The sequence below is a fragment of the Flavobacterium sp. genome, assembly GCF_035299245.1.
Taxonomy (GTDB): domain Bacteria; phylum Bacteroidota; class Bacteroidia; order Flavobacteriales; family Flavobacteriaceae; genus Flavobacterium.
In genome coordinates this window covers 57,672-115,342 of sequence record NZ_DATGWY010000006.1, presented here as the reverse complement: position 1 = coordinate 115,342, position 57,671 = coordinate 57,672, and the positions used below count along the sequence as shown (strand labels likewise).

The window sequence follows — 57,671 nt, the reverse complement described above, 5'->3', positions numbered from 1 at the left end:
AATTCAATCGGATAATTCGGTTGATTTGAGTGAATTGTCATCTGGAATTTACATCATTCAACTGACTTCTGATTCCAAAAAATCATTTAAAATAATCAAACGTTAACAATACGACTATGAAAAAATTACTTTTTTTTGGTTTGTTTCTGACAACTGTGTTTTGCTTTGGACAAGTTCCGCAAGGCATTTCTTATCAAGCCATTGCACTTGATGGTTCGGGAAATCCAATTGTGAGTTTGCCTGTTGGCATTCGCCTTTCTATACTCGATATATCGGCAAGTGGAAGTGTTTTATATACAGAAACACACACTCCAACTACCAATGCACAAGGATTGTATAATTTAGTTATTGGTCAAGGAACTCCAACTACTGGAACGTTTTCGGCTATTAAGTGGGAAACTAATTCTAAATTTTTACAAGTAGAAATGGATGCTGCAGGTGGAACTAATTATACTTTGGTAGGAAGCACTCAATTATTGAGTGTGCCTTATGCTTTGTATGCTGGAAAGGTTGATAGTGAAAATGTGATTGGTGGACCTGATGTCTCTCCAATTAGTGGATATACCTATTCATCTTCTTTTATGACTTCAACAAATGCTTATGTATATTCTCCGACATTCTATTCTCAAAGTAGTAGTTCGACTTTTACTTGGCATAGCACAGCAATTTCTGGAATCCCATATATGAAATCGAATAACAGCTTTTTAACAAGTACAAATGCCTATATTTTTGGACCTTCGAATACTTCTAATGGAAATTTACACACTTGGCATTCTTATCCAATATCCGGTCAGCCTCACAAAGTCATTACCAATTTTGGCACAACCCTAGTGACCACGTCAACAAACGCTTACGCATACAGAGTGTCAACAAGTAACACTTATGATTGGGTACCAACAAATATTTCAGGCACCATTATTGACACAGTAATTGATCAACGATATTTTGGAATATTGACAACTACCAACGCTTATGTATATGGTCCAAACGCAACAGGAACCGGTGACGCTTGGACAACAATTCCAATAACTGGAAATCCATTAAGAATTAAGCCTAGTATAAATGCTGGGATAATGATACTTACAACTGCAAATGCATATTTCTACGGACCAAATCAATACAACAACCCTAGTGATTACTCCTGCAGTTGGCATACTATTCCTTATTCAGGAACCTTACTATTAGATTAAATAACAAATTATAAATTAGAATTACATTTTTACAATGAAAAAAATCATTACCCTATTAGCCTTAATTAGTACATTAATTACTTTTTCGCAAGTTCCACAAGGAATATCGTATCAAGCGATTGCCTTGAATGGTTCAGCAAACCCTGTTGTGAGTTCGAATGTTGGGATTCGGCTTTCGGTTTTAGACAACTCAGCAACTGGAACTGTTTTATATACAGAAACGCATACCAAAACCACTAATGCTCAAGGTTTATTTAACTTAGTTATCGGTCAAGGAACTCCAACAACTGGAACCTTTTCTACCATCAATTGGGGAACCAATTCTAAATTTTTAAAAGTAGAAATGGACGCTGCTGGCGGAACCAATTATGTCTTGGTGGGAACAACTCAGTTATTGAGTGTGCCGTATGCGATGACAGCAGGGAATTTAAGTGGTTCATCTGCAAATGATAGTATTGAAGATAACAAATATTCTAATTTTGCCTTCTACGATTCTTCTACTGACGCAACATACGCATTTAATCAAATTACTGGAACTTGGGTTTCTCAAGCTGGAGGAAGTCCAACTTCTGGAACAATCGTTAGTTCAAATGGAAATTTTGCTTTCTACGATTCTTCAACTGATAAAACTTATGCTTTTAACAAAAAAACTGGAACTTGGGTTTCTCAAAACGGAGGAAGTCCTACCTCAAGTACAATTGTTAGTTCTAATGGAAATTTTGCGTTCTATGATTCTTCAACTGATTCGACCTATGTATTTAATCAAAATACTTCAACTTGGATCTCTCAGAGTGGTGGAAGTCCAACTTCTGGTACAATTATAAGTTCAAATGGAAACTTTGCTTTCTACGATTCATCAACTGACAAAACTTATGCTTTTAACAAAAAAACTGGAACTTGGATTTCTCAAAACGGTGGAAGCCCAACTTCAGGAACAATTGTAAGTTCAAATGGGAATTTTGCTTTTTATGATTCTTCAGTTGATACAACTTATGTATTCAATAAAAATACTGGAGCTTGGATTGCTCAAAGTGGAGGAAGCCCTACTGCTAATACCATAGTAATATCTAGTTCAAATTAAAATCATAAAAAACCTGCTCTCATCAAGCAGGTTTTTTTCTATATTCTATTCTCTATTTTCTTTATTCTAAAAGAAAATTATCTCGTAAACAACAACTCTCTGTATTTCGTCAACGTCCAGATTTCGTCGTCAACTAATAACTCTAGTTTGTCGCAGTGTTCTCTGATGACGTCAAAATACGGTTTTACTTTATCGCAGTACGATTCGGCCATTTTTTGAGCATCAGTCAACGCATTGGCTTTTTTACGCGCTTCAATCATATCGTCAACATTAGAGTTAATTCCTTCGATGTGTTCAGATATTTCTTTGATGATTGAAATTTGTTCTTTAGCAATTTTCTCAAAATCTTTTCCGAAAATTTCTTTTAATCCGCGTACGTTTTCAATCAACGTATTTTGGTAACGAATGGCAGTTGGAATCACGTGATTACGAGCAATATCGCCTAAAACACGACCTTCAATTTGGATTTTCTTGGTGTATTCTTCCAATTCGATTTCGTAACGCGCTTCAACCTCAACGTGGTTCATTACGTTCAATTCACTGAATAAATCCAATGCTTTTTTAGAAACCTTAGCTTTTAAAGCGGTTGGAGTAGTTTTATGATTGCTCAATCCACGTTTTTTAGCTTCTTTTTCCCATGCTTCACTGTAACCATCACCTTCAAAAAGAATGTTTTTGGTTTGTTTGATGTATTCTCTCAATACATTGAAAATCGCTTCGTCTTTCTTTAAATCTTTTTTCTCGATCAATGCGTCTACTTCTTTTTTGAATTCTTTCAATTGTTTAGCAACAATTGAATTCAAGGTAGTCATTGCATTGGCACAGTTAGCCGAAGAACCTACCGCTCTGAATTCGAATTTATTTCCAGTAAAGGCAAATGGAGACGTTCTATTTCTGTCGGTGTTATCCAACATTACATCTGGAATTTTACCTACTACATTCAATTTTAAATCCGTTTTTTCTTCTGGAGATAATTTCCCTTTAGAAACACCTTCTAACTCAGCCAATACTTTAGTCAATTGTTCACCAATGAAAACCGAAATAATTGCTGGTGGCGCTTCGTTGGCACCTAAACGGTGATCATTACTTGCAGTTGCAATAGCAGCGCGAAGTAATTCTTCGTATTCATTTACCGCTTTGATTGTATTGATGAAGAACGACAAGAACTGTAAATTGCTCATTGGTGTTTTACTTGGAGAAAGTAGATTTACTCCAGTATCAGTAGCCAACGACCAGTTGTTGTGTTTACCCGAACCGTTTACTCCTTGAAATGGTTTTTCATGGAATAATACTTTGAAATCGTGACGCTCACCTACTTTTGACATTACATCCATTAATAATGAATTGTGGTCAACGGCCAAGTTCGTTTCTTCGAAAATCGGAGCCAACTCAAATTGGTTAGGCGCTACTTCGTTGTGACGTGTTTTAACTGGAATTCCCAACAACATACATTCTTCTTCCAATTCTCTCATGAAATTTAAAGCACGAGATGGAATTGACCCAAAATAGTGATCGTCCAATTGTTGTCCTTTTGCAGAAGTATGTCCGAGTAAAGTTCTGCCCGTCATTATTAAATCAGGACGTGAATTCGCTAACGAACTATCCACTAAGAAATATTCTTGTTCCCAACCTAAAGTTGCGGTTACTTTTTTAACATTTTTATCGAAATACTTACATACTTCGGTTGCAGCTTCATCAACAGCATTCAATGCTCTTAACAGCGGAGTTTTATAATCTAATGCTTCACCGGTATACGAAATGAAAACCGTTGGAATACATAATGTAGTTCCGAAGATAAACGCAGGAGAAGTTGGATCCCAAGCTGTATATCCACGTGCTTCAAATGTATTTCTAATTCCACCATTTGGGAACGACGAAGCGTCTGGTTCTTGTTGTACTAATTGTCCACCACCAAATTTCTCAACCGCTTCTGAACCATCATAAGACGTTTCAAAAAAAGCATCGTGTTTTTCGGCAGTAGTTCCAGTTAAGGGTTGAAACCAGTGTGTATAATGTGTCACTCCTTTTGAAAGTGCCCACTCTTTCATTCCCATTGCGATATAATCAGCTAGTTTTCTGTCAATTTTAGTTCCGTGCTGCACCGCATCTTTTACACCTTTATAAGCATCTGAAGTTAAGTATTGCTTCATTGCTTTGTCGTTGAACACATTGGATCCAAAAAGCTCTGATTTCTTTCCAGATTCTTCAAATTTCACAGGTTTTCTACCTGATGCATCTTTTAATGCTTGAAAACGTAAAGTTGACATAAAAATTAAGTTTTAAAGTTATACCCTTATTATTTTGATGCAAATATACTATTTTTTTAATCCAAAAATAATTATACCCTATTTTTTTAGGGGTAAAAATAATAATAATTGATTTTTATTGAGTTTTATAGATTTTTTACTCGAATATACGCACAAAAAAAGAGGCTGTTTCATCAACAACCTCTTTTACTAACCAACTAACAACTATATAACTATAACTATGCTTTAATTTTTCTCACTTTTGATGAATCGATGTTGAATGCTTTTAAAGTAGCATTGTAATCGGTGAAATCAACTGTGCTTGAAGTTTTTCCAGAAAAATAACCTGGAACAATTACAATTCTAAAGGTTTGATTTTGTGTCCACGCCGATGATAATGTATTCATATCAAAATTAGCATCCATGAATAAACTTACATCGTAACGAGTGAAATCAAAATTATAATCCAATTCGCCTCCGCCATCAAAATAATAGGTTTGTGGCATTAATCTCCAAACATCGGCTCCGTTTACAACATCGTATAAATGATACACCAAAATCATATCACTTGCATATATTGGAGGGTTTATAGTAACCAATCTGTTAAAATTATTACTGGCCGAAAATGAAGTAGTTACTTCAATTACTTCGCTTATAGTGTCATTATCAATTCCATCGTCATTTACTTCATTTACTGTACAACTTTGTAGTCCTATCATCCCGATAAAAGCTAAAATAAAGGTAATTTTTTTCATGATTTTGTATATTTAATGATTAATGATACTAACTTCATTTCAATTGTTGTGCCAAAGTTTTCTATTTGAAAAAATAATATCTTTGAAGAATGAAAAAAGAGAATAAACTTTACATGGTAATGCTCGGATGTCGACCTGAAGGCAGATGTACTGAGCAACACGATATTTTTTTCGGAATAGGAAATTCATTAAAAGAATTGATTCCACACATGAACCACTTTTGGCCCGAAGCAAAAGGACGCATTCATATTGATGCTTGGCGTGAAATTACTGAAGTTGATAATCATTCGATAACTATTGTTCCTAAAGGAAGTCTTTTTAATCAAAATGAGAATTTGTTTTTCATCAATTTGGGTGGTTATAAAGAAAATGAATTTGAAGAATACCATTATAAAGTAGTAGTTGTTGGCGAAACACTTTCAGAAGCAACTAAAAAGGCAAAAAATACTGCTTTTTACAAACATTGTGGCTTTAAAGACGCCGTTTCTCATATTGATGATAAATTCGGAATTGATGTAGACGATATTTTTAATGTAAAAGACATTTTAATGCCTATCTTTAAGGATAATTTTGACATTCAAATTACAAAATCGGAAGTCACATTACCCGAAGACACTTTGCACATTGGTTATCTCAAACTCGATAAAATAAGCTAATATGGGAAGAAATAACGAGCGAAACATCAAAGCGCACAACGACAAATTGCACAAAGCACAAGATAAAGCCAAGGCAAAAAAGAAAGCCCGAGAAGAAAAACTAAAGGAAATTACACGGAAGTTTAACGAAAATAAAACTTAAATGTATGACTATTTGCTATTGTGGAAACCACTTACCTTTTGAAGATTGTTGCCAAATCTACATTAATGGATTGGCAAAACCAGCCACTGCCGAGGCATTGATGCGATCACGATACAGCGCGTATGCGATTGGAAATGCAGATTATTTGGTAGCAACTACGCACGAATCAACTCGAAAATTATACAAGAAAAAAGACATTTTAGCTTGGTCTATAAGTAATCATTGGTTGCGATTGGAAATCATAAATTCAACTGAAAATACCGTAACTTTCAAAGCGTATTACAAAGATTACCAACGAAAAGAGCAAGTCCATTTTGAGAAATCCTACTTTGTTTTTGAAAATGGCAGTTGGTTTTATGTTGATGGTGAATACTAAGTTTTTATACAACCTTGTTTGATTCACACCTAGAATTAGATTATCACATATTAGGTGTTATGAATGAAACAAGTTGATTGTTTTTTGTTGCTCCAACATAACCAAGACCACGTAAATAATAATAGTTATAAGTTACCTTTTTGTATTGAGCTTCTATTATCAACAAACCTTCGTATTTGCAAAATGGTGTTACTAATTTACCTTCAAATGATTTAATGGTATAAACTACATCTTTTTTAGCATTCTCCCAAGTAGTGCCAATCTCATAATGATCATCGTACCTAGTGGTTTCCTCTTTTAAACCCTCTACAAATTGAAGCACTTTACCACCATCATACCTTAAATACAATAAATCAAAACTACCGTCTTTCCAAGTTTGTTTGAACTCAAAATAGGTCTTACCATTAATCTCTTTAGCTCCTATTTTTTCCTCATAATAATAAGTATCGAACCAATATATTTTCTTTTTTGATATCGCTAACTCAAAATAGAAACCATCAGGATAGTCTCCTTTACAAAAACTCTGTCCTTCTTTTTGACCCAAAGAAAATAGTGAAAAAAGTAATGCCGAAATTAATAATGCGCTCCTCATACTCGTTTTAATTCATTAATAATACAAACCTACTCTTTTTTTCTAATTGGAATCCAAATTTCTTCTTCAGAATTTGGGTCGTTGCTCTTGTATTTTTCACCCAGAATTTCAAACTGCGGTCTGTTATCCAACTGATAATCGGAATTGGGCAACCAAACGGAATAAATCTGATTAAAAAAAGAAGCTGCACCACTTTGATCGCCTTTATAGTGAAAAACGGCATACAATCCTTCAGGAGTTTCTAGTGCTTCCATTCCGTCTGGAATAGTATCAAAAGATGAAACGGCCATAACTGCCCATTTCACAAAAGGTGTTCTCGGGTTAAAATCGAAATTATCGGGATTGACTTGAATATTGTACAATGCTGTTCCGATGGTATTTTGAATTTCGTTTCGTCTTGGCATAAAGCCGCTCCATAATTCTGCAATACGATAATCGGAATACGAAATTGCAAGACTTTTGCCTATAAATTTAGTGAATGGAAAGGTTTTGATTTGTGGGTTCATTTCTAAAAATGCTAACTGATGAAACTATAATGAACCATTACTTTTCAAAATTTTGCTAAAAAACAAAACATGATAAGGCAATGCATTTTCCCAATATTCCCAAGTGTGAGCACCAGGTCTTTCTGTATATTCATGTGGCACATCGTTGTACACTAATCTTCGGTGTAATTCTCTATTGGGTTCGATTAAAAAATCATCGACTCCACAATCAAAATAAATGGGCATTTGATTCTTTTTGAATAGCTCCACTTTAGTAAGCACAGAATACCTCAAATACGTTTCAGGTTCTAACGTTGCATCACCAAAAATGGGCATCATCAGATTTTTGGTGGCTTCAATTCGATCGGGATGCAACATAACACTCATATCCAAAGCTCCACTCATACTACCCGAGGCACAGAAAAGCTCAGGATGCTTACTCGATAAATAAAAAGCACCATGTCCGCCCATTGAAAGACCAGTAATCACACGCCCATTTTTGCTTGCAATAGTTCGGTAAGTGGCGTCAATGGTTGGGATAACCTCTTTTATAATATGAGTTTCAAATTGACTTTCAGAATTCACAGGACTATCAAGGTAAAAACTAAACATTTCCCCTTCTGGCATTACTATAATGATGTTGTATTGGTCTGCTAAATCTTTAACAGTATTTTTATTAGGTGTTTTTTTCAACCAATCTCTAAAATGACCGTAAGCACCATGCAACAAATAAAGTACTGGAAATTTTGTAGAACCCTTTGCATACGAATTTGGAGTTACAACTGCCGCATAATGGTTTTTGTTCATCGATTTGCTTGCGATTTGCAGTGTATCCACTTTGGCTGCAAATGAAGAGGTGACAATAAGAAGAAGTAGACCTAAGACAAATACGTGCTTTTTCATAAAATTGGATTTGTTTTCGTAAAGATATAGTTTTTTGAAAAAAGAAAAACCCTTCATCACTGAAAGGTTTTCTGTTTTATATTTTATGTTCTCTGAGATCCCGATGGCAATCGGGATAAGCGATTCACGCATTCCGATTATCATTGGAATGGTTCTCTGAAATCCCGATGGCAATCGGGATAAGCGATTCACACATTCCGATTATCATCGGAATGGTTCTCTGCTTACATATTTCTTCTATATTGCCCGCCAACCTCAAATAACGCACTCGTAATTTGACCTAACGAACACACTTTGGTAGCATCCATTAATTTTTCAAAAATATTTTGATTGTTGATGGCGGCTTCTTGAATCGTATTCAATTGTTCGGCAACTTTATGTGCATTACCTTTGTGAAGGTTTTCCAACATTACTATTTGGTATTGTTTTTCTTCTTCAGTGGCACGAATTACTTCGGCTGGTATTACCGTTGGCGAACCTTTTGAACTCAAGAACGTATTCACACCAATAATTGGGAATTCTCCAGTATGTTTTAAAGTTTCGTAATACAAACTTTCTTCTTGAATTTTAGAACGTTGGTACATGGTTTCCATAGCACCTAAAACGCCACCACGCTCTGTAATTCGGTCGAATTCTTGCAACACGGCTTCTTCTACTAAATCAGTCAATTCTTCAATAATAAATGAACCTTGAATCGGGTTTTCGTTTTTAGCCAAACCTAATTCTTTATTGATGATCAACTGAATTGCCATTGCTCTGCGCACTGATTCTTCTGTTGGCGTAGTAATCGCTTCATCATACGCATTGGTGTGCAGCGAATTACAGTTATCATAAATCGCGTACAACGCTTGTAACGTAGTACGAATATCATTAAAATCAATTTCTTGTGCGTGCAACGAGCGACCCGAAGTTTGAATGTGGTATTTCAACATCTGAGCTCTTTCGTTGGCACCGTATTTGTTTTTCATCGCTTTGGCCCAAATTTTACGAGCTACACGACCAATCACAGCATATTCAGGATCAACACCATTGGAGAAGAAGAACGATAAATTCGGTCCGAAATCGTTAATGTTCATTCCGCGACTCAAATAATATTCCACGTAAGTAAAACCATTAGCCAAAGTGAATGCTAATTGCGTAATAGGATTTGCTCCTGCTTCAGCAATATGATAGCCTGAAATGGATACCGAGTAAAAATTACGAACATTGTTTTTGATGAAATACTCTTGCACATCACCCATTAATCTGAGGGCAAATTCAGTAGAGAAAATACAGGTGTTTTGAGCCTGATCTTCTTTTAAAATATCGGCCTGAACGGTTCCGCGTACTTGAGCCAAAGTTTTTACTTTAATGTCTTGATATACATCGGCTGGTAACACTTGATCTCCAGTCACACCCAACAACATCAATCCTAAACCGTTATTACCTTCTGGTAAATCACCTTGATAGCTTGGACGTGTAGTTCCTCTTTTCTTATAAATTTCGTTGATGCGGTTTTCAACTTCGTCAATTAAATTGTTTTCGCGAATGTATTTCTCACAGTTTTGATCGATGGCCGCATTCATGAAGAAACCAAGCAACATTGGAGCTGGTCCATTGATGGTCATCGAAACTGAAGTTAACGGATGACTCAAATCGAAACCAGAATACAATTTTTTAGCATCGTCCAAACAACAAATCGAAACTCCGGCATTACCAATTTTTCCATAAATATCAGGACGAATGTGTGGATCGTTTCCGTACAATGTCACACTATCAAAAGCCGTTGAAAGTCGTTTCGCTGGCATTCCGGCACTTACATAATGAAAACGTTTATTGGTGCGCTCTGGCCCGCCTTCACCCGCAAACATTCGACTTGGATCTTCACCTTCACGTTTGAATGGATACAATCCTGAAGCAAATGGAAATTCGCCCGGAACATTTTCTTGTAAATTCCATTTTAAAATATCGCCCCAAGCTTGGTACTTTGGAAGTGCCACTTTCGGAATTTGTGAATGCGACAAACTTTCAGAATGCGTTTTAATTTCGATGACTTTATCACGAACTTTAAAACTATAAATAGGGTTTTTGTATTTGTTTACTTTCTCGTCCCAAGTAAGAATAATTTCCCAGTTGTATGGGTCGAGGTTCATTTTTACACGGTCGAATTCTTTTACTAAAAGTGATAAAAATTCGTTTCTATTTTCATCTTTCGACTCAAGAATCGTTTCCTCAATTCCAGCTTTGGTCAAATTGGGTTTGCTTCCAAAAACGGTTTCAATTGTTTTGTAAATACCGTATAATTTTTGAGCTACTTCTACTTGTGAAAATACCGTTTCATCGTACTTTCTATTGTTTTCTGAAATCTCTGATAAATATCGTGTTCTGTGTGGTGGAATCACGAAAATCTTCTCACTCATTTCACGGGTGATTTCGAAAGTTGATTTTAAATCGGCTCCCGTTTTTTCTACGATTTTGTCCATAATGGACTTGTAGAGTGTGTTCATTCCTGGATCATTGAACTGAGAAGCAATAGTTCCGAAAACGGGCATTTTATCCGGATCAACATCCCACAAATTGTGGTTGCGTTGGTATTGTTTTTTTACGTCACGAATGGCATCCAAAGCACCGCGTTTGTCGAATTTATTCAGCGCTACCAAATCAGCAAAATCCAACATATCGATTTTCTCCAATTGCGTTGCCGCTCCAAATTCGGGTGTCATCACATACAACGAAACATCCGAATGTTCTAAAATTTCAGTATCACTTTGTCCGATTCCGGAAGTTTCAAGAATGATGATGTCGTATTTGGCTGCTTTTAACACTTCAATGGCTTCATTTACGTATTTTGACAAGGCCAAATTGGATTGACGTGTAGCCAACGAACGCATGTAAACTCTAGGATTATTGATGGCATTCATTCGAATTCGATCTCCTAATAATGCGCCTCCTGTTTTTCTTTTCGAAGGATCGACTGAAATTAATCCGATGGTTTTTTCTGGGAAATCAATTAAAAAACGACGTACTAATTCGTCTACTAAAGATGATTTTCCTGCACCACCCGTTCCCGTAATTCCAAGAACTGGAATTTTAGAAGTTTTATTTTTCTCGTGAATTTTATCTAAAGTTTCCTTAGCAATTTCAGGGAAATTTTCTGCCGATGAAATTACTCGGGCAATCGCCGTTGGATTTTTATCTTCCAAATGGTTGATCTCGCCATTCAATTGATCTCCAACTGGATAATCCGAACGTTGCACCAAATCATTAATCATTCCTTGTAAACCCATAGCACGTCCGTCGTCGGGCGAATAAATACGCTCAATTCCGTACTCGTGCAACTCTGAAATTTCAGAAGGCAAAATCACTCCGCCTCCGCCACCAAATATCTTAATATGACCTGCTCCTTTTTCCTTTAATAAATCGTACATGTATTTAAAGTACTCGTTGTGTCCACCTTGATAGGAAGTCATCGCAATGGCGTTTGCATCTTCTTGAATTGCTGTATTTACTACTTCTTCAACACTTCGGTCGTGACCTAAATGGATGACTTCAACACCCGTAGATTGAATAATTCTACGCATGATATTGATGGCAGCATCGTGTCCGTCAAAAAGAGAAGCAGCCGTTACAATTCGAACTTTATTTTTAGGAATATAAGGTATTTGTGGTTCCATTTTATAAATATGCTAATTTTGAGTGCGCAATTTACGAATTTAATAAATTTTATGCATTGTTATTGATTTAAAATTTGAGGCATTATATTTGTTAGTACGAGGAAAGAGAATAGAAAATTGAGAACGGACTTTAATTTAAAGAATATGAGAAAAATTGCCTTATTAGCCGTTGCGGCTTACACTTTATCGAGTTGTGCTGAATTACAGCAAGTTGCTAATCAACTACCCGGAGTTTTAGAACAAGGAAATGTGGATATTGCGGGCGGATTGAAAGAAGCCCTGAACAACGGAATCAACAAACAAGTAGTAAAATTGACTGCGGTTGATGGTTTTTTTAAGAATGAAGCGGTAAAAATTTTATTGCCTGATGAATTGAAAAAAGTAGACAAAACCTTGCGTGATGTTGGATTATCAAAAATGGCTGACGAAGGTTTGAAAGTATTGAATCGTGCTGCAGAAGATGCGGTAAAAGAAGCTACTCCAATTTTTGTGGATGCCATCAAAGGAATGTCGTTTACTGATGCTAAAAACATTTTAATGGGCAATGAAAGCGCAGCTACAACCTATTTACAGAATTCGACTTCGACGGCTTTGTACGCTAAATTCAATCCAGTGATTAAAAATTCGTTTGCCAAGGTAGGCGCTGATAAAATATGGGCGAACATCATCACCAAATACAATTCGCTTCCATTGACGAAAGACGTCAATCCTGATTTAACCGATTACACGACCAATAAAGCGATGGAAGGAGTTTTCAAAATGATAGCTGTAGAAGAGAAAAACATCCGAACTGATTTAAGCTCAAGAACTTCCGATTTATTGAGAAAAGTGTTTGCTATGCAAGACAAGCCATAAGATGAAAAATCCATTCTTAAAATTATGCTAAAATTTTAATTATCAATAACATAAGTATAACATTGCCTTAACACAATCAAGAGGAAAAATGTCGGACATTTGTAATGTAATAAATGAGAGTTTATTATTTTGTTTGGTTTAGGTTAGTTAAAAAAATCGCCAGTGTTTGTAAAAGCGCTGGCATTTTTTTATGAAGACAACTTGATTTGTATTAGTTTTTTGATGTCTTCTAGCAGATCATCGTTATGGATATCAATACGAATTCCTCTTCCTTCTGCGTATACTTTTGCCGCTTTTAATTCGGATTTTATAGTTTCCGAAATACTACTTTCTAAAACTACATCAGTTGCTTTTTGACCAAAAACCATCGCCACTTTGAAGTACTGATTTCTAGGTAACAAATACACTAAAACACGTTTGGAATCGCTCATGCGAAAACTCCAACCCGTTTTGGCACTAGTGAAATGCCATTTGGATTTCACTTTAGAATATTCTTCAAATAAAAAAGCTTCAATTTCTTTCCAAATAGGAAATGTAGTTCCGATTCCGTTTTGTAAATCGGAAACAGTTGGCTCTTGATTTTTATCCAAAAAGATACTTTGCATATTACAATTTTGAATGTAACAATTTGAAATAGTCAAAGGCTTTTAGCAAACGAGTGCCGTACCAGGAAAACATTTCACCATCTACAAAAACCGTTTTGGCATGATGTGTGAAACGCCCGAGTTCAAAAGCATGCTCATCATTGAACGGAAAAGGTTCTGATGATAAAAAGACAATATCGGGATCGCCTTGAATACGCATTTTTTGGACAATTACTTCGGGATAACGCTCTTCTCTGTTAGCGTAAATATTTTCGAACTTATTCAACTTCAATAGTTCATTGATAAAAGTGTTGTTTCCGGCTACCATATAAGGATTTGCCCAAATAAAATAAGCTACTTTTTGGATTTCCTTTTCTTTTATAAAATGTTGAAAATCGTGTAAACCAAAATTAATTTTATCCGACCATTTCTGTGCTTCTACTCGTTTATTGAACAATTTTCCGAAGTCGGTTATCATTTGCAAATTGTCTTCAATGGTCACAATGTCCGTTACCCAAACCGGACAAATTTTAGATAATTCTTCAACTATTTCTTTGGTGTTTTCTTCTATATTACAAATGACAATATCCGGTTGAAGCGCTTTTATTTTGTCGAATTTGACATTTTTGGTTCCACCTACTATGGTTTTGGTCGATTTAAAATGAAACGGATGCACACAAAATTTAGTGATGCCTACAATTTGTTCTTCCAAACCCAAATCATATAACAATTCGGTTTGCGATGGCACTAATGAAACAATTCGTTTGGGAGTTGTTTCAAAGGTGTGAGTGGTTTTGAGTTGGTCTTGTAGTTGGATCATTTTATTAACCGCAAGGAGCGCAATGAATTACGCAAAGTTCGCTAAGAATTAGTATTATGTAATATTGACTCCATTTCCTGTTGCATTTTCAAGGCTTCTTCTCTTGCTTTTTGAGCAAAGTCAGTTCCGTTGGACGCATAGATAATGCCGCGCGATGAATTGATCAACAAGCCCACATTTTCATTCATTCCGTACTGACACACTTCATGTAAACTTCCGCCTTGAGCGCCAACACCTGGGACAAGTAAGAAACTGTTGGGAATTATTTTTCTAATTTCAGTAAAATATTCCGCTTTGGTTGCGCCAACAACGTACATCAAATTTTCAGCATTTTTCCAAGTTTTGGAGGTTTCAATCACGGTTTTGTACAATTCTGTTCCATCAACTTTTCTTGTTTGAAAATCGAATGCTCCTTCATTAGAAGTTAAAGCCAACAAAATAGTGTGCTTGTTTTCAAAAGCCAAAAACGGTTCAACTGAATCTTTCCCCATGTACGGTGCAACTGTCACACTATCAAAATTTAAATCCTCTAAAAAAGCTTTAGCATACATAGTAGATGTGTTGCCAATATCGCCGCGTTTGGCATCGGCAATGGTAAAAATAGCAGGGTAATTTTGATTGATGTATTCGATGGTTTTTTGAAGTGATTGCCAACCTTTGATTCCGTATGCCTCGTAAAAAGCAGTATTCGGTTTATAAGAAACACACAAATCGTGTGTCGCATCGATAATCGCTTTATTGAATTCAAAAATAGGATCTTCGGTGTTGAGTAAATGAGTTGGAATTTTAGTCAAATCGACATCAAGACCAACACACAAAAACGATTTTTTAAATCGAATTTGCTCAATAAGTTGCTGAGTAGTCATGGTGGTGTGTTTGGCTGCAAAGTTAGTAAACTTTCACCAGTTTTAAAGTAAAAGTTTATGTGTTAAGGATGCATTATGGTTAATTATTAACTGAACTAAAGCGTTACATCATTGATGCGAATTCTATAAAACTATTGATAAAAGCTGTAATGAATCAACTGTAACCTACATCTACATTTGTCCTGTATAATCTTAACATCTTTTATTATGAAAACGATCAAGAAAACAATTTTAGCACTAACATTAGGATTATTATATTCTTTTAGTTCGAATGCACAAGACCAATCGTACAACAACATGCTTAAAGTAGGTTTCAACGTAGGCGCAGCCGTACCTACCGAAAATGCCTCTGCCAATGTAGGTGTTGACCTTGGCTATCAATATTTGGTAACTCCCGGATTCGGAATCGGTATAGCAACTGGATACAACCATTTTTTTGGTAATCAAAACGACGGAATCGACAACAACGACTTCGGTGTAGTTCCAGCAGCAGCAATGTTCCGTTACTATCCAAAACAAAAAGGATTTTATGCGGGAGCCGAATTGGGCTACGGATTCATAACCGGTGACAAATATGTCGCATCTAATTCATTAGTTGAACGACCTGATGGCGGAGTCTATTTTAAACCAGAATTGGGTTACCACAATATTCATTGGAATTTTGCTTTGCAATACACCAAAGTATTTACTGGTGATACTGGAACCATCGGATCGCAGGATTACAGCGTGGGTAGTTTAGGACTTGGATTAACTTATAATTTACCTCTCGGAACCAAAAAATTTAAAGAATAACCCTTCCACATTCATAAAAAAAAGCCCGACTTTAATGGTCGGGCTTTTCTTTTTATTTTTAGTGCTAATTAGAAAACTTCGCTCTCTTTCAGTTTTTCCATATTGTTTACCAACTGAAGTTCGTCAACAAATTTTTGGATTTTACCGTTCATTACGCCGTCCATATCAAATACGTCCAAACCAATTCGGTGATCGGTGACACGACCTTGCGAATAGTTGTACGTTCTAATTTTAGCCGAACGGTCGCCCGAACTTACTTGCGATGAACGTTTCGTTGCATCTTCAGCCTGCTTTTTAGCCAATTCTTGCTCGTACAAACGCGAACGCAATACCTCTAAGGCTTTATCTTTGTTTTTATGTTGCGATTTTTGATCCTGACATTGCGCCACTAAACCAGTTGGAATGTGCGTCAAACGTACCGCCGATTTGGTGGTATTTACTGATTGTCCACCAGGACCCGACGAACAGAAAAAGTCAACACGAACATCGTTCATATCAATTTGTACGTCAAATTCTTCAGCTTCTGGCAAGACCATTACTGTAGCTGCTGATGTATGCACACGACCTTGAGTTTCCGTTTGTGGAACACGTTGTACACGGTGAACACCTGCTTCAAATTTCAATGTTCCGTACACATCTTCACCCGTAACTTCAAAAATCACCTCTTTGAAACCACCCGATGTTCCTTCGTTCATGTCTACAACCGAAGTTCTCCAACCGCGGGTTTCGCAGTATTTAGTATACATTCTGTATAAATCACCCGCAAAAATCGAAGCTTCATCTCCACCTGTTCCAGCACGAATTTCTACCATTACGTTTTTGGCATCTTCTGGATCTTTCGGAATCAACATGAATTTAATTTCTTCCTCCAATTGAGGCAAACGTTCTTTCGCTTCATCCAATTGCATCTTAGCCATTTCTACCATTTCGGCATCCGAACCATCGTTAATGATTTCGTTGGCTTCATCAATATTTCCCGTTACGTTGATCAATTCTTCGCGTTTATCCATCAACGCTTTTAACGTTTTGTATTCTTGATTTAATTGTACATAACGTTTCTGATCGGCGATGACATCGGGTTGAATAATCAAATCCGAAATCTCGTCGAAACGCTGTTTTACATATTGAAGTCTCTCTAACATGGTGTATTCTTTCTTTTAAAAGTGTGCAAATTTAGTAAAAATAGTGCAATTTTTTTTATTTTTTTTGAAGCTATTCCGGCTATACGTTCCAATCTTTTATTTAAATTGCCACAGGTTTAAACCCATGGCAATTTAAATAAAAGGATTTACACTTCTATCCGGGCTAGTTGCCATAATTTTCATACTATTGTGTATCGTAAAATTGAAGCTATGAAAAATAAGAACGTCATTATTGTAATTTTTGCAGCGTTAACCATTACCTTATCGTGCAAGAATACGGAATCCAAACCTGAAGTCGAATTAAAGAACTATTCAAAATTGGAAAAAGCCAAATGGTTTTTGGGCAATTGGGAAAATGTGACTAAAGAATCGGTTTCGAGAGAAATCTGGAGTCAAAAAAACGACAGTACCTTTTTTGCTGAGAGTTTTACTTTGGTCGAAAAAGATACCGTTTTTTATGAAAAAATTGAATTGATAGAACGTAATGACAGTTTGTTATACATCGTTTCCGTTCGAAATCAAAACAAAGAAAAACCCGTTTCTTTTTACATGACCAAATCTACTGACAACCAGTTTATTTTTGAGAATCCGAAGCATGATTTTCCAAATAAAATTGAATACAACAAAATTGGTAATGATAGCCTTTTTGCCAAAATTTACGGCACTGACAAAGGAAAACAAGTGTCGATTGACTTCCCAATGAAACGCACCAAGTAATTGCGCAATTCAAACTTTATTTATACTATTGTGTCGAATTAAATAATGATGAAAAAAATCTATACAGCTAGCATTATCTGTACTTTGTTTTTTTTACACTCGTGTAAGAAATACGATGCCAATGGGAATGAAATTATTTTTGAAGAATTGTACAAAGCACATTGGGTTTTGGGCGATTGGCAAATGGAAGACAGTTTAGGCGTTTTAAACGAGTCGTGGACACAAATTGACGACAGTACCTACGCGGGTTCCACTTTATATATAAAAAACAAAAAAGATACCATTCATTTTGAAACTATGGAATTAATGCAAAATGAAGATCTTTTAATTTATACCTCAACTGTAAAGGGCGAAAATGGCAATCAACCTGTTTCCTATCGTTTAATTGAAGACAACGACAGCTTGCTGGTTTTTGAGAACAAAAAACACGATTACCCAAAAAAAATAACCTATTCTAAAGAGAATGACAGTACAATTAAAGCTGTAGTTCAAGGCATTCAAAACAAAAAACAAACAACAGACAATTATCTTCTAAAGAAACTTCAACAAAAGGAAAAATAAACGTGTCACCACATAAACTTGTCGATTGACAAGTTTTTTTTATCTCTAATTTACACTAAATCAATTTCCTAAAAAAGAACAAATGTTAATTATTTATATTTATTCTAAATAAACTTTGTAGAACAAAATTTCGTATCTATATTTGCGTCGTTATTTTTAATTATTCTAAATAAATGTATAAATATATCCTGCCCTTCGCTTTTGTTCTATTGTGTAGCACTACTAATTTTGCTCAAGAAATAGCAAACAATGAAACCGATTTTATCTTAAATGATACCGTAAAAAACAGTAAAGGACAACTCCTTAACGAAGTTGTTATTTATGCAAATCCATTTAAAACTCCAGTAAATGTTACTCGAAGCAACATCAAACCAATGGATTTACCGCAAGGAATCCAAACGGTAGACAAATCAATCATTTTCCAACAACAAGCACTTCGTTTGAGTGATGTAATCAAAAATATAAACGGAGCTTATGTAGGTTCTGCACGTGGTGGCGCACAAGAATCGTTTTGGTCACGAGGTTATGATTTAAGTGCCAATAATATTTTTAAAAATGGTTTCCGAATGAGTAGTGGCTCGTTTCCAGAAGTTGCTTCACTCGAGCGTGTAGAATTCTTGAAAGGAAATTCAGCTCTTTTATTTGGGAATGTGGTTCCAGGTGGAGTTGTAAATTTAGTTTCCAAAATACCACAATTCAACTTTGGTGGTGAAATTTCGTTCCAAGCTGCCAGCTACAATTTTTATAAACCTACACTAGACATCTATGGACCATTAAGTAAATCCATTGCTTATCGAATCAATGCTGTTTATGAAAACTCCGAAAGTTTTAGAGACGTTGTTCAACGAGAGCGTGTGTACATCAACCCCTCTTTTTTATTCAAAATTACTCCAAAAACTGAGTTCATACTACAAGGCGATTATTTGAACGACGATTGGACACCCGATTTTGGTACCGCAATGGTAGGAAAAGAAATTCTCGATTTGCCACGTAATTTATATATGGGAGCCGATTGGTCTAACGGAAACACAAGACAAACTACAGCTTCTGGTTTGTTAAAACATAGTTTTAATACCAATTGGAAATTAGTTTTCAACTCTTCTTTTCAGGATTATGGCCGTGAATGGATTGGTACCGAACGTATACAACCGACTGCTGATGGCACTTGGAATCGTCCATTGGGTCAAGCCAAAAACACGGAGCGAATTTTAGCCGACCAAATCAGTCTTTCGGGTGTATTTGAAACTTTTTCTCTTAAACACCAAATTTTTACAGGTGCAGATTGGGAAAATTCATTTACAGAAGCCTATACTTTTGCTTTTACTCCTGCAACTTACGGAACGGGAAATGTATATGATTTTGGTAATTTTAACCAAGGTTCAGGTGTTATTCCTGAATCACAAACTACTCGTTTAGTGGAAACCGAAACCAGTCGATTTGGCGCGTATGCTCAAGATTTAATTTCGTTTCCAAAATACTTCAAACTTTTACTTGGATTACGCTGGTCATGGCAAGAAGCCGAAATAACAACATCAAATTATGCTGTTACTCCAAATACAATCACTGTAGACCCAAAAAGAATTGACCAAGCTTTTTCACCCAAAGTAGGATTGGTGTTTCAACCAGATGATCGCACATCATTTTTTGCCAGTTATTCTAATTCATTCACTCCCAACTCAGGAACTACTGTCGATTTACAACCCATTGAACCTTCAATCATCACACAATACGAAGCTGGAATTAAAAAAGAATTCATGAGCCAACGTCTTTCATTAGGAATTACTGCCTACCATATTGTTAACGATAATTTGGCACAAACTGCTCAGTTCAAAGCAGACGGCAGCATCAATATTGATACTTCGATTAAAGTATTGAGTGGAGAAACTACAAGCAAAGGAATCGAAATTGATCTTACTGCAAATCCAGTAAAAGGCTTGACCATGATGGCAGGATACAGCTATAATGATATGCGTTTTACCAAAACTTCGGTTACCAATGGAGGTTTTATTGAAGGTGATCGTTTGACTCGAACGCCTTATTGCACAGGAAATTTCAGTGCTTTTTATAAATTTACTGATTTTGCAAAAGGATTAAATCTGGGCACAATGGTTAGTTATATGGGAAGACGTTTGGGCGGTTGGAACAACGACTATCAAATCAATTCAGCAGGAGTAATTTCGATTCGCGAGCGAGTATTCTCGGTAAGTGATTACACCACCATCGATTTTTCGGCTGGTTATGATTGGAAAAACTATTCATTTTTAGCTCGAGTTTCTAACATTGCTAACGAATTGAATTATACTGTTCACGAAAATTACAGCTTGAATCCGATTGCACCACGACAAATTACAGCCATTATCAAATATAAATTTTAAACCATGAACCACTTAAAGATTAGAAATTTACACCGCGACTTGGGCTACTTCTACATCGGATTAATTATCTCTTTTGCCTTTTCGGGCATTTTGATGAACCATCGTGAGCATTGGCATCCTGAAAAATATACGGTACAAACCAAAGCGATTACAGTTAGTATTCCAAAAGACATTGAAATTACTGAAAAATATGCTGAAGAACTCGGAAAACAACTCGGAATTGATGATAAAATACGACGTCACAAAGTCAAAGACGATGAATTGAAAATTTCATTCGAGAAAAATGATGTTGAAATTGATTTGAAAACGGGCAAAGGAGAAATTGTCACATTCACCAAAACTCCGATCATCAGCCAAACCATGAAATTGCACAAAAATACCTCCAATTGGTGGATTTATTACAGTGATATTTTTGGAATTTCTCTCATTACTATTGCCATCACTGGAGCCATTATGATTCCGGCTGGAAAATTCACCTTTAAAAAGCGCGGTTGGAAATTGGCATTGGCCGGACTAATTGTTCCGTTGCTTATTTTACTTTTTGTTTAAGGAAATAATTGTTTCATTTTGTTTGAAAAAAAAGGCTCTTGTATTTTATAAGAGTCTTTTTTATTGGTTTATCTTGACTTAAAATAGATTGAAAAGTACTCACAGTTAGAAGTCATAGCATCATAATCATCTCTGTATTGATTGATAAAACGAGCAAAAGCGTCATTATTGGCTCTATTTACCTCATGATAATCTACATAATAGTATTTCTCATACTTTGAAATTACCTTATGTTCATTTTCTCTAGCTTGACATTTGGCCATCATGTATTGTGAGAGTGCTTTGAACTTTTTAGATTTTGAACTTTCAAATGCTTTTTTATAATACGATTTTGCCTTCTTACAACAATAATATTCTTTCTCATCATTGTAATTGGAATCGCGACCTTCAGTACGACTGATGCGCTTCATCATCCAAGAATTACCGTAATAACTCATGTTATAATAACAATTTGCAATTAAAAAATAATCTCGATCTCTATTTTTATTATTGGCATTATTCACTCTATTTTCAAGCTGCATTAACGTGGCAACCACTTTTGCTTTGGTGAGATTAGCCGTTGACTTTTTAGCATCAAAGTTCATGTATCCTTTTATTTTATAAAACGGATTTTCATTGAACAAAGGCGCATTCGTATAATGGTTTTTATCAACTTTCAGAAAATAATTATACGCCATTTTAAGATTATCCTCTCTCATGTATTTTATTCCCATTAAGTCATTGATTTTATTGCGTTCTTTTTGAAGATTACCCACTAACCATCGATTAAATTGTGTTGTATTGAGACTATTAATCGTTTCAATAATCTTTTGCAAATCAAGCGTAGAGAGTTCGGCATCAACATAACCGTACCAATCGTAATAAAAGTCATCTTGAAGTGTTATTTTATTGCTTCTGGATTTCCAATAAAAACCAGAATTCTCTCCGTAGTGATCCTGACTTGTAATTTTTGAAACCAAAAAAGCGGCGGCTGCTTTGTTCTCCAAAATCTCCAATTCTTTTGCCAATCCAAATAAAAAGGAATAATTCCCCTTTTTGTATTCATCAACTACTGTTTTTTCAATGGATTTTAAAATTTTAGCATCACTCTTATTTTGATTGGCTGTTAACGCTAAAGCCTTAACAATTGCGCATTGGCGTTTCAATTTATAATCTTTAATCTGAGGTTCGAATGACTTAATTGTTGCAAGTGATTTGGAGTAGTCTTTTGTTAGGAATTCCAAATACGATTTCGACATCTTCCAAAAAATCGGGTCTTCTACCGCATTCATATCTACCGAATTGACAAATTGGAGCACTTTTGAAGCGTATTTTCGGTCCACTTCTACCCTATTCAGAATGCGACTTCCTGAACTATTTTCCCAATAATCCTCACGAAGAGAAGGAAGATACATAGTATACGTTGGAGTTAAAATCCAATCTTCTAGCTTATTGATTTCTCTGAGTAAAAGAAAATTCAAACCTCTGTTTTTTCCATCTAAAGCATAAATTTTCTTGATGTTTTCCAGATTATAATCCAATCTTCTAAACGAATACAATACTTGAATGTTGGCCTTTTCTTTTTCATTTTTGGCAAATTTCAGTACTTTTTCGATGGAAATATTTTTGTTGAAATACCATTTAACATCAAATTTATTATCAGTTCCTCTGGCAAAAACTTGAGCCGCTAAATAATTCATTTTGGTATCATTGGGCTCGGCTTGCATTCGATAAAAAAGTGCCCAACTATCCAAAAAATCATTCGTTTTGAATGACTTAATGTAAGCATCATATAATTTTATGGTTCCTTTTGAATCTCCATTAAAAGACAACAATTTAAAGATCTGATAATAATACCGTTTCTTAATAATGAGATTTTGTACCGATTTTATTTTGTCAAAAGCATCGTCAATGGTTTTACCTCTTAATTTATCTTTTACATCTGTGTTATTTTCCCATAAGTCATTTTGCTCCGGATTTAATTCTTCTGCTTTTTTGGCAAACAAAAGATAATTAATAGTTTGATAATCGTGTTGATTGTATAAATACTGAATGAACTTATTCTTAGATTTAGGGTTGACTTCACTAATGTCAATCTCAAAAATTGCTTCTTTAATCTCTTCAATTGCAACTGATTTTTTACAGTGGTTATACCACATTAAGTCGTTTTCTGTAATGGTGTTCAGTCGTGTAGTAAAATTTTCATCGTAAAAATAAGTCGAGGTATAATTGTAGATTCTGAATCCATCAAAATTGAAATTATCGGGATTAAAAACGCTGAATCGAATGTCTTCGCCATAAGGATAAAAATAACAAGCAACACTCTTGTTACAAAAATTAATAACTAAAAGAATTGTAAAAACTAGTGAGCGTTTCATGGCTGTATTTATTTGAAATTATAGTATCTAAGTGAAAGAAAGTTACTGTTGTTTGATCATCAAAATTTACTTTATCTTTTAATTTACTTATGGTAGTCCTTATTTTTTTCTGACTTACGTCTTCGTACTTAATTTTATCTCCAGCTCTGAAATAAAGGTCAACAAATGAAGTATCCTTTTTAACCTCATACCAAAGTTCGCTTTTTCGTTCACATACTTCTTTCAAAAATTGCTCATTCAAATTTACAAATCCTTTGAATTCATCGTATTGATAATGATGTGCCCAAGAAAAAAGAGGCAAAGCTACATCCAAGTGAATGGGATATTTCTTGTCTACAGTTAAATAGGAATCCAATTCGTCTAAATCTAAAATTGAGTTTTTGGAGTTATCCGTAAAAGGTTGAATGAGATTATAACACATCAAAGTTGCTTTTTTTACAGGTGGAACTCCCATTTTGGTTCTGTATTTAAAAGGATATAACCGTAATGTACAACTCAATTCTTTTTGAGCTGTTTTCTGAAGTTGCTTGAGAAAATAAAAATAATTATCCCGTGATTTTAAGGTCCAATCACAGTCTATTTGTATCTCTTTGTAGTTGGGATAATTTTCAAAGCGTTTATCAAAATATTTAGAAACTAAATGCTTTACATTGCTCGCTAAGGTGTCGATTTCTTCTTTGCTGCTTTTTAAAAAAACTTCATTCTTAATAAAAACAGTAGGAATAATTTGCAATGAATTTTTGGGTTTATCATCATTGTACCAACTGTATTCATTCAAATTGGTTTTGGAAAAAGGAATATTGCCTAATGTTTCATCGTATTTTACCTCAAAAAATTTAACATACAATTTCTGAATTTTCAGCGTGTCTAAAAGCTTGAATTCAATTGAATCAAAACGATCTCTTTCACTCTTCCAATAATAAAATGCGCGTTCTACATGTTCTATTTTATGGTCATTTTTACACGAAAAAAGGAATACAAAAAGCAAACCTAAAAGCGCTGTTTTTTTCATCGGAAAGTTGATTTTTGTTATAACGTAAATTCGTATTAAAAGTATATGATTTTGGAATTATTTTCTCAATTATTTTTTACCACAAAGGCGCGAAAGTTATTGAGAGGAACATTAAGGTTTTTAAATTTAAATTCGCCGCAGACCTGCCTGCCGGTAGGCAGGTTCACTGATTTTTTTTATTTGTAGCAGAAGCTTTGTAGTTTTAATAACCCATTGTCCTGCTGTCCGCTTTATCTGTCTTTGCGAGCATGAAAACCGTGGCAATCTATCAACTATTTACAAAACTCGCAATGACAGGATATCGCTTCCATCAGGGCTAATACGGACGTTTTGTGTTTACAGTACTCATTTTTTTTACATCCTGCTTGCTTATTACTTTTACGCGAATAAAAAATCCCGCCTATTTCTAAACGGGATTTTCTCTATGTTCTATATTCTATTCTCTTTTTCTGGAGTCTAAATTCTGCCTTCTGATTTCTATTTTCTCTCCGGAATATTCGCCAAAATCTCTAAGAAAAACTTCCAGAATTTTTGTGACGAGGAAATACTCGCTCGCTCATCCGGACTGTGTGCTCCGTGAATGGTTGGTCCAAACGAAATCATGTCCATTCCTGGGTAATTGGTTCCGAGAATTCCACATTCCAAACCTGCGTGACACGCCACAACATTGGGTTTTGAACCGTTTTGTTTTTCGTAGATTTTTACTAATAAATCCAATATTTCGGATTTTACATTGGGTGTCCAACCTGGGTAACTTCCACCAAATTCCACTTCGCAGCCAAATAATTCGTAAGCCGAACGCAACGCATTGGCCAAGTCAAACTTCGAACTTTCTACAGAAGAACGTGTTAAATTCTGAATGGACAGTTCACCATCTTTCACCACTACTCTAGCAATGTTATTCGACGTTTCTACCAAATCGGCCATATCAGCAGACATTCGATACACGCCATTATGAGCCGCATAAATCGAACGCAACAAACCTTCTTGAACACCTAAATCCATTATTTTCGTTGGCAATTCGGATTTTACAATTTCGATGGTCAAATTAGGTTCAGTAGTTTTGAATTCAAATTTGATATCATTGATCACTTCTTGCATGTCAAAAACAAACGCTTCATCGTACATTCCGGCTACAATAACTTTCGCTACACTTTCGCGCGGAATCGCATTGCGTAAACTTCCACCCGAAATTTCACTGATTTGCAAACCAAAATTTTCAAATCCGTCAAACAATAAACGATTCATAATTTTGTTGGCATTACCCAAACCTTTGTGAATGTCCATTCCTGAATGTCCGCCGTTCAATCCTTTTACAGTGATTGTATATCCAACTGAACCTTCTGGAACTTCCTCTTCGTTGTATTTTCTAGTAGCCGTAACGTCAACACCTCCAGCACAACCAATGTCAATTTCGTCGTCTTCTTCGGTATCTAAATTCAACAAAATTTCACCTTTTAAAATGCCACCTTTCAAATTCAAAGCGCCTGTCATTCCGGTTTCTTCATCAATGGTAAAAAGTGCGTCAATTGCCGGATGCGGAATGTCTTTACTTTCCAAAACCGCCATAATCGCGGCTACACCCAAACCATTGTCAGCTCCAAGAGTTGTTCCACGGGCACGAACCCAATCACCATCTACGTACATATCAATTCCTTGAGTTAAGAAATCAAAATTGGTATCGTTGTTTTTTTGATGAACCATATCCAAATGTCCTTGAAGAACTATTGTTTTGCGGTTTTCCATTCCGGGTGTTGCTGGTTTGCGGATGATTACGTTACGGATTTCGTCTTCAAACGTTTCTAATCCTAAACTATTACCGAAATTTTTCATGAATTCGATTACGCGTTCTTCTTTTTTTGAAGGACGAGGAACTGCGTTTAAATCGGCAAATTTGTTCCAAAGCACTTTGGGTTCAAGGTTTCTAATTTCTTGGCTCATTGTTTTATTTTTTACTGCCACAGATTACACAGACTAACACTGATTACTTATTAATGTTGATTTTGTATTTTCTGAAGTTGAATTAAATTTTTATAATTGGACACAAATTTACACAAAAGAAATACTACTTCTTTAATTATAGTTATTTTTGTGAGCCTATTATGACAATAAAACGCAAACACATCTTACCACTTTTTTTACTATTTCAGATTATTTTTCTGAAAGTAATTTCTTTTTTTCCTGAAGTGATTGAACGATGGTACAGCAATGGTTTGTATGTACTTATTTCTAAGATTCTAAGAACAACTTTGGGTAGAATTCCGTTTTCGGTCGGCGATCTTATTTACATCAATCTTATTGCGTATTTACTGATTCGTATATGGAAGTCTCGAAAATTATGGCGAACCAATTGGAAAGATCAGGTTTTAAAAACATTGAGTGTTCTTTCGATTATTTATTTTCTTTTTCATTTTTTGTGGGCATTGAATTACTATCGAATTCCGTTGTTTGAAAAAATGAATATCCAACGCGAATATTCGGATGCTGATTTGGTTGCTTTTACAGAAAAATTAATCACCAAAACCAATGAAGTCCAATTTCAAATTACCCAAAATAAAAATACTAAAGTAGTTGTACCGTATTCACAAGATTCGATTTTTACGATGAGTCAAAACGGTTACGATCATTTAGCGAAACAATATCCGTTTTTTGAATATGAAATTCCGAGTCGAAAGAAATCAATTTTGAGTTTGCCTTTGACTTATATGGGATTTGGCGGTTATTTGAATCCGTTTACCAACGAAGCACAAGTCAACGACCATTTGCCGATGTACGGTTTCCCGAATGTAGTGTGTCATGAAATGGCACATCAAATTGGTTATGGTAGTGAGAGTGAATGTAATTTTATCGGGTTTTTAGCCGCTATAAAAAACGACGATTTGTATTTTCAGTACTCAGCGTATACAACGGCTTTGCGGTATTGCATGACCAATATTGAAATGAAAAACAAAACGCAATTTGAGCAATTAAAAGCCAAAATCAATCCTGGAATTTTAGCGAACTACCAAGAAAGTGAACAATTTTGGAAACAATACGACACGTTTATTGATAAAGGCTTTCATGCTTTTTACGATCAGTTTTTAAAAATGAATCAGCAAAAAGACGGATTGGAAAGCTACAGTAAGTATGTAGATTTATTGGTGAATTATTACAAAACAAATAATTAAAATAATTTATAACCTACCAAAACAGAAAAATTTTTGTATTGAGAAAATCTATTAGAATTGGTCGATGACAAATTTCTTGGTGTATCATAATTCAACTCTGCAAAATATTTGTCTTTGAATTTCAAGCCTATTCCAATTGAAAAATTTATAAATGAATTTAATTGTGTTCCTGGTTTTATTGTTTCTTCGTATTTATCACCCAAAATAATATCATACTTAATTGCTCCATTTGCAAACCAATTCAGATCATTTGTCAAAGGAAAATATCTTCTAATGCCAAAAGGAATTTCTATTGAGTTATATTTCAGTTTGACTTCATAATTGGCTGGAGATAAAGAACCTACTATTTGATTACCTGTGTTTTCATAACTCCTGTAAGTAGGTTCAGTTATTAATGAAAAAACTTTGTTTAGCATGAATTCAAACTCAATACCTAATCTAATGGTACTTTTCATATCAAATACTGCATCTCCATAAAAGTCTTCGTTATTGTTTTTAAAAACTACTGAAGAAAAATTAACTCCTGGACGTAAAATTATATTAAAATCTATTTTACGTCTATCATTTCTTAATTTATCATCAATTTTATTATCAAGTCCATAATAACTATTGTATTTATTAAACAAGTCAACTAAGTCTTTCTCTTCATATCTTGTGGATTCTATTTTTTTTACGTCGACATTAGCATCTTTAAAAAGATTATAGAGAACCTGTTTGTATCTATTATTTTCATTTATATCTGTTCTTTCAAGGTATTTTTTGTATTCCAATTGTTGGATTAATGAATTATCAATCGTGTAAAAAAACCGTGTGTAATCTTCACAACGATAAACGTATAAATTTGCTTTTCCTGAAACTAGGTGTTCGAGAAATAATCTTTTGTTTACATAATTTGGATTAAAGTCGGTTGATAATTTAGTAAAAAAATCACTTGACTCATCAATACTTACATCAAACCTTTTAAAAACACTTTTATCACCCTCATAAAATCCAAATTCTATGATGCTTTCCATTGGGAGAGAAGTCAATTTTGAATTGCCATCAATCACATCAATTTTTGATATATTAGAACTTATGTCAAAACTAACAATTGAACAATCAATTTTGACATTCATATTATTTACATAGTAGCCTTTGATGTAATTTTGTTGAGCAAAAATTTTAAACGAGGTTAAGATCAATAGGATCAGAAAATATTTTTTCATAGATTATTTTTCTTACAAATGTATACAAAAGATTTATTCTAAACCTCATCACTGGTAAACGTTGTAAAACTTCTCTTTTTAAAAGGTCGTACAATCAATCGGCCTTCACGGTCAAAACGAATGTAATTGTACACCCAATTGAGGAAAACTACCGCTTTATTTTTGAATCCGATGAGTGAAAACAAATGCACGAACATCCATACAAACCACGCAAAAATTCCGTTGAAATGATAATGAGGCAAATCGACTACCGCTAAGTTTCTTCCGATAGTTGCCATAGAACCTTTGTCATTATACTCAAAAGGTTTCATGGGTTTTTTAGCAATTAATTTTACCAAATTTTCAGCCAATAAACTTCCTTGTTGCATGGCAGGTTGCGCCATCATTGGATGACCTTGCGGATACTTTTCACTTTCCATAGAAGCGATGTCGCCAATAGCAAAGATATTTTCATAACCAACTACTTGATTGTATTGATTAACGCGAATTCGCTCTACTCTTTCCACTAACGATTTGGCATCCAAACCGTGAATCGCTGCTCCTTGAACTCCCGCTGTCCAAATCACTGTTGCGGTTTCAAAAGTCAAATCGGAATTGGTAGTAATGGTTCGACCGTCGTAATTAGTTACACGAACGTTTTTCCAGACTTTTACGCCCAAGTCAACCAGAAATTTCTCAGCGGCAGCTGACGATTTTTCGCTCATCGTATTCAGCACACGATCGCCACTTTGCACCAAATTGATTTCCATTTTAGAAATGTCCAAATCGGGATAATCCTTTTGAAGAATGGCGCGTTTCATTTCGGCCAAAGCACCCGCTAATTCCACTCCTGTTGGTCCAGCGCCCACCAATACAAAATTAATTAATGCGTTTTTATCGGCTTCATCACGAGTCAAAACGGCTTGCTCAAAATTTTCGAGTATTAAACTCCGAATGTTAAGTGATTGCGGAATGGTTTTCATTGACATCGAATTGCGTTCGATTTCTTTATTGCCAAAATAGTTGGTTTTAGAACCTGTCGCAATCACCAAATAATCGTAATGCAACTCACCTATTTCGGATATGATTTTTTGGTTTTTAGTATCGATTTCTTTTACGGAAGTCAGTCGAAAATAGAAATCTTTGTATTCTTGAATTACTTTACGAATTGGATAGGCAATGGAACCCGCTTCCAATCCGCCTGTAGCTACTTGATACAATAAAGGTTGAAACGTATGGTAATTGTGTTTGTCGAGTAAAACAACTTGAACATTTTTATTTTTAAGTTTTTTGGCCAAAGCCAAACCTGCGAATCCGCCACCAATAATAACTACGCGTGGATGGGATGAGTGAGGAATATTCATATTTTAGGACTGTAAGATTATAAGACTGTATGACTGCAAGACTATTTATGCAAAGTTACGAAGATATTAACCAAGAAGGGAATAAAAAACAATGGCAATTACAATGTCAATATCAATAAAAAAAGGTTGCCATTAATTTTGATTTTTGAAATTGATTTTTGAAATTGATATTGATATTGTTTTTTGCATTTTTGTAACAAAAACCACCTAAGGTTTACTAACGTAAGTATGAGTGAGAGTTTAGAACAATCGTTTGTGAAGCAACTTAAGGATAATCAGAACATTATCCATAAAATTTGCCGCCTGTATACCTCGGGTGAAGATGCGCACAAGGATTTGTTTCAGGAAATTACCATTCAGTTATGGAAAGCCTTTCCGAAATTCAGAGGCGATTCAAAATTCTCTACTTGGGCGTATCGTGTCGCATTGAATACTGCCATTACTCTGTATCGAAAAAGTACGCGAAGTATTGCAACTGTTGACTATGAAAGCAAAAGTTTTTTCATCAGTCAGGAAGACTACAACTCTGAAGAAGAAGAACAAATCAAATTATTATATCAAGCGGTACATCAGTTGAATGACATTGAGAAAGCATTGGTTTTTATGTATTTGGAAGACAAAGATTATACCGAAATCTCAGAGACTTTGGGTATTACCGAAGTCAATGCACGAGTAAAAATGAACCGTATTAAAGGAAAACTTAAAAAAATATTAAATCCGTAAAGAACTATGATTGAAGAATTGGATTTATTGAAAAAAGACTGGAAAAAAAGTGAAAGCTCGTTCCAGCAAATTAGTGAATCAGAAATTTACAAAATGATTCACAAAAAATCGTCGTCTATAGTAAAATGGATACTAATCATTAGTGTGTTAGAATTCATATTTCTTAGAGGATTGGATTTTTTAATCTTATTTGATGCTGATTACACTAAGAAAATGGAACAAATTCACTTGTATGATTTTGAAATTATACTGACTGTTTTCAATTATGTAGTACTAATTGTTTTTATCTATTTATTTTACAAAAACTTCAAGCGAATCAACGCTGCTTCATCGACCAAAAAACTGATGGACGATATATTGAATACCCGAAAAATAGTTAAATATTACGTTTGGTATAATTTATTTTTAGTTGGCGTTTCAAGCGCCATAGCTGTTTTTTCTGAAATTAAATACAATCCACAACTCGCTTCAATGTACGAAAGCAACAAAGTAATTTTATTCTTACTTTCACTTGGAATTGTGCTTGTACTGTTTGTTGTCTTTTGGTTGTTTTATAAACTGTTGTACGGAATTTTAATTCGACGTTTGCATAAAAATTACACCGAACTTAAAAAAATTGACTTCTAATGAAAAAGCTTCTTATTTTAATTTTTGGATTTCTATTCGGATTGACCAATGCTCAAAACAATGAGAAGTCGTTGCTGTGGAAAATTTCGGGTAAAGGTTTGTCTCAACCTTCTTATTTGTATGGAACAATCCACATTACATGCGATGCCACTTTACCATCCAAAGTAAAAGAAGCCATGAACAAAACCAATCAACTTTGTTTGGAATTGGATATGGACGACTCAAACATGCAAGTCGAAATGATGAGCAGTATGATGATGAAAAATGGAGTAACCATGCAATCATTGGCAACTGCTGAAGATTTTAAAATTGTAGATGAATTTTTGAAGAAAAACCTAGGTTTCTCGGCTCAACTCTTAAATACAGTAAAACCGTTTATGGTCTCGGCGATGCTGTATCCTAAAATGATGGATTGCCCAATGCAGTCGGTTGAAGCCGAATTGATGAAAATCTCAAGCGAACAAAACGAAACTACAATTGGACTCGAAACTGTAACCGAACAATTGAACGTTTTTGATGCTATTCCGTATCAAGACCAAATGGACGAACTGGTCAAAACTGCAAAAAGTGATTTGGTTCGTGACAGTAAAGAGCTAAAAGAAATGCTTGAGTTGTATAAGTCGGAAGACATTCAGGCAATGGTAGAGTTTACTAAAAACTCAGATAATGCAATGACATCCAAATTTGATAATGAACTACTCAACAACCGCAATCAAAATTGGATTACACGAATTGAGAAAATAGCGAAAGAAAACCCAACTTTTTTTGGTGTTGGCGTAGCGCATTTAGGTGGCGAATTGGGTGTAATTAATCTTTTACGAAAGTACGGTTTTACTGTAGAACCTGTTCATTAATATTCCCACTGACGCTTTTTGTTAAGACGTTCCTGCTCTTCGATTTCCTCGGCTGGAATTACTTTTAAAAACGATGGATGTTGCTCGATGGCGTATTCTACTTTTTCAACGATTTGCTCAATTGTATCGTTTTCATAGTCAATTTCTAATGGCTCTTTGATAATAAATGATTGCAAGATGTTTTTCTTCTTCATTCGCAATCCTTTTTTATCAAAAGAACGTCGAAAACCATCAATCACAATAGGAACTACAATAGGTTTGTGTTGTTTAATAATGTGTGCGGTTCCTTTTCGAACGGGTTTAAACGATTTGGTTGTGCCTTGTGGAAAAGTAATTACCCAACCATCGGCCAAAGCAATTTTGATGTTTTCAGTATCATTCGGATTCACTTCACGTTTTTCGGTTACGTCTTTTCCGCCCGAACGCCATGTTCTCTCTACTGTTATTGCTCCGACGTATGCTAAAATTCGCGGCAAAATTCCCGATTTCATGGTTTCACTCGCAGCAACATAATACACATTCATTTTCGGTTGCCACAAATAACCTACATTTTTAATGTTATCAGCTCTTCCAGAGAGACTGGCATTGAACACATGAAACATCGCCACTACATCTGCAAAATAGGTTTGGTGATTCGAAATAAATAGCACATTTTTATCGGGTAATGCTCTAATGATTTCAGAACCGTCAATTTGCAATTCGTTGAATCCTCGGTAACGTCTGTGTGTAATGACACCGAAAATTCGAATCAACCATTTTTTAATGAATAATATATGTCCGAAAGGATTTCTTTTGAATAAACCCATAATTTTAAAAAGCAATTTAGAGTGGCAAACTTACAAAAACTAATTATTTATAAAACCAATTTTAGCATATCTTTTAACTCACTGAGCATCATAGCAGTTGCACCCCAAACGGTATGTTCATATATTTGAAATGCCGGAATATTCATTTGTTTAGCATAGGATGTTTCAATGGATTGTGTAGTTACAATCGAATCATCTAAAATCATTTGCAAAGGAGTTTCTATGATTCCAGCCACTTCATCTTCTTGAAGGGTAAACGAAATATCGGAAGTAGATACTCCTAAAAAAGGATGCACTAAATAATTACTTGGCGGAATATAAACCGTAGTAAAACTGCGCAATACAGTAATAAAATCGGGAGCAACACCAATCTCTTCATGCGTTTCTCTCAAAGCAGTTTGCTCTAAATTAGCATCGTACTTTTCTACCTTTCCACCCGGAAATGCAATTTGCGAAGAATGCACTCCAGGATAGGAATTGCGCTTTATCAAAGCCAAATGTGTAGCACCGTTTTTAGGATAGAGCAACATCATCACTGCTGCATTTCTTGCATTGGGTTTATTTAGATGAGCTTCTTCCAGCAATTTAATTCGTTCCAATGGCGCCATTTTTCTGTGCGAATCCATAGCAGATAGCTCTATATCAACTAGTTTATCAATCGCAATTATTAAATCAGAATGGTTCATGGCGGTGGAATTAATTTTCTAAATTTACAAAAAAAATATAAAACCCAATTTATCCCCTAATTAATGTACAGCAAAGAAGATAGTATTCGAATTAAAAAAGAATTTTGGATTGCTTTTGCCGAAGCGTATCCTCGAAAATGGATTTTGTACAATACTAAAATAAAAGACGTGTCGTTTAAATTTTATGTCGACAATAAAAAGGCACAAGTTTTGCTTGATATCGAATGTAAAGAAGATGAAAAACGGACCATCTATTTTGAAAAAGTAGAATCATTAAAAACAATTCTTTTAGAAGATCATCTACCCGATGCCGTTTTGGAACGCAATTTTTATTTGGATAGCGGAAAATTAATTAGTAGAATTTGGGTTGAAAAACTGAACATAAGCATTAATAATCCAAAAACGTGGCCCGAAATATTTGATTTTTTCAATGAGAAAATGAGTGCTTTTGAATATTTTTTCTTCGAGCATGAAGATTATATTAAAGATTTAGAAATCAACACTTAAATTAAGAACAATTCTTACAAACATTTAAAAAAAAATATATATTTGATGAAATTTAAATCGACTATGAAAAAACTCACTCTCTTACTACTCCTAGTAAGTTCTTTTACAGTATTAGCACAAAAAGATTATACATTAACCTACGACAGTGAAAAAATTCTCCAAGACGGAATTGCTCTTTATGAAGAAGAAAAATACAACGAAGCCATCGCTCAATTTGATCGAATTGCAAAAGTAGACCCAAGTTATATTACAGCTCAATATGAAAAAGCCATGGCTATGGTTGCTTTAGAACAAAAAGTAGAGGTAGCTATTTTATTTGATGAGATATATCGCTCAGGTAAAATGGTGGACGAACCCAATTTTTTTACACTTTACGGTAATTTCTTAAGCGATGCTAAAGAGTATACAAAGGCAGATGCTGTTTTTAAAGAAGGTGAAAAATACATTCCAAATTCGTCCAGTTTATTATACAATTATGCTATTGTAAAATACCGCATGGAAGAAAAACAGGCTGCGTTAGATTTACTGAAAAGAACAATTACTATCAATCCCAATGCGGCTTCTGCACACTACCTTTTGGGTGTAATTTGTTTTGAAAACGGTAAAATTACCGAAGGAACTTTGGCCATGATGAGTCATTTAATTATTGCGCCAACAAGCTCAAAGGCTCAAGACGCTATTCTTAATTTGAATAAAAAATTTGGCGAAAACTTCCTTGATAAAAGCAAATTAGTTTTTTCTAAATCGGGTGATAATTTTGAAGAAATTGAAACTATACTTCGCAATCAATTACCATTAAAAAAAGCCTACAAAGTGCAATCGGATATTGACGATGTCATCGTTCGCCAGATTCAAGCTGTTGTAGAATACACAGCAGACCATAAAATGGGTGATGGTTTTTTTGAAACTACTTACATGCCTTGGGTAAAAGATTTGCATCAGAAAAAACAATTTGAAAATTACACCTATTACATGCTTTTGAGTATGGAGGACAATTTGGGTAAAGCATTGACATCAAAAAAGAAAGCCATCACCGATTTTTATAAAAACTACATTGACGGACCAAGTTTTTGGAACGAATTTGCCAAACGAAAATTAGATCATTTTGGCAAGCAAGAAGAGGTGGTCATTTCAATTAATAACTCAAGACCTTTTTTGGTTGGGAAAATAGTTAATGGAAAAAAAGAAGGTAAGTATAAGATACTGAATGAATACGGGAATTTAAGTGGTGAATTGAATGTGGTCAACGATGAACTAGAAGGTGTTCAGAAATACTTCAATAAAAAAGGAATCTTGGTTCAAGAAAAAAATTACAAAACAAGCAAATTGAACGGTTCCGACACTGCCTATTATGATAATGGTCAAATCAAGTCTGTAGATAACTATAAAGATGATAAAAGTAATGGTCCTGGATCATCCAACCATGTAATTGGTGGCAAACAATGTGAAGGTAGTTTACTTGATGGCGAACGCGATGGAAAATTCACTTGCTATTACGCTAACGGAACCAAAATGAATGAGATTCATTATTCAAAAGGAAAACTTAATGGTCCGTACATTCTTTACAATGCGGTTGGTGATATAACGGCAAATTTCAATTATGTAGACGGAGAAATTGATGGCAAAGTAGCCACTTATTACCACGGTAAAGCGCTAAAATCAGAAGGTGTTTACAGCAAAGGGAAAATTCAAGGAACTTATAAAAAATATTTCATCAATGGTGCTGTAGAAGAAGAAATCATTTATGAAGGTGGAAAAATTAAAAAATCAATCGAATACTACGAAAACGGAAAAAAATCATTAGAATCAATTTATGATGACAATGAAAAACTCCAAAATTATATTTATTACGACGAAAAAGGTGAGTTGTATTATCAGGAAAATTTTAAAGGTGGCGAATTGAGAACGGTTCTACAATACTCAAGAAACAATCCGAAACCTGTTGAAACCAACATCACTAAAAAGGCATTTACCATAAAAGATCTTGATGGAAAAACTTTTTTAGCAGGCGAATATTACAAAGGTGAACGAACAGGCGAATGGAAATACTATGCTAATAGTGGAGCTTTAACAAGAAAAAGACAATACAAAGACGGCAAATTAGAAGGTTTAAGTCATCGTTATATCAATAATGGATCGTTAGAGAGCATCATCAATTACAAACAAGATTCCATCAGCGGATTGTATGAAGTATACAATAATGACAAAATTATCCAAGAATATTTTTATGCTAAAGATGAAAAAAACGGACCTTATAAAATCTATTATCCAGATGGAAAATTAAAAGAAGAAGGTATTTATTACGGAGATGAATTATACGATTACCGATTCTATTATTGGATGAATGGAAACATTAAGAAGAAAGAAAAATACGCTGAAGATGAACTACTTTCCATTGAAATCTATTCGACCGAAGGTAAAAAAGAATCCGAATTCGATTTCAGAAACAAAACCGGAAAATTCAGCATCAATTACCACAACGGCGCAATAGTACACTCGTTTGAACTGGTAAATGGAAAATACAACGGAAAATACGTTGTAAAAGATAAAAACAACACTTTAATTTATGAAAGTGACTTTGTGAATGGTGTGCGTCACGGAAATTACAAAGGCTATTCAGTAATCGGAGCTGTTGATTATGAAAATAATTATTATTCTGGTTTTGCCAATGGCGTTGAAAAATCGTTTGACGAAGTTGGAAATCTGAAACTCGCTGAAGATTACATTTTTGGAACTGAATACGGTAAATCTACTCGTTATTTTGTGAACAAATCCAAAATTTTCGAATACAACAGAGTCAACGGTGATATTGAAGGTGAATACAAATACTTCAACTCAAAAGGTGATGCTATTTTAATCCTAGGATTTGAATACAACCGTTTAAAATACTACATCACACTTAATGCCGCTGGCGAATTTAAGGATCGAGTTCCTGTTGCAGACGAAACCGCGTCTATTGTGTCAAAATACCCAAATGGAAAAACAGCAATGGCGATCAATTTTGTTAAAGGAGCAAAAGATGGCAACTACCTAATTAATAATCCTGAAGGAAAACCTGAAGTTCAACTGACCTACAAAATGAACAAACTTGATGGTGAACGAAAAGAATATTATTCCAACGGAAATGTATACAAAATTGAACGCTTCAAGAATAATGATTTTGAAGGAACTCAAGAATATTACAAAGAAGATGGAAAAATTTGGCTTAAAGCCGAATACAAAAATGATGAACTACACGGAAATACTCTTATTTATACCAATGGAGTCCTTTCGTTAACCAAAAAATACGATTCTGATGAATTACTTGAAATTACTAAGTAAGCACTTTACTCTTATTGCTTTTCTGCTAAGCCTAAACGCTTTTTCACAAGGCACTTTACAAGAGTATAAGTCAATTTATCCCGATTACAACGAGTTAATTATTAACGATAATACGAGTTATGATTTTTTTATCAAAGACAGAAAACTCAATGTTACCGAAAATAGTTACAACGAATCAATGATATTGACCGATAACGGAATAAACAATAACTCGGAAAGCTTTACCTATTCTGAATTGGTGAAACTTCTCGAATATGAAGCCGAAACCGTAATCAATAATAAACGCATCAAAGTCACTCAAACCAACGAAAAAGAGTCGAGAGATGATGCTATTTTTTACAATGGAGTAAAAGAACGTCAACTTATTTTTCCCAATCTAGAAGCGGGAGCCAAAAAAATATACCAGTATAAAAGAGAATATGTTGATTATCACCTGTTACACAAATTCATTTTTGGTAATTCATTCCCAATTCTGAATTCGACTTTGGAAATCAAAACCGACAAAGAGATCAACATTGGGTATAAAATTTTCAACGACCCAAATAATGCCATCGAATTCTCTAAAACCGAGAAAAAAGGAAAGTACATTTACAAATGGACACTCAAAAACATCAAGCCTGTAAAATACGAAAGTTTTTCTCCTGGATTTCTTCACATAATTCCACACATTGATATTTACATCAAAGATTATACTGTTGACAATAAAAAAGTAGAAGTTTTAGAAAACGTTGATAAACTTTTCAACTACTATCAAAAATTTGTAAAAGACTTAAACAAAGAAGAAGATAAAGAGCTAAAAGAAATCACCGAAAGTGTGATTGCCAACGCCAAAACTGAAGAAGAAAAAGTAAAAAGTATTTTCTACTGGGTAAAAGACAACATCAAATACGTTGCTTTTGAAAATGGCTATGAAGGATTCAAACCTAGAGAAGGAAGTTTGGTGTGCAACCGAAAATTTGGCGATTGTAAAGACATGGCAAGTATTATTACCGCAATGGCAAAATACGCCGGACTCAAAAATGTATATCTGACTTGGATTGGTACACGTGAAATTCCGTATTCGTACAACGAATTAGCAACTCCAGCCGTAGATAATCACATGATTGCTGCTTATAAAAAGGGCAACGAATACATTTTCTTAGACGCCACTGACAAGGAAACGCGTTACGGAATCCCGACTGCATTCATTCAAGGAAAAGAAGCATTAATCAACGAAGATGGTGGTTATAAAATCATCCAAGTTCCAATTGTTTCTGGCGAAACTAATGCCGTTACCGATCATGTGAAATTCAAAATTGAAAACGAAAAACTAGTAGGAAGTGGTTCACTCGTTTTCAAAGGATACAACCGAAGTAATTTACTCTCACAATTGGGTGATGCTGCCAATAAAAAACGTTTTGAATACATCAAATCAATCGTAGTCAAAGGAAATAACAAGTTTAAATTGTTAGAATATACCGAAGAGAACATTAAAGATCGCGATTTGCCGTACATCATCAATTACAAATTTGACATCGATAGTTACATCATCAAAATTGATAAAGACATTTATGTTAATTTAAATGTAGATACCAATTTTGATCAATTAATAATTGAAAAAGACCGCATTTCAAAATTTGAACTCGATTTCTTAACGGCAAGTCAAGGAACCTACGAGTTGGAAATTCCGCAAAACTATGCTGTAAAATACCTTCCCAAAGATTTGACCATCGATAACGAATTGCTTTCGGGTAGTTTCAAATACGAAACGAAAGACAACAAAGTAATTTACGTTGCCAAAATCAATCAAAAGAAAATTTTACTGGATAAAAACGATTTTGAACTTTGGAACGAAAGCATCAAAAAAATTAAAACCAACTATGGTGAAACCATAATAATCACTCAAAAATAATGAAGAATACCTTTTTAAAAACCATTTTGTTTTTTGTATTTATTTCAATGAGTACAAGACTAACTGCACAAGATTATACTTTCAAAAATTACGACTGGGAAAGTAAAACAGGAGCAGTTGATATTCCTGAAAAATACAAAAACGAGACTGAAATCATTTTAGATCGTCACATAAAAGTAGAAATTAATGCCGACGGAAAAGAGGTTGCGCAGTTTTATTTGTACCACGAAAAAATATACATCAATTCGGATGATGCAATTGAAAGAAACAACCGAATTTACATTCCTTTTAATATGAATGAAAGCGTTATTGAAACCAAAGCGCGTGTAATTCTTAAAAATGGCAAGGTAATCAAGTTGGATAAAAAAGACATCAAAGAAGAAGTGGATGAAGAAAGAGGTCTAAAACTAAACTATTTTGCTTTAACCGGAATCGAAAAAGGAGCCATCATCGAACAATTGTTTGTGATTAGAGAAGTTCCAGAATTAGATGGAAAAACGATTAAAATGCAAGAAGAATACCCCATTTTAAATTCGTCTTTTGAGTTGGTATATCCTAGTTTTGTTAATTTCAAAACCAAATGCTACAATGGTTTATCTGAACCCGTAATTGACGAGAAAAAATTCGATAAGAAAACACTTTTAACCATTACTGAAAAAGAAATTCCAGCGTTGCACGACGACGAAAAATACGCCAATTGGAATGCTCACTTAAAAATGTTCCGTTATAAATTGTATGAGAATTATAACAACGGAGCCAAAAATATTTACAATTATAAAAAGTTTGCCACCAATATTTACGAACGTTTCAATGGTGAATTGGATAAAAAATCACAAAAAGCAGTAGACGATTTCTGCAAAACGATTCCTACTTCCAATGATCCGCAAGAAATGATTTGGAACATCGAAAACAAAATCAAAAAAACCATTCCGTACAATCGTTATTTTGATACTAAAGAAACTTTAGCAGAAGTAATTAAATCAAAGCAAGCCAATCAATCGGATATTTTGAGTTTGTACATTGCCGTTTTCAGAACGCTGAACATCGAAAGCAATACGGTTTTTACCTCCAATCGATACAAATCCATTTTTGATGGCGAATTTGAAAGTTACGAAAGCTTGAGCGACATCCTATTTTATTTCCCAGCGATTGATAAATACTTATGTCCAACTGAAATCGAATACCGCATTCCGTTAATTCCGAATTATTTGGCCAATCAAGACGGACTTTTCATCAAACCAAAAGAATTTGGTGGCGTAAAAATGGGAATTGGTGAAATCAAATTCATTCAAATTCCGGGAACCGATATCACTCACGATGTAATGGAAATTACTGTCGATTTTACTCAAGATCTACAAAATCCAATCATCAAAAGTAAAATGTCGTACGGTGGATATTCGGGAATCAACTTTCAACCGATTAAAGATTTTGCCGATGCAGATCAATACAAAGAAGTGTTGAAAAACGTAGCCGAAAATTATACTTCCCAAAAAGAATACAAATCGCTTACCACTGAAAACGATGGTTTGGATTACGTAGGAAAAAAACCGTTCATCATGAATTTAGAATACGAAGGAAAAGATTTGGTACAAAAAGCAGGCGATAGTTATTTGTTTTCTGTTGGAAAAATCATTGGAGCTCAAATGGAATTCTATCAAGAGACCAAACGTGTTTTACCTGTAGAAATCGATTATCCTCACTCCTATTTCCGTACCATTAAAATTCTTTTACCCGAAGGCGTTACCGTGAAAAACTTAGAGAAATTCAACCTTAATTTCAAAATGGATGTCGGTGGAAAAACCGAAGCCGTTTTTGTGAGCAGTTATAAATCGGGCAAAAACGAAATCACTGTAGAAAACACCGAGTATTATAAAATCATGAACTATCCTTTGGAGCAATTTGAAGAATACAAAGCGGTCATCAATGCGGCGGCCGATTTTAATAAAATCGTGATTATACTAAATAAATAATTGAAAATCAACTTCAATACAAAACCTGTTTGCTAATGTAAGCAGGTTTTTTTAATTAGAAATGGTTCCTGTTTCCTCTTTCTTCTCTTTATTCAGCAAGTTCGGATCTTCTTTGGCGAGTTTGTTGCGTGTTGGGATTTTGTAATTAATTGAAAAACCAAAACGACGCGTATCGTATTTGTTTTCTAATAAAAGTGGTGTTTCAATTGCTGTAAAACCTTGTTTATTTGAATTCAAAACATCGTCAAAATCAATCGAAACGGTCAATCGGTCCTTCAAAAATTTCTTCGAAAAATTAAAATCCAAACTGTTCTCAAAAGGTTCGGTTCCCACAAAATAAAAGAAATTTCCACCTGTAGTAGATGTGTTAAATTCAGTGATAAACTTAATATCCATCGGAAGTACAATTTGCGACATCAAGTTAAAATTCCAAAATGCTTTAGTGTTCAATCCGTGAATTTCGTGCATCTGATAACCCACATAAAGATATAAGAAATTAATTTTATCCGGATTAAAATCAAACTTCATGGTTTCCTTCAATCCTTTAGTAAACAACATATAAGGCAAAGGCATACCGATGTTGAAATTGTGAATTCTCATCTCAGGAATATTCACTACATTATTGTTAACTTCAAAACCATCAAGCACTACTCTATTGACTACTTGATTGTTGATTTCGCTCACGTTATATCCAATAAAAGCATAATCAAAAGCACTGATTTTTACTTCAAAATTGTCAAAAATTGTAGGTTGTAAAAATGGATTTCCCGCAAAATTGATGTTCTGATTTTGATAATTGGTGTTATTCGGGTTCAATGATGAAGTACTTGGAAGAGTAATTTTCTTGTTGTAATTAAAACTCAAAAAGATCTGTGGTGCAAAATTGTACTGCATACTTGCGTTGGGAAACAAGCGGAATTGTTTGAACGGAATTAACTCAGAATTATTGGTATTTCCCGTAATCGAATAATCTTCAGCTCGCGTTCCGAGAATAAAATCAAACTTTTTGTACGTTGCTTGAAGTTCCAAATAACCTGCGGCAGTTCTCCGATCGTAATCCAAATTAGTTACTCCAAAACTGTCGGTAATGAATGATAAATTTTCAATCAATGAACCGAAACTAATTTTCCCTTCTTCCAATAATTTTATGGGTTGCGAATAATCCGCTTTGAAGTTTATAAAATCTTGAACCGAAGTAGTATTCAAAACAGAACTATTAACGATCAACGAATTCAGATTAAAATCGGTATCGTTTCGCGCAAAATTAAATCGAAAATCAAGTTTTTTGTCTTTATTGTCGAATCGTTTTTGATAAGTAGCTACAGCATCTTGCCTGAGTATTTTCGTTTTACTTTCATCTAATGATTCAAAACCAAAACCTTTGGCAAATGTGTGTGCATTGTTTTTAATGTAATTTAAATCATAATTAAGCAACAAACGATCTTTCCCAAAATCAAAAGTCAAAGCCGATTTCATATAATTATTCCTATTGATACGATCGGCGTCAGAATCTGATACAACAAGAGCATTCTGAATGTTGGTAATATCCGACCAAAGCGCAGTTTCGCGGTAACTTTGTCCTGCGTTAAATTGCCAACCAAAATACTTGTTTTTGGAACTTAATAAAAGACTGTTATTGGTTCTGTATCTTGTTTTGTCATACGAAGTCATATACAAGTTAGTAGAATACGTCGCACTCAAATAGCTTTTGGCTTTTTTACTGGTAACAATATTAATAATTGCTCCACCCGATGTTGCAGGAAACTCAGCTCCGGGTTGGGTGATTACTTCAACTTTTTCGATGTTATTGGCTGGCATTCCTTCTAAAAATGCATTCAATTCATTCGATGAAATGTTCAATGGTCTTCCATCCAAATAAACATCCAATTGTTTTCCTTGGTACATCATTCCGGCCACATCCGAAACGATTAATCCTGGTAATTTTTTTAATCCTTCCAAAACCGAACCCGAATTAAGATGAGCCTGTGATGCAAAATCAAAAATAGTCCGATCTGCTTTTTGCTCAACGGCTTTTCGTTCGCTCTTTACTACTACTTCTTTAAGTTGAACAGTGTCTTTTATTTTTTCTTGGGATGAAACACTATAAAAAGAAAGAAAAAGCAATAGTAAAGTAAGTTTTTTCATGATTTAGCCTATTTTTGTTATCTGACGTGAAAGTACTATTTATGTTACAGCAATTCTAATTTTTACCCATTCAAAATGAAACTCAGACCATGGAAAATTGAAGATGCTGAAAACTTGGCGAACTATGCCAACAATCCAAAAGTGGCACAATGTTTAACCAATGCTTTTCCGCATCCGTATACAATTGAAAATGCAAAATCATTCATCGAAATGGTTTCAAATCAAAATCCGACTGCTATTTTTGCGATCGATATTGACGATGAAGCTTTAGGAAGTATTGGTCTGCACGCTCAAACCGATATTATGTGCAAAAACATGGAATTGGGTTATTTTCTCGGCGAACCCTTTTGGGGAAAAGGAATCACCACCGAAGCTGTAAAGCAAATGGTTGAATATGGTTTTGAAAATTTTGATGTAACCCGAATATACGCTCGTCCGTATGGAAATAATCTTGCATCTCAAAAAGTATTGGAAAAAGCAGGTTTTACACTCGAAGCTCGAATTGAAAAAAACATATATAAAAACGGTGAATTCTTAGATGAATTGATTTATGCCGTTCGAAAAAAAATCAACTAATGACACTATCCATAGAAACTCCGGCTTTACTTTTTTCGGCAACATCGCTGATCCTTTTGGCGTACACGAATCGATTTTTGACCATTGCACAGATTGTTCGCGGTCTCAAAAAAACCTACGATCAAGACCGAAATAAAAGTATTTTACTCGAAATTAAAAACCTCAACTTGCGACTTACATTAATTCGCTATATGCAATTATTTGGCGTTTTGTGTTTGTTTCTCTCCGTTTTCGGAATGTTAGTATTATTTTTTGAGCAACAAACTATCGGAATTTATTTATTCGGATTCAGTTTATTAAGCTTATTAATTTCACTCGGAATATCCTTTTGGGAAATAAGTATTTCAGTCAACGCCTTACGTCTTCATTTAAGCGATATTGTAGATGAAGAAAAAGCTAAAGAATGATTCTCAACGATTTTTTTTAACACATAAAAGTAAAATCCCTATTTATAGGGATTTTTTTTTTAAATTATCAACGGAAATTTGAACTATAAAACTTTAAAACTATTCATTATGAAAAAAATTGTTCTTTTATTACTCATTACTACATGCGCTTTTTCATGCAAACAAGCTGAAACTCCTCAAGAAAGTACATCTGTAGCCGATTCAACTGAAACAACTGAAACAACCGTTGCTGCTACTGATAAAGAAGATGATTGTGACTTACCTGTATACGATGGAGAAGGAACATTCAGTCGCACTTCTGGAGATGTAACATATACAGTATCATTGCCTAGTAATGAAGTCAATACGTGCAAATTTAAGTATTTTAGAGTTGCCAAAAATGTTGTTTTTATTCATCTTGACAACGATAAAGATGTAGCATTATCAAATGCAAACTGTGAAAAACACGAACTTAAGTTTTCTGTTCCTGAATATAAAACAAGCGATAATGTAACGCAATTTGATATTTTACTATGTCATGATAACATTGAGGTAGATAAAGATAAAGCCATTGAAATTTACAAAGAATACATTAGTAAAGACCAAAATCCGAAAAAATTTGGAAATGGCGTATTATCAATCATCAATTAGAATGCTATTCAACAAAATTATCTCACTTGCAAGCATTCTGTTTGCAAGTGTTTGTTTTTGTCAAGACTTTAAAACAGCAGAATATTATTTAAACAACTATCAATATAAGGAGGCTTTACGTGAAATTAATTCCATCAACATTAATTCTATTCCTATTGCCAGCAAAGCAAAATATTATTTCCTTTTAGGAGAAATCAATCAAAAATTAAACAAAAGTGATGTATCCTATAAAAATTACATCCTTGCCCAAAAATTGTATAAGTCAATTGACAGTATTGATCAATTTCAAGAAATCAATTTAAAAATATCAACCATAATTGACTCACAAGAAAACAACACCAACAATGCTACAGTTTACATTAATGAATATTTAAATTATGCTATCAAAGTAAAAGACAGTCATAAACTTGCCAAAGCATACAAGCAATTGGGCAATATGAATGCTGGAATTGACAATAATAAATGTTTAGATTATTACAAAAGAGCGATTCGATACAATACAATTCCAAACGATAGAAAGCTGTATTCTGATGTCTATAAAAATATTGGACTCATCTATAACGATGCGCTAAACAATCCTAAAATAGGTCTTGAATACTTAAAAATTGCTCTAGAATATGATAAAGCCATTGACATAGGAAATGGAATTTGCTACAATTATATTAATCAAGCATCTGCACAATTTTCTTTAAAAAATTACAAAGAATCAATTGTTCTCTTAAAAATGGCCGACAAAGCCCCAATCAGAGAAAACATCCTAAAAACAAAAACAATAATCTATCAAAATCTAGCGGAAAGTTCACATAAATTAAACGATTTTAAAAACGCTTTTCTCTACAATAACGAATACATAAAATACAAAGATAGCCTTGATGAGAGTTCACAGAATATAGCAATCAATGATATTCAAACCAAATATCAAACCCAGCAAAAAGAACTCCAAATTGTAAAATTAAAAAACCATCAAATAATGAACTATTCCATCATTGGCTTTTTAATAATTGTAGTAACCACTTCAATCCTTGCCTATAAAAACCTCTCAAAAAAGAAGAAAATTATTGAGCAAGAAAAATTACTCGAAACTCAAAAACTCGAAACTACATTAAAAGAGCAAGAGTTGCACGAGATTGATGTAATGCTTGAAAGCCAAGAGAAAGAGCGCCAACGAATAGCCAATGAACTGCACGATAATTTGGGAAGCATGCTGGCCACATTAAAACTCAATTTTGAAAATTTAAAACGACATGATTCCAACCCAACCGATACCGAAACTAAATTATTTGAAAAAACAGATGATTTGATTGAAGAAGCGTATCAAAAAGTACGCAACATCTCACACCTCAAAAACTTGGGTGTAATTGGTAGCGAAGGTTTGCTTATTTCAGTTAAAAAAATGGCTGAAAAAATGAGTGTCATCGAAAAGTTACAGATCAATGTTATTCCGCATGGCTTGAATGAACGTCTTGAAAATACGCTCGAAGTGATGCTTTTCAGAATGATACAAGAATTGTGTACCAACATCATCAAACATTCGGAAGCCACTGAGGTGAATATTTATTTGACGCAACACAATGATTCCGAACTCAACATCATAATAGAAGACAATGGTAAAGGATTTGACCCAAAAACTATAGTTGCAACCTCGGGAATCGGACTCAGAAGCATCGAGAAAAAAGTAGAGCAAATGAACGGAACGTTTACTATTGATTCGATCATATCAAAAGGAACCACCATAATAATAGACTTACCAATATGATAACCATTGTAATTGCAGAAGATCATCAAGCCTTAATTGACGGCATCAAACTTTCGTTGGATTACGAAGACGACATTTCAGTTGTAGGCGAAGCCAATGATGGTGAATTACTGATTGATATGGTTCGCAAAAAACAACCTCAAGTGGTAATTACCGACATTAGAATGCCTAAATGCGACGGAATTTCGGCAACTAAAACCATCAAAAATGAATTCCCACACATCAAAGTCGTTGCTTTTAGTATGTTTGATCAAAGTGAAGCGGTAAATCAAATGAAATTAGCCGGCGCCAATGGTTATATTATGAAAAATTCACCTCTAAAAAAATTAGTCGAAGCCATTCGTAAAGTAGCCAAAGGTGAAACCTTCTTTGACGATGCTATTACAACTTTGGACACCACATCAAAAGAAGAAATCATATTAAGTTCGCGCGAGAAAGAAATTTTACGACTAATTGGCGAAGGGAAAACTTCGCAAGAAATTGCTGACCAACTTTTTATTGGCAAAAGTACTGTTGATACACATCGAAAAAACATTCTCAAAAAAATGAACATTCACGGAAAAACTGATTTGATTCGGTTTGCAGTGGAAAGGAAATATGATTTTTAAATACACTAGAACTAAAAAAATACCCATTGTTAGTGATTCTATTGTTTGGAAATAATTAGGATTTTAGTACTTCATTAAACCTTTTAATTATGAGAAAAATTGTTGTATTAGTCTTTTGTTTGGCCAATTTATTCACGGCTTTTGGTCAAAAAAGAAGTTTCGGAGAAGTCGTTCCTGATGATTTTGAAAAAAAGAATTTCTTTTATTTAAAATTGGTAGACTCACTTGAATTACCCAATTCTATTGATTTATCCAAAAAAATGCCTCCTGCCGCCGATCAAAACCCACGAGGAACGTGTTGGGCATTTGCTTCCACTTACTCTATAATTAGTTACATGTCGAATGTCAGTAAAGCAGATGATTATTTTTATCAAAATGGCAAACCCGACTATAGTAAAATAAAAAGCCCAGAACTACCCATCCAGTTGTATTTTGGAAGCAATGCTAATTGCGATGCAGGAGCAACCACTAAAGATTTACTGCTAAAAACATTGGTTGAATACGGAAGTATTTCAATGGAAGAATTAAAGTACTCAGCTTTGTGTAGTCAATCCATTTCTGATGAATTAAAAAACAAAGCCAAACTAAATAGTACTTCAGAATATGATGTTGAAGTAGTTCATAAAGACGACATGATTACATTAAAAAAAGTGCTATCGCAGGGTCAACCTTTAATAATTAGTATTCGCGTTGATACTAATTTCAAAAAAATCAAAGATAATGTTGTAGATTATTATAAGCCCATGTGGGACACTTATAAAATAGGAAAAGGATGGCATGCCATGACTGTAGTTGGCTATAATGACTCCATTAAAGCAGTAAAAGTAATGAACTCTTGGGGTGAAAAATGGGGAAATAAAGGGCATTTGTGGATCAGTTATGATATAATTAAAAATTATGCTCGTTATTATTGTTATCCTGTTGTAAGACCTAAAATAACTATTGACACTCTCGAAATTGTTGCAGAAAATTCAAAAGCGTTCACTTTTGAAGAAAAAACCGAATTGAGCAGTTGGTTTAAATCGGGTTATTACCGAAAGTTTAATACTTTGAAAATTAAATTACTGTATTTAAACTACAAAAAAGAAGACGATGAATACGGTTTAATAGAAATAAGCGACGAAGAAGATACCGTTTTATCCAAATTTTATATTCAAAACAACTCCTCAAAAGAATTCTACATCAATAATGTCAAATACTCTTTTACATTTAACAATGTCGGACGAATTGGGTATAATTTCACAAAAAAGGCAATGTTCTTTACAATGAAAGAGCTTTAGTTCTGTGCAAATTTGCCTAAGTTTGGCAATGGTATTTCCAATCACACTTTAATAATCTGAAAATATAAAACCCTCGAAGAATCTGAGGCTCTTCGAGGGTTACGTACGAAATAAAAAATAACTTCTAAAAAAGTAAACTTCCTCCAATTATTACGCTTCTATTCTCTAAACTTTTTTCAGAACTAAAAGTCTTGAACATCACAGAAAAATTAAACTTCTGTAAAATAACTGCTCCTAATGTAATTCTAGCGAAATTGAAATTCTCTTTTTCAATGCCTAAATTATTTTTAAAATCTTCAGTTGCGTTAATTCTACTGGCATTAAAATTCCCATACAACCGAATATCATTATTAGATGTTGATGCATCCAAATACAAATCAAACTCTGCCGCTAAACTTCCAGCAAAATCTTCAGACTGTGTTCCAAATGCAGGAAAATCAGCACTTGCTTTCAATAAAAGTCTTGAAATTAGATTGTATTGATTATTATTAGAAGAATAACTAAGCAATGGATATTCTGCTTTTAAAACAGTATTACCTCCATTTGAAACTAATCGTTGATACGCTTCTTCAGTTGATGTTGATGTTGTGTCTTCGTCAGCTTTACCCTGGCCTTCTGTAGTTCCTTCATCCGATTTAGCAATCATTGCACCAAAACTCAATCGAATGATGTCCATATTACCCGAAGCCAATTCGGTATAAACCGAACCTGTATTATTGCCAAAATTAATTCCAGAACTGTTCAAATAGTTAAATCGTTTTCCATTTTCGCTGTACATAATATTAAAAAAAGTATTGGCCTTTTTAGGCCCGAAAAAATAGTGAAGCTTTTCTTTCTTAAAAGTAATTGATTCTTTGTTTGTTGTTGCAATCTTAATCTTCTCATCTAATTCTTTTATTTTTTTGTTGGTTTCTTCGATATCTTCTAAACTAGTTCTATTAGTATTTTGAAGTAAATTAACTTTTTCTGCATTCAAATTAGCAATCAAATCATCATAATATTTTTCATAAAAATCATTAATATTGGTAGATTGAAGATTTCTCTTCTCGCTAATCTTATCTTCAATAATAGACTTTAAGTCTCTGAGTTTATTTGGAGCAAGATTATAGGCTTGTATCATCTGCAAATCCTTTAATGCATCGGTTTCTTTTTTAATAGTTGCGTTAATTGTATCTAATAGTGCTTCCAAAGAAGTTAAATCATTTTCTACACTTGTATTTTTAATCTTCGGATTGTCATTGCTAATTTTAAAATTAATCTGCCCAAACATCGAAACACTCATCAAAAGCGTTCCTATAAGAAGTAATCTTGTTTTCATAATAAATAATTTAAAAGGTTATGAGACAAAATTCCTTTTTGTGGTAACAAAAAAAATCCCTACAAATAGGGATTTTAATGTAAACTATTGAAGATGCATTATTCATACAAAACCGTACTCGGCTTGGTGACTTCAAAATTGGGTAACGTCAAATCGTAAGTACGAATCGAATTGGTTTTGAATACATCAGTACCATCATTTGGAATCGATGGAAAATACGAAAACGAAAACTGAAACGAGTTGAACACCAAAAAGTCGTTGCTCACTATCACTCCAGCTCCAATTTGCGAATACATTTTACTATTTTTAAACGTATTATTTTCGTTGGATAACATTCCCATCGAGTAACTCAAATACGGATTGACTCTGAAACCCAAAACATTCCACGGTGAATAACCTTGCGTTTGAAAACTCACTACCAATTTTTTGGTTCCTCGTACAGCCGTACTTTCAAAACCTTGAATCCCGTATACACCATTCAAACTCAATCGATCCAAATCACTTTGCATTCTATTGACACCAACCACCAATTGCGGTTTTACAAATTGCCTGAATTTCCACGTTCCAATTTCAAACAAATTGGTAAAATACACCAAACTCCAATTGAGTGTGGTTTGTTCGGTTTCGTCTCTTTTGAAAAAAGTTCCGTACTCAAAATTAGTGCTGAAATATCCAAATGGAAAGAATTTTCCGAGCGCCACTCTTCCGCCCAAATACATTCTATTTAGATTATTTTTTTGTTGATTTCCAACTGTTAAACTATAGATAAACCCCGATGCGATGTCTTCTGTCACATTAAAATCAAAAAGGTATTTGTCTTGTTTGAATTTTCTCGATGACAAACCAACACTGGTATAAAAACTCTTTTCACTCGAAAAAATCCTCACTGGATCGTAACTCAACGTAGGTTGTTCTTGATAATTAATTTGCAAATGTCGCCCGCTAACAAAAAAATTAGTGGTTCTGTTTTGCTCCGTTTTCCCTTTAAAAATGGGAAACGAATAGCCCAACCAATAATCTTGTGAATTGTATTTAAACGATTGATTTTGTTGGGTTGCATCGGTTGAAACTGGAAGTATTTTTCGGTACTGTTGATCAAAATACATGCCGCCCGCCCAATGCGAATAATTGGAAAAAAAGGGTCGCTCAATGTTGATGAATTTTCCAAAACTACCGTCAATTTCCTTCTGATAATTAAGACTTGTACGTATGAATGTTTTAAAAATAGTCGGAATGGTGTAACCGGTACTGAATGAATTTTCCTTTCCGGTTAAACTTTCTCGGTACGTTCCCGAAAGCTCATGACCAATTCCGATAAAATTGCGTTCGGTTAATTTAAACGTTGATGCAGAAGTCGAAGTCGAAAATTCAGGAACCAAACTCCACGCATCCAAAACTCGGATGTATACATCAACTGAATCCGAATTGGGCGCGGTTAATTCTACTCGTGAAGCAACTCCGCGAACGTAACGCTGACTTCGAATCAAACGCTCCGATTCTTTGACCAACAATGAATCCAAAGGCTGATTCTTTTCAATCAATAGTAAATTAGAAATAGCAAAAGCTCTTGTTTTATAGTGCAACGCATTTCCTATTCGATCATTGAATTTCTTGGGTTTTTTGAGTGTGTCTTTTTCTGAATAGCCAAACGGATCCAAAGTAGTGATGTGAATGTTTCGCACAATTTTACATTCGTATGAAGCATAATTGGTGGTAATCGTTTTTTGGAATTTACTTTTTTTGACTTTCTCTTTCGCAACCGGTTCAAAAATCAGTTTGTGCAAAAATTTGGTAACCTTGCTTTTTTTAGAATACTTCTCAATGTCACGGTACATCTTGGTTGAATCCACTTTCTTGTCCTTTTCTTGTGCTAACGACAAAAAAGAACAACACAGCAGTGCTACGAATATAAAACTCCATTTAATTGTCAATTGCATGTAGGCGTATCGATTGAGGTATGAATTCCAAAATTACAATTAAAACCCAATTTTGATTTTATTTTAACGTTCAATTAAACCTTTTTATTTTTGGATAGTCTTACTTTCGATTGTTCCATCAAAAACATACATTATGAATACGAAATTAACTACTTTCCTATTGATTTTCTTCGGATTTGCAATAGGCTACAGTCAAGAAGATGATCAACCTGAAACAGCAGGAGAAAATTTTAGTTTAGAAGGCGCATTAGCAATTTTTAAAGAAGCCAAATCGCTTGAAGATTTTGAAAAAGCAATTAATGAAGAAAACAATAATGTAAATAATCTCGACCTCAACAACGACGGCGAAATTGACTACATTACGGTTACAGATATCAAGGAAAATGATACGCACGTGATTGTACTGAGTACGTATCTAAACGAAACTGAAAAACAAGATATCGCAACTATTGGCATTGAAAAAACAGGCAATGAAGAAGCGCAACTGCAAATTGAAGGTGACGCCGATTTGTATGCTGATAACACCATTGTTGAACCTTTTGATGTAGACGAAAAAACAGATAAAAAGAACGGTCCAAATGCCTTTGACATCTCACCAACTCGTGTTGTGGTTAATGTTTGGTTGTGGCCAAGTGTGCGTTTTTTATACGCTCCAGGTTATGTAGTTTGGGTTTCACCGTACCGTTGGGGCAATTATCCTCGCTGGTGGAGACCATGGAAACCTTTCAGACATACCGTTTTTTATGGAAGATGCGCACCACACCGAGTATATTACCACAAAACAACCGTTCGTCGTGTTACAGTGGCACGAAGAGTATATGCTCCGAAAAGAAAAACCTCAACTTTAGTAGTAAAAAACAGACGAGGAACAACAGTAGTTCGCAAAACCAACCGCGGAACCAAAGTTGTAAAAGTGAAAAGAACTCCAGCAAGAAGAAGATAAAGGTTAGTTATGTTACGACAAAACATCCCATGAATAGTGCATTTGTGGGATGTTTTTTTGTATATGGTTTATAGTTTATGGTTTAAAGTAAACTTTTGGAATTTGATTTTTTTTTTAACTGCTTTCTGCATTCTGAAATCTGCATTCTGAAATCTGAAATCACTCAATAATCCACAGCAAAACGGGTTTTTTAGTCGCTTTCAACTGAGTATCTAGTTTTCGCATGAACTCGTCGGAAACAGCAGGACAACCCCAACTCAGTGGACTCACATTGGGATAAACTTCTTCGTTAGCAACGGCATCCCAAGAATGTAAAACCACCACTCTTTTCACTGCATTTGAATTTGATTTTTCCAAACCGTGCAACCAGTATTTTACGTTGATTCCCCAACTGCTGTAATCACGTTTGCCAATTTTGTATTTGCCTTTCATCGAGCAATGACTGTCGGCTTTATTGCTGAATTTTGCCTTTTCCCATTTAGTCGGATTGGTTTCAAATTGGTCGCAACTGCCATGAGTGACTAAGTTTTTATCAATTACTTTATTTTGTTTAAAATCGTGTATAAAAAACCGATTTTTCCCCGGATGAATACTCAAATCAATCAAGTAATAGTAGTCTTCATTGAAATTATTATCCTTGCAAAACTGTAATGCTTCAGAATTAGTCGTTGTGTAGTCTTTGACTGGAATTACATCAGTCGTAGCGTTATTGCAACAAATGAATGAAAGAAGAAATAGTATTGTAATGTTTTTCATGTTTCGGATTGTGGTTTTAAAAAGTCTTCTGCGTTCTGCTTCTACGTTCTGCATTCTTTTTGGAATACATTTGACATTTATAACTCACATTTAACATTTATATTTTAAACCTTTTGTGTTAAATAAAGTCTAAAATTTATACATAACTTTTTGATTATGAACAAAAGCACTCTTTGGTCACTTCGTTTGGGTTTTTCGGGAAAAGAAGCTTCGAAAATAGAGCAATTGGGATTTGAGCAATTCCTAAAAAAGTCGTTTTCAAACTCTTTTGAACAACAACTTCCTAGTTTTTTGAACGACGAACCGAAAACCGTTGCCGAATTGCGTGCTGCGCGTGAGAAAATCAAAAATTCCGATTCAGAAGAACAAAAGAAATTCCTGAAAAAACAAATCAGAAACAGCATCGAACTCAAAAAATGGTGGATTGGAAAATTGCGCAGTGAAGCATTTCCATTGCGCGAAAAAATGACTTGTTTTTGGCACAATCATTTTGTTTCAACTTCACAAAAAGTGCGATCCAATTATTGGATGTACCAACACAATATGGTTTTGAGGGAAAATGCCTTTGGAAATTTTAAAGAACTCACTAAAAAAATCATCAAAACCAACGCTATGGTTCGCTATTTGGATAATGTAGATAACCGAGCCGACAAAATCAACGAAAATCTGAGTCGAGAGTTACTCGAACTGTTCACACTCGGAATCGGGAATTATACTGAAAATGACATCAAAAACGGTGCACGTGCATTGGCTGGCTTGGGTTTAGGAGAAGATCAAGCACAATACCGACGCTTTTTTGAAGACAATTCGGATAAAACCTACTTCGGCAAAACCGGAAATTTCAAAGCCGATGATTTGGTGGATATTATTTTCGAACAAAAAAATATTCCTTATTTGATTACTCGAAAAATTCTAAAATGGTTCATTTATGATACTCCAACTGAAGAATTGGTAACGTATTACGGCGATTATTTCAGGAAAGTAAATTTTGAACTAGAACCTTTGCTGACTAAAATCTTTACCGAAGAATATGCTAAAAAAAATGCTGGAAGCAAAATCAAAGATCCATTAGTATACATTTTACAATTAACTAATGAACTCAACGCTAATGAAATTCCTGATGTGATGATTGGATTTTTTACCAAACAACAAGGAATGGATTTACTCAATCAACCGAATGTGAAAGGTTGGGACGGCGGGAATTCGTGGTTGACCTCGCAAATTTATTTACAGCGAAATAATGCTTCTGATTTGATGTGTAACGGACGCAACATCAACCGAAAAGCATTCAATAAAATTCCGGATGAAGGTGAAGAACCTGAAATTACAGTAGAGAAAATCAACGTTGGAATTACGTTCAACAAAAAAGGAACCAACAAAGACATCATAGCCGAATTGTCGAATCGATTGCTCTTTCAAGTAGATGAAAACACTCAGAAAGACATGGAGAATTTGTTGAAATACGATTTTGATCCAAAAGGAGAAAATGCTCAAAATGCCGTTTTGCGATTGTTTAATTATATCACCAAATTACCTGAATATCAATTGATTTAAAACTATATGTTACTATTTTCACCGATGTCCGCGTTAGGGATTGAAGCGGCATCCTTTTGTGTAATGCAATGGAACAAAAGATACAGCGAAAAGCCCGACCTGTCATTGCGAGGCACGAAGCAAACAGGAACGCCCAAATAAAAATTTTAAAATTGCCGATTTACATTGAATCAATATACTAAATCAAAACACCATGAACAGACGTAATTTTTTATCTTTAACCGGAACGTTTACTGGCGGATTGCTCATCTTGCCCGAGTTTTTACATGCCTTTGGTTCGCAAAACAACTTGGTTGTTGGCGACTCGTGTTTGGTGTTTGTTCAACTCAACGGTGGGAACGATGGTTTGAATACGTTCATTCCGTTTGATGATCCGTTGTACTATCAATCGCGACCTAAAATTGCCATCAATAAAAACGATGTGGTTGGAAAAAATAGTGGAATGGCGTTTCATCCTGCGTTGAAAGATTTCGCTCAAATGCAGCAAAATGGAGACTTGAGTGTGATTCAAAATGTGGGTTATCCTGAACCGAATCGTTCGCATTTTCGCAGTCAGGAGATTTGGCAAACAGCAACTGATTCTAATAAATACTTGAACGAAGGTTGGCTCGGACGCTATTTGGATTTGCAATGCAACGAACATCAACCCACGGCTGGAGTGAACTTGGATTCGATTGATAATTTAGCATTGAAAGGAACCGAACCTAATGCCATTACGGTTAAAGATCCAAATCGATTTAAAGTGAGAACGGATAAAGACGAAAACGTAAAATTGTCCAACAATCCGCAATTGGATTTTGTACGGAAAATTGCCAATTCAGTCACCGAAGGTTCGGATGATATTCAGAAAGCTTTGGCCCAATCAACTTCTGAAATGAGTTATCCTAAAACGGGTTTGTCCAAGAATTTAGAATGGATTGCGCGATTGATCAAAGGAAATTTAAACTCTAAAGTCTATTATACTTCACTCGGCGGATTTGATACTCATGATAATCAACTCGATATTCACAGTAGAAAATTAACCGAATTGAACGATGCCGTTTTTAGTTTTTATACTGATTTGAAAAAGGCAAAACTGTTGCAAAATGTCACCATTGTTGTCTTCTCCGAATTTGGTAGAAGAGTCAAAGACAATGGCAACGGAACCGATCACGGAACGGCTGCTCCGATGTTCATCATTGGCGGAAATAATAAAGGAAGTGTGATTGGAGCCAACCCAAATTTGGCCGATTTAGACCAAGGCGATTTGAAATACCAAATTGATTTTAGAAGTGTGTATGCGACTCTTTTGCAACAAAAAATGAATTTTGATTACACTAAAATCGGTATTAACAGCAAACCGATATCGCATCTTTTCTAAAAACTTTCGACTTTAAATCCGAAAAACAAAACTATTGAAGTATCTTTGCCGGCTTCAAAATTTTAAAAATGAGTGGAAATAAAGTCTTAAAAGGTGTTGTTTTAGTAGGATTAGGTGCAACGAGTTACGGAATGCTAGCGACTTTTGTAAAGTTGGCTTACAAAGAAAATTATACTACTGCCGAAGTCATTGTGGCCCAATTCATAATTGGAATCATTGGGATTTTACTGATTAATTTGGTTCAGAAAAAAACCAAAAGCGATGTGGTGAAAGCGACTCCAAAAAACATCTTTCACTTGATGCTTGCCGGAACATCATTAGGATTGACCAGTATTTTCTATTACTTATGTGTCAAATACATCAACGTTTCCATTGCGATTGTTTTGTTGATGCAAACCGTTTGGATGGGCGTTTTATTGGAATGGATTTTAGACAAAAAAGCACCATCGGGACAAAAAATACTTTCGGTAATCATTGTTTTGGTTGGAACACTTTTGGCCACTAAATTATATGAAGCCGATTTGAACTTGGATTGGAGAGGATTATTCTGGGGAATTCTGGCTGCAGCCTCGTTTACCACAACTATGTTTAC

At 34.5% G+C, this 57,671-nt stretch carries 51 protein-coding genes (2 of these 51 cut by a window edge); 30 read left to right on the top strand and 21 right to left on the bottom strand.

All coding sequences use genetic code 11. The features are described from left to right. The 3 genes in view from VK161_RS04750 to VK161_RS04740 are tightly spaced (at most 34 nt apart) and all read left to right on the top strand, a layout consistent with a single transcriptional unit that may run on beyond the window. On the top strand, nucleotides 1-106 hold the end of the coding sequence (locus VK161_RS04750) for a T9SS type A sorting domain-containing protein (protein WP_324213613.1). 350 nt of this gene lie to the left of the window's left edge; the window shows 106 of its 456 coding nt (coding positions 351-456); its start codon lies off the left edge, out of view; its stop codon occupies nucleotides 104-106. Nucleotides 107-116: 10 nt separating this feature from the next. Further along, nucleotides 117-1,190, top strand: a complete 1,074-nt coding sequence (locus VK161_RS04745) for a hypothetical protein (RefSeq protein WP_324213612.1) — start codon at nucleotides 117-119, stop codon at nucleotides 1,188-1,190. A 34-nt stretch (nucleotides 1,191-1,224) separates the two neighbouring features. Beyond that, nucleotides 1,225-2,271, top strand: a complete 1,047-nt coding sequence (locus VK161_RS04740) for a hypothetical protein (RefSeq protein ID WP_324213611.1) — start codon at nucleotides 1,225-1,227, stop codon at nucleotides 2,269-2,271. A gap of 77 nt (nucleotides 2,272-2,348) precedes the next feature. Here the strand turns inward: VK161_RS04740 and VK161_RS04735 are convergent, their stop codons facing one another. Together VK161_RS04735 and VK161_RS04730 are read right to left on the bottom strand one after the other, a co-directional pair. Beyond that, nucleotides 2,349-4,538, bottom strand: coding sequence for a glutamine synthetase III (locus VK161_RS04735; RefSeq protein WP_324213610.1), 2,190 nt, complete (start codon nucleotides 4,536-4,538; stop codon nucleotides 2,349-2,351). Between the two features lie 218 nt (nucleotides 4,539-4,756). Next, a complete protein-coding gene (locus VK161_RS04730) occupies nucleotides 4,757-5,272 on the bottom strand; it encodes a hypothetical protein (RefSeq protein WP_324213609.1) in 516 nt (171 codons plus the stop codon). 89 nt (nucleotides 5,273-5,361) lie between these two features. On the opposite strand from VK161_RS04730, the gene VK161_RS04725 reads away from it, so the two are divergent. The 3 genes from VK161_RS04725 to VK161_RS04715 are packed head-to-tail and all read left to right on the top strand — an operon-like array spanning nucleotide 5,362 to nucleotide 6,446. Beyond that, on the top strand, nucleotides 5,362-5,928 hold the full coding sequence (locus VK161_RS04725; protein ID WP_324213608.1) for a DUF1543 domain-containing protein: 567 nt from the start codon (nucleotides 5,362-5,364) through the stop codon (nucleotides 5,926-5,928). Between the two features lies 1 nt (nucleotide 5,929). Next, on the top strand, nucleotides 5,930-6,070 hold the full coding sequence (locus VK161_RS04720; RefSeq protein ID WP_324213607.1) for a hypothetical protein: 141 nt from the start codon (nucleotides 5,930-5,932) through the stop codon (nucleotides 6,068-6,070). A 4-nt stretch (nucleotides 6,071-6,074) separates the two neighbouring features. Further along, nucleotides 6,075-6,446: a YchJ family protein gene (locus VK161_RS04715; RefSeq protein ID WP_324213606.1), complete on the top strand. Its 372-nt coding sequence runs from the start codon at nucleotides 6,075-6,077 to the stop codon at nucleotides 6,444-6,446. Nucleotides 6,447-6,489: 43 nt separating this feature from the next. Here the strand turns inward: VK161_RS04715 and VK161_RS04710 are convergent, their stop codons facing one another. The 4 genes from VK161_RS04710 to VK161_RS04695 form a co-directional block, all read right to left on the bottom strand. Beyond that, nucleotides 6,490-7,038, bottom strand: coding sequence for a hypothetical protein (locus VK161_RS04710; RefSeq protein WP_324213605.1), 549 nt, complete (start codon nucleotides 7,036-7,038; stop codon nucleotides 6,490-6,492). 29 nt (nucleotides 7,039-7,067) lie between these two features. Next, on the bottom strand, nucleotides 7,068-7,544 hold the full coding sequence (locus VK161_RS04705) for a GyrI-like domain-containing protein (RefSeq protein WP_324213604.1): 477 nt from the start codon (nucleotides 7,542-7,544) through the stop codon (nucleotides 7,068-7,070). Nucleotides 7,545-7,568: 24 nt separating this feature from the next. Further along, a complete protein-coding gene (locus tag VK161_RS04700; protein ID WP_324213603.1) occupies nucleotides 7,569-8,426 on the bottom strand; it encodes an alpha/beta hydrolase family protein in 858 nt (285 codons plus the stop codon). A gap of 224 nt (nucleotides 8,427-8,650) precedes the next feature. Continuing rightward, nucleotides 8,651-12,079 carry a methylmalonyl-CoA mutase family protein gene (locus VK161_RS04695; RefSeq protein WP_324213602.1) on the bottom strand — a complete coding sequence of 1,143 codons (3,429 nt, stop codon included), beginning with the start codon at nucleotides 12,077-12,079 and terminating at the stop codon, nucleotides 8,651-8,653. Between the two features lie 144 nt (nucleotides 12,080-12,223). On the opposite strand from VK161_RS04695, the gene VK161_RS04690 reads away from it, so the two are divergent. Continuing rightward, complete coding sequence (locus VK161_RS04690) at nucleotides 12,224-12,934, top strand: DUF4197 domain-containing protein (RefSeq protein ID WP_324213601.1); 711 nt, start codon at nucleotides 12,224-12,226, stop codon at nucleotides 12,932-12,934. A 188-nt stretch (nucleotides 12,935-13,122) separates the two neighbouring features. Here VK161_RS04690 and VK161_RS04685 read toward each other — a convergent pair whose 3' ends face one another. From VK161_RS04685 to pyrF, 3 genes are read right to left on the bottom strand one after another with little or no spacing between them, the layout of a single operon-like run. Beyond that, entirely contained in the window at nucleotides 13,123-13,539 is a 417-nt protein-coding gene (locus tag VK161_RS04685; RefSeq protein WP_324213600.1) for a DUF3788 domain-containing protein, read from the bottom strand. Nucleotide 13,540: 1 nt separating this feature from the next. Continuing rightward, a complete protein-coding gene (locus VK161_RS04680) occupies nucleotides 13,541-14,338 on the bottom strand; it encodes a helical backbone metal receptor (RefSeq protein ID WP_324213599.1) in 798 nt (265 codons plus the stop codon). 41 nt (nucleotides 14,339-14,379) lie between these two features. After that, nucleotides 14,380-15,204 (bottom strand): orotidine-5'-phosphate decarboxylase, encoded by an 825-nt coding sequence (pyrF, locus tag VK161_RS04675; protein ID WP_324213598.1) that lies wholly within the window; start codon nucleotides 15,202-15,204, stop codon nucleotides 14,380-14,382. 207 nt (nucleotides 15,205-15,411) lie between these two features. On the opposite strand from pyrF, the gene VK161_RS04670 reads away from it, so the two are divergent. Then, on the top strand, nucleotides 15,412-15,996 hold the full coding sequence (locus tag VK161_RS04670; protein ID WP_324213597.1) for a hypothetical protein: 585 nt from the start codon (nucleotides 15,412-15,414) through the stop codon (nucleotides 15,994-15,996). Nucleotides 15,997-16,064: 68 nt separating this feature from the next. Here the strand turns inward: VK161_RS04670 and prfA are convergent, their stop codons facing one another. Next, nucleotides 16,065-17,138: a peptide chain release factor 1 gene (gene prfA, locus VK161_RS04665; RefSeq protein WP_324213596.1), complete on the bottom strand. Its 1,074-nt coding sequence runs from the start codon at nucleotides 17,136-17,138 to the stop codon at nucleotides 16,065-16,067. A gap of 210 nt (nucleotides 17,139-17,348) precedes the next feature. Between prfA and VK161_RS04660 the strand changes: the two genes are divergently transcribed. From VK161_RS04660 to VK161_RS04645, 4 genes are all read left to right on the top strand, one after another. Next, nucleotides 17,349-17,855: a DUF6265 family protein gene (locus tag VK161_RS04660; protein WP_324213595.1), complete on the top strand. Its 507-nt coding sequence runs from the start codon at nucleotides 17,349-17,351 to the stop codon at nucleotides 17,853-17,855. Nucleotides 17,856-17,900: 45 nt separating this feature from the next. Further along, complete coding sequence (locus VK161_RS04655; RefSeq protein WP_324213594.1) at nucleotides 17,901-18,416, top strand: DUF6265 family protein; 516 nt, start codon at nucleotides 17,901-17,903, stop codon at nucleotides 18,414-18,416. 173 nt (nucleotides 18,417-18,589) lie between these two features. Beyond that, nucleotides 18,590-20,791 (top strand): TonB-dependent siderophore receptor, encoded by a 2,202-nt coding sequence (locus VK161_RS04650; protein WP_324213593.1) that lies wholly within the window; start codon nucleotides 18,590-18,592, stop codon nucleotides 20,789-20,791. A 3-nt stretch (nucleotides 20,792-20,794) separates the two neighbouring features. Continuing rightward, entirely contained in the window at nucleotides 20,795-21,340 is a 546-nt protein-coding gene (locus VK161_RS04645) for a PepSY-associated TM helix domain-containing protein (RefSeq protein ID WP_324213592.1), read from the top strand. Between the two features lie 68 nt (nucleotides 21,341-21,408). On the opposite strand, the gene VK161_RS04640 is transcribed toward VK161_RS04645, so the two are convergent. The 3 genes from VK161_RS04640 to VK161_RS04630 all read right to left on the bottom strand — a co-directional run bounded on the left by VK161_RS04640 (nucleotide 21,409) and on the right by VK161_RS04630 (nucleotide 26,650). Continuing rightward, entirely contained in the window at nucleotides 21,409-23,697 is a 2,289-nt protein-coding gene (locus VK161_RS04640) for a hypothetical protein (RefSeq protein ID WP_324213591.1), read from the bottom strand. Next, nucleotides 23,657-24,709, bottom strand: a complete 1,053-nt coding sequence (locus VK161_RS04635) for a hypothetical protein (protein WP_324213590.1) — start codon at nucleotides 24,707-24,709, stop codon at nucleotides 23,657-23,659. The genes VK161_RS04640 and VK161_RS04635 overlap by 41 nt, the downstream gene beginning before the upstream one ends. Nucleotides 24,710-25,186: 477 nt before the next feature. Further along, nucleotides 25,187-26,650, bottom strand: coding sequence for an aminoacyl-histidine dipeptidase (locus tag VK161_RS04630; protein WP_324213589.1), 1,464 nt, complete (start codon nucleotides 26,648-26,650; stop codon nucleotides 25,187-25,189). 167 nt (nucleotides 26,651-26,817) lie between these two features. Here VK161_RS04630 and VK161_RS04625 point away from each other — a divergent pair, with 167 nt between their 5' ends. After that, entirely contained in the window at nucleotides 26,818-27,876 is a 1,059-nt protein-coding gene (locus VK161_RS04625; protein WP_324213703.1) for a DUF3810 domain-containing protein, read from the top strand. Here the strand turns inward: VK161_RS04625 and VK161_RS04620 are convergent. Then, a complete protein-coding gene (locus VK161_RS04620) occupies nucleotides 27,873-29,081 on the bottom strand; it encodes an outer membrane beta-barrel protein (RefSeq protein WP_324213588.1) in 1,209 nt (402 codons plus the stop codon). The two genes, VK161_RS04625 and VK161_RS04620, sit on opposite strands and share 4 nt — an antisense overlap. Before the next feature lie 38 nt (nucleotides 29,082-29,119). Further along, nucleotides 29,120-30,424, bottom strand: a complete 1,305-nt coding sequence (locus VK161_RS04615; RefSeq protein ID WP_324213587.1) for an NAD(P)/FAD-dependent oxidoreductase — start codon at nucleotides 30,422-30,424, stop codon at nucleotides 29,120-29,122. Nucleotides 30,425-30,652: 228 nt separating this feature from the next. Between VK161_RS04615 and VK161_RS04610 the strand changes: the two genes are divergently transcribed. The 3 genes from VK161_RS04610 to VK161_RS04600 are packed head-to-tail and all read left to right on the top strand — an operon-like array spanning nucleotide 30,653 to nucleotide 32,628. Next, on the top strand, nucleotides 30,653-31,147 hold the full coding sequence (locus VK161_RS04610; protein WP_324213586.1) for a sigma-70 family RNA polymerase sigma factor: 495 nt from the start codon (nucleotides 30,653-30,655) through the stop codon (nucleotides 31,145-31,147). A gap of 6 nt (nucleotides 31,148-31,153) precedes the next feature. Further along, entirely contained in the window at nucleotides 31,154-31,774 is a 621-nt protein-coding gene (locus tag VK161_RS04605; protein WP_324213585.1) for a hypothetical protein, read from the top strand. Then, the gene (locus VK161_RS04600) at nucleotides 31,774-32,628 is read left to right on the top strand and encodes a TraB/GumN family protein (RefSeq protein ID WP_324213584.1); all 855 of its coding nucleotides are present in this window, start codon (nucleotides 31,774-31,776) and stop codon (nucleotides 32,626-32,628) included. The genes VK161_RS04605 and VK161_RS04600 overlap by 1 nt, the downstream gene beginning before the upstream one ends. On the opposite strand, the gene VK161_RS04595 is transcribed toward VK161_RS04600, so the two are convergent. Next, complete coding sequence (locus VK161_RS04595) at nucleotides 32,625-33,434, bottom strand: lysophospholipid acyltransferase family protein (protein ID WP_324213583.1); 810 nt, start codon at nucleotides 33,432-33,434, stop codon at nucleotides 32,625-32,627. The genes VK161_RS04600 and VK161_RS04595 overlap by 4 nt on opposite strands. A gap of 47 nt (nucleotides 33,435-33,481) precedes the next feature. Continuing rightward, complete coding sequence (locus VK161_RS04590; protein WP_324213582.1) at nucleotides 33,482-34,120, bottom strand: CoA pyrophosphatase; 639 nt, start codon at nucleotides 34,118-34,120, stop codon at nucleotides 33,482-33,484. Nucleotides 34,121-34,183: 63 nt separating this feature from the next. Here VK161_RS04590 and VK161_RS04585 point away from each other — a divergent pair, with 63 nt between their 5' ends. The 4 genes from VK161_RS04585 to VK161_RS04570 all read left to right on the top strand — a co-directional run bounded on the left by VK161_RS04585 (nucleotide 34,184) and on the right by VK161_RS04570 (nucleotide 41,809). Continuing rightward, entirely contained in the window at nucleotides 34,184-34,627 is a 444-nt protein-coding gene (locus VK161_RS04585; RefSeq protein ID WP_324213581.1) for a DUF4268 domain-containing protein, read from the top strand. Nucleotides 34,628-34,690: 63 nt separating this feature from the next. Next, complete coding sequence (locus tag VK161_RS04580; RefSeq protein WP_324213580.1) at nucleotides 34,691-37,948, top strand: tetratricopeptide repeat protein; 3,258 nt, start codon at nucleotides 34,691-34,693, stop codon at nucleotides 37,946-37,948. Beyond that, a complete protein-coding gene (locus VK161_RS04575) occupies nucleotides 37,923-39,839 on the top strand; it encodes a DUF3857 domain-containing protein (protein ID WP_324213579.1) in 1,917 nt (638 codons plus the stop codon). The genes VK161_RS04580 and VK161_RS04575 overlap by 26 nt, the downstream gene beginning before the upstream one ends. After that, entirely contained in the window at nucleotides 39,839-41,809 is a 1,971-nt protein-coding gene (locus VK161_RS04570) for a DUF3857 domain-containing protein (protein WP_324213578.1), read from the top strand. Before VK161_RS04575 ends, VK161_RS04570 begins: the two co-directional genes overlap by 1 nt. A gap of 51 nt (nucleotides 41,810-41,860) precedes the next feature. Here the strand turns inward: VK161_RS04570 and VK161_RS04565 are convergent, their stop codons facing one another. After that, nucleotides 41,861-43,954 (bottom strand): outer membrane beta-barrel family protein, encoded by a 2,094-nt coding sequence (locus VK161_RS04565; RefSeq protein ID WP_324213577.1) that lies wholly within the window; start codon nucleotides 43,952-43,954, stop codon nucleotides 41,861-41,863. A gap of 75 nt (nucleotides 43,955-44,029) precedes the next feature. Between VK161_RS04565 and VK161_RS04560 the strand changes: the two genes are divergently transcribed. The 6 genes from VK161_RS04560 (at nucleotide 44,030) to VK161_RS04535 (ending at nucleotide 49,211) form a co-directional block, all read left to right on the top strand. Further along, complete coding sequence (locus VK161_RS04560) at nucleotides 44,030-44,530, top strand: GNAT family N-acetyltransferase (protein ID WP_324213576.1); 501 nt, start codon at nucleotides 44,030-44,032, stop codon at nucleotides 44,528-44,530. Beyond that, the gene (locus VK161_RS04555) at nucleotides 44,530-44,937 is read left to right on the top strand and encodes a DUF2721 domain-containing protein (RefSeq protein WP_324213575.1); all 408 of its coding nucleotides are present in this window, start codon (nucleotides 44,530-44,532) and stop codon (nucleotides 44,935-44,937) included. The genes VK161_RS04560 and VK161_RS04555 overlap by 1 nt, the downstream gene beginning before the upstream one ends. 108 nt (nucleotides 44,938-45,045) lie before the next feature. Beyond that, on the top strand, nucleotides 45,046-45,567 hold the full coding sequence (locus VK161_RS04550) for a hypothetical protein (protein ID WP_324213574.1): 522 nt from the start codon (nucleotides 45,046-45,048) through the stop codon (nucleotides 45,565-45,567). Further along, nucleotides 45,542-47,323, top strand: a complete 1,782-nt coding sequence (locus VK161_RS04545; RefSeq protein WP_324213573.1) for a sensor histidine kinase — start codon at nucleotides 45,542-45,544, stop codon at nucleotides 47,321-47,323. Before VK161_RS04550 ends, VK161_RS04545 begins: the two co-directional genes overlap by 26 nt. After that, the gene (locus VK161_RS04540; RefSeq protein WP_324213572.1) at nucleotides 47,320-47,931 is read left to right on the top strand and encodes a response regulator transcription factor; all 612 of its coding nucleotides are present in this window, start codon (nucleotides 47,320-47,322) and stop codon (nucleotides 47,929-47,931) included. Before VK161_RS04545 ends, VK161_RS04540 begins: the two co-directional genes overlap by 4 nt. Nucleotides 47,932-48,020: 89 nt before the next feature. After that, entirely contained in the window at nucleotides 48,021-49,211 is a 1,191-nt protein-coding gene (locus VK161_RS04535) for a C1 family peptidase (RefSeq protein ID WP_324213571.1), read from the top strand. 124 nt (nucleotides 49,212-49,335) lie between these two features. On the opposite strand, the gene VK161_RS04530 is transcribed toward VK161_RS04535, so the two are convergent. Further along, a complete protein-coding gene (locus VK161_RS04530) occupies nucleotides 49,336-50,529 on the bottom strand; it encodes a hypothetical protein (RefSeq protein ID WP_324213570.1) in 1,194 nt (397 codons plus the stop codon). Nucleotides 50,530-50,627: 98 nt separating this feature from the next. Next, nucleotides 50,628-52,466: a hypothetical protein gene (locus VK161_RS04525; RefSeq protein WP_324213569.1), complete on the bottom strand. Its 1,839-nt coding sequence runs from the start codon at nucleotides 52,464-52,466 to the stop codon at nucleotides 50,628-50,630. Between the two features lie 133 nt (nucleotides 52,467-52,599). Here VK161_RS04525 and VK161_RS04520 point away from each other — a divergent pair, with 133 nt between their 5' ends. Continuing rightward, nucleotides 52,600-53,409 carry a hypothetical protein gene (locus VK161_RS04520; protein ID WP_324213568.1) on the top strand — a complete coding sequence of 270 codons (810 nt, stop codon included), beginning with the start codon at nucleotides 52,600-52,602 and terminating at the stop codon, nucleotides 53,407-53,409. A 159-nt stretch (nucleotides 53,410-53,568) separates the two neighbouring features. Here VK161_RS04520 and VK161_RS04515 read toward each other — a convergent pair whose 3' ends face one another. Beyond that, a complete protein-coding gene (locus VK161_RS04515) occupies nucleotides 53,569-54,219 on the bottom strand; it encodes a murein L,D-transpeptidase catalytic domain-containing protein (RefSeq protein ID WP_324213567.1) in 651 nt (216 codons plus the stop codon). A gap of 102 nt (nucleotides 54,220-54,321) precedes the next feature. On the opposite strand from VK161_RS04515, the gene VK161_RS04510 reads away from it, so the two are divergent. From VK161_RS04510 to VK161_RS04500, 3 genes are all read left to right on the top strand, one after another. Beyond that, nucleotides 54,322-55,719 carry a DUF1800 domain-containing protein gene (locus VK161_RS04510; protein ID WP_324213566.1) on the top strand — a complete coding sequence of 466 codons (1,398 nt, stop codon included), beginning with the start codon at nucleotides 54,322-54,324 and terminating at the stop codon, nucleotides 55,717-55,719. Nucleotides 55,720-55,912: 193 nt separating this feature from the next. Then, nucleotides 55,913-57,079 (top strand): DUF1501 domain-containing protein, encoded by a 1,167-nt coding sequence (locus VK161_RS04505; protein ID WP_324213565.1) that lies wholly within the window; start codon nucleotides 55,913-55,915, stop codon nucleotides 57,077-57,079. Nucleotides 57,080-57,147: 68 nt separating this feature from the next. Next, a protein-coding gene (locus VK161_RS04500) for a DMT family transporter (RefSeq protein WP_324213564.1) crosses the window boundary here: on the top strand, nucleotides 57,148-57,671 show its 5' portion. Its footprint extends 376 nt past the window's final position; the window shows 524 of its 900 coding nt (coding positions 1-524); it begins with the start codon at nucleotides 57,148-57,150; the stop codon falls past the right edge of the window.

Bases quoted from the DNA above. Each gene is read 5' to 3' on its own strand.
- VK161_RS04670 (WP_324213597.1), top strand. From the start codon at position 15,412: ATGAAAACGATCAAGAAAACAATTTTAGCACTAACATTAGGATTATTA.
- VK161_RS04615 (WP_324213587.1), bottom strand. From the start codon at position 30,424: ATGAATATTCCTCACTCATCCCATCCACGCGTAGTTATTATTGGTGGC.
- VK161_RS04610 (WP_324213586.1), top strand. From the start codon at position 30,653: ATGAGTGAGAGTTTAGAACAATCGTTTGTGAAGCAACTTAAGGATAAT.
- VK161_RS04595 (WP_324213583.1), bottom strand. From the start codon at position 33,434: ATGGGTTTATTCAAAAGAAATCCTTTCGGACATATATTATTCATTAAA.
- VK161_RS04690 (WP_324213601.1), top strand. From the start codon at position 12,224: ATGAGAAAAATTGCCTTATTAGCCGTTGCGGCTTACACTTTATCGAGT.
- VK161_RS04515 (WP_324213567.1), bottom strand. From the start codon at position 54,219: ATGCAGAACGTAGAAGCAGAACGCAGAAGACTTTTTAAAACCACAATC.
- VK161_RS04745 (WP_324213612.1), top strand. From the start codon at position 117: ATGAAAAAATTACTTTTTTTTGGTTTGTTTCTGACAACTGTGTTTTGC.
- VK161_RS04620 (WP_324213588.1), bottom strand. From the start codon at position 29,081: ATGAAAAAATATTTTCTGATCCTATTGATCTTAACCTCGTTTAAAATT.
- VK161_RS04740 (WP_324213611.1), top strand. From the start codon at position 1,225: ATGAAAAAAATCATTACCCTATTAGCCTTAATTAGTACATTAATTACT.
- VK161_RS04720 (WP_324213607.1), top strand. From the start codon at position 5,930: ATGGGAAGAAATAACGAGCGAAACATCAAAGCGCACAACGACAAATTG.
- VK161_RS04545 (WP_324213573.1), top strand. From the start codon at position 45,542: ATGGCGTATTATCAATCATCAATTAGAATGCTATTCAACAAAATTATC.
- VK161_RS04730 (WP_324213609.1), bottom strand. From the start codon at position 5,272: ATGAAAAAAATTACCTTTATTTTAGCTTTTATCGGGATGATAGGACTA.
- VK161_RS04530 (WP_324213570.1), bottom strand. From the start codon at position 50,529: ATGAAAACAAGATTACTTCTTATAGGAACGCTTTTGATGAGTGTTTCG.
- VK161_RS04505 (WP_324213565.1), top strand. From the start codon at position 55,913: ATGAACAGACGTAATTTTTTATCTTTAACCGGAACGTTTACTGGCGGA.
- VK161_RS04555 (WP_324213575.1), top strand. From the start codon at position 44,530: ATGACACTATCCATAGAAACTCCGGCTTTACTTTTTTCGGCAACATCG.
- VK161_RS04560 (WP_324213576.1), top strand. From the start codon at position 44,030: ATGAAACTCAGACCATGGAAAATTGAAGATGCTGAAAACTTGGCGAAC.
- VK161_RS04540 (WP_324213572.1), top strand. From the start codon at position 47,320: ATGATAACCATTGTAATTGCAGAAGATCATCAAGCCTTAATTGACGGC.
- VK161_RS04635 (WP_324213590.1), bottom strand. From the start codon at position 24,709: ATGAAAAAAACAGCGCTTTTAGGTTTGCTTTTTGTATTCCTTTTTTCG.
- VK161_RS04570 (WP_324213578.1), top strand. From the start codon at position 39,839: ATGAAGAATACCTTTTTAAAAACCATTTTGTTTTTTGTATTTATTTCA.
- prfA (WP_324213596.1), bottom strand. From the start codon at position 17,138: ATGTTAGAGAGACTTCAATATGTAAAACAGCGTTTCGACGAGATTTCG.
- VK161_RS04510 (WP_324213566.1), top strand. From the start codon at position 54,322: ATGAACAAAAGCACTCTTTGGTCACTTCGTTTGGGTTTTTCGGGAAAA.
- VK161_RS04525 (WP_324213569.1), bottom strand. From the start codon at position 52,466: ATGCAATTGACAATTAAATGGAGTTTTATATTCGTAGCACTGCTGTGT.
- VK161_RS04705 (WP_324213604.1), bottom strand. From the start codon at position 7,544: ATGAACCCACAAATCAAAACCTTTCCATTCACTAAATTTATAGGCAAA.
- VK161_RS04550 (WP_324213574.1), top strand. From the start codon at position 45,046: ATGAAAAAAATTGTTCTTTTATTACTCATTACTACATGCGCTTTTTCA.
- VK161_RS04645 (WP_324213592.1), top strand. From the start codon at position 20,795: ATGAACCACTTAAAGATTAGAAATTTACACCGCGACTTGGGCTACTTC.
- VK161_RS04685 (WP_324213600.1), bottom strand. From the start codon at position 13,539: ATGCAAAGTATCTTTTTGGATAAAAATCAAGAGCCAACTGTTTCCGAT.
- VK161_RS04640 (WP_324213591.1), bottom strand. From the start codon at position 23,697: ATGAAACGCTCACTAGTTTTTACAATTCTTTTAGTTATTAATTTTTGT.
- VK161_RS04600 (WP_324213584.1), top strand. From the start codon at position 31,774: ATGAAAAAGCTTCTTATTTTAATTTTTGGATTTCTATTCGGATTGACC.
- VK161_RS04565 (WP_324213577.1), bottom strand. From the start codon at position 43,954: ATGAAAAAACTTACTTTACTATTGCTTTTTCTTTCTTTTTATAGTGTT.
- VK161_RS04655 (WP_324213594.1), top strand. From the start codon at position 17,901: ATGATGAAAAAAATCTATACAGCTAGCATTATCTGTACTTTGTTTTTT.
- VK161_RS04725 (WP_324213608.1), top strand. From the start codon at position 5,362: ATGAAAAAAGAGAATAAACTTTACATGGTAATGCTCGGATGTCGACCT.
- VK161_RS04630 (WP_324213589.1), bottom strand. From the start codon at position 26,650: ATGAGCCAAGAAATTAGAAACCTTGAACCCAAAGTGCTTTGGAACAAA.
- VK161_RS04520 (WP_324213568.1), top strand. From the start codon at position 52,600: ATGAATACGAAATTAACTACTTTCCTATTGATTTTCTTCGGATTTGCA.
- pyrF (WP_324213598.1), bottom strand. From the start codon at position 15,204: ATGACTACTCAGCAACTTATTGAGCAAATTCGATTTAAAAAATCGTTT.
- VK161_RS04535 (WP_324213571.1), top strand. From the start codon at position 48,021: ATGAGAAAAATTGTTGTATTAGTCTTTTGTTTGGCCAATTTATTCACG.
- VK161_RS04575 (WP_324213579.1), top strand. From the start codon at position 37,923: ATGAATTACTTGAAATTACTAAGTAAGCACTTTACTCTTATTGCTTTT.
- VK161_RS04700 (WP_324213603.1), bottom strand. From the start codon at position 8,426: ATGAAAAAGCACGTATTTGTCTTAGGTCTACTTCTTCTTATTGTCACC.
- VK161_RS04715 (WP_324213606.1), top strand. From the start codon at position 6,075: ATGACTATTTGCTATTGTGGAAACCACTTACCTTTTGAAGATTGTTGC.
- VK161_RS04735 (WP_324213610.1), bottom strand. From the start codon at position 4,538: ATGTCAACTTTACGTTTTCAAGCATTAAAAGATGCATCAGGTAGAAAA.
- VK161_RS04590 (WP_324213582.1), bottom strand. From the start codon at position 34,120: ATGAACCATTCTGATTTAATAATTGCGATTGATAAACTAGTTGATATA.
- VK161_RS04585 (WP_324213581.1), top strand. From the start codon at position 34,184: ATGTACAGCAAAGAAGATAGTATTCGAATTAAAAAAGAATTTTGGATT.
- VK161_RS04710 (WP_324213605.1), bottom strand. From the start codon at position 7,038: ATGAGGAGCGCATTATTAATTTCGGCATTACTTTTTTCACTATTTTCT.
- VK161_RS04695 (WP_324213602.1), bottom strand. From the start codon at position 12,079: ATGGAACCACAAATACCTTATATTCCTAAAAATAAAGTTCGAATTGTA.
- VK161_RS04605 (WP_324213585.1), top strand. From the start codon at position 31,154: ATGATTGAAGAATTGGATTTATTGAAAAAAGACTGGAAAAAAAGTGAA.
- VK161_RS04580 (WP_324213580.1), top strand. From the start codon at position 34,691: ATGAAAAAACTCACTCTCTTACTACTCCTAGTAAGTTCTTTTACAGTA.
- VK161_RS04650 (WP_324213593.1), top strand. From the start codon at position 18,590: ATGTATAAATATATCCTGCCCTTCGCTTTTGTTCTATTGTGTAGCACT.
- VK161_RS04660 (WP_324213595.1), top strand. From the start codon at position 17,349: ATGAAAAATAAGAACGTCATTATTGTAATTTTTGCAGCGTTAACCATT.
- VK161_RS04680 (WP_324213599.1), bottom strand. From the start codon at position 14,338: ATGATCCAACTACAAGACCAACTCAAAACCACTCACACCTTTGAAACA.